This is a genomic window from Actinophytocola sp., assembly GCF_035712165.1.
Classification (GTDB): domain Bacteria; phylum Actinomycetota; class Actinomycetes; order Mycobacteriales; family Pseudonocardiaceae; genus DASYTH01.
Map to the genome: position 1 here is coordinate 1 of NZ_DASTBH010000024.1, position 57,671 is coordinate 57,671.

38 protein-coding genes, 3 pseudogenes and 2 riboswitches (1 of these 43 running past the window's edge) are annotated in these 57,671 nt (G+C 70.3%); of the genes and pseudogenes, 12 read left to right on the forward strand and 29 right to left on the reverse strand.

The window, feature by feature from the left end:
• Nucleotides 1–367: 367 nt before the first annotated feature.
• Nucleotides 368–1,564, reverse strand: a complete 1,197-nt coding sequence (cbiE, locus tag VFO68_RS01165) for a precorrin-6y C5,15-methyltransferase (decarboxylating) subunit CbiE (protein WP_325156223.1) — start codon at nt 1,562–1,564, stop codon at nt 368–370.
• Nucleotides 1,565–1,633: 69 nt separating this feature from the next.
• A riboswitch (cobalamin riboswitch) is annotated at nt 1,634–1,701 on the forward strand.
• 55 nt (nt 1,702–1,756) lie between these two features.
• Here cbiE and VFO68_RS01170 point away from each other — a divergent pair.
• Genes VFO68_RS01170 through VFO68_RS01180 form a run of 3 tightly spaced genes read left to right on the forward strand, consistent with a single transcriptional unit; the run spans nt 1,757 to nt 5,740 of the window.
• Nucleotides 1,757–3,688, forward strand: a complete 1,932-nt coding sequence (locus tag VFO68_RS01170) for a magnesium chelatase subunit D family protein (RefSeq protein WP_325156224.1) — start codon at nt 1,757–1,759, stop codon at nt 3,686–3,688.
• The gene (gene cobO / locus VFO68_RS01175; protein ID WP_325156225.1) at nt 3,688–4,302 is read left to right on the forward strand and encodes a cob(I)yrinic acid a,c-diamide adenosyltransferase; all 615 of its coding nucleotides are present in this window, start codon (nt 3,688–3,690) and stop codon (nt 4,300–4,302) included. The genes VFO68_RS01170 and cobO overlap by 1 nt, the downstream gene beginning before the upstream one ends.
• A gap of 16 nt (nt 4,303–4,318) precedes the next feature.
• Nucleotides 4,319–5,740 (forward strand): cobyrinate a,c-diamide synthase, encoded by a 1,422-nt coding sequence (locus VFO68_RS01180; protein ID WP_325156226.1) that lies wholly within the window; start codon nt 4,319–4,321, stop codon nt 5,738–5,740.
• Here VFO68_RS01180 and VFO68_RS01185 read toward each other — a convergent pair.
• Both VFO68_RS01185 and VFO68_RS01190 read right to left on the reverse strand, forming a co-directional pair.
• Nucleotides 5,713–6,336, reverse strand: a pseudogene (locus VFO68_RS01185) (CbtA family protein); the annotation flags it as partial. The gene VFO68_RS01180 and the pseudogene VFO68_RS01185 overlap by 28 nt on opposite strands.
• 9 nt (nt 6,337–6,345) lie before the next feature.
• Nucleotides 6,346–6,570 carry a CbtB domain-containing protein gene (locus tag VFO68_RS01190; RefSeq protein WP_325156227.1) on the reverse strand — a complete coding sequence of 75 codons (225 nt, stop codon included), beginning with the start codon at nt 6,568–6,570 and terminating at the stop codon, nt 6,346–6,348.
• A 35-nt stretch (nt 6,571–6,605) separates the two neighbouring features.
• Nucleotides 6,606–6,730, reverse strand: a riboswitch (cobalamin riboswitch).
• Nucleotide 6,731: 1 nt separating this feature from the next.
• Between VFO68_RS01190 and VFO68_RS01195 the strand changes: the two genes are divergently transcribed.
• Nucleotides 6,732–7,268: a histidine phosphatase family protein gene (locus VFO68_RS01195; RefSeq protein ID WP_325156228.1), complete on the forward strand. Its 537-nt coding sequence runs from the start codon at nt 6,732–6,734 to the stop codon at nt 7,266–7,268.
• Here VFO68_RS01195 and VFO68_RS01200 read toward each other — a convergent pair.
• The 3 genes from VFO68_RS01200 to VFO68_RS01210 all read right to left on the reverse strand — a co-directional run bounded on the left by VFO68_RS01200 (nt 7,259) and on the right by VFO68_RS01210 (nt 12,468).
• On the reverse strand, nt 7,259–9,514 hold the full coding sequence (locus tag VFO68_RS01200; RefSeq protein ID WP_325156229.1) for a M64 family metallopeptidase: 2,256 nt from the start codon (nt 9,512–9,514) through the stop codon (nt 7,259–7,261). The genes VFO68_RS01195 and VFO68_RS01200 overlap by 10 nt on opposite strands.
• A 3-nt stretch (nt 9,515–9,517) precedes the next feature.
• Nucleotides 9,518–11,374, reverse strand: a complete 1,857-nt coding sequence (locus VFO68_RS01205; RefSeq protein ID WP_414635445.1) for a M6 family metalloprotease domain-containing protein — start codon at nt 11,372–11,374, stop codon at nt 9,518–9,520.
• Between the two features lie 320 nt (nt 11,375–11,694).
• Nucleotides 11,695–12,468 (reverse strand): dienelactone hydrolase family protein, encoded by a 774-nt coding sequence (locus VFO68_RS01210; protein WP_325156231.1) that lies wholly within the window; start codon nt 12,466–12,468, stop codon nt 11,695–11,697.
• Between the two features lie 72 nt (nt 12,469–12,540).
• On the opposite strand from VFO68_RS01210, the gene VFO68_RS01215 reads away from it, so the two are divergent.
• From VFO68_RS01215 to nhaA, 4 genes are all read left to right on the forward strand, one after another.
• Entirely contained in the window at nt 12,541–13,125 is a 585-nt protein-coding gene (locus VFO68_RS01215) for a PKD domain-containing protein (RefSeq protein WP_325156232.1), read from the forward strand.
• Between the two features lie 99 nt (nt 13,126–13,224).
• Nucleotides 13,225–15,039, forward strand: coding sequence for a cellulose binding domain-containing protein (locus tag VFO68_RS01220; protein WP_325156233.1), 1,815 nt, complete (start codon nt 13,225–13,227; stop codon nt 15,037–15,039).
• Nucleotides 15,040–15,052: 13 nt separating this feature from the next.
• Nucleotides 15,053–16,807 (forward strand): glycoside hydrolase family 18 protein, encoded by a 1,755-nt coding sequence (locus tag VFO68_RS01225; RefSeq protein ID WP_325156234.1) that lies wholly within the window; start codon nt 15,053–15,055, stop codon nt 16,805–16,807.
• Between the two features lie 42 nt (nt 16,808–16,849).
• Complete coding sequence (gene nhaA / locus VFO68_RS01230) at nt 16,850–17,977, forward strand: Na+/H+ antiporter NhaA (RefSeq protein ID WP_325156235.1); 1,128 nt, start codon at nt 16,850–16,852, stop codon at nt 17,975–17,977.
• Here the strand turns inward: nhaA and VFO68_RS01235 are convergent.
• The 11 genes and pseudogenes from VFO68_RS01235 to VFO68_RS01285 form a co-directional block, all read right to left on the reverse strand.
• Nucleotides 17,974–19,602: a thiamine pyrophosphate-binding protein gene (locus VFO68_RS01235; protein ID WP_325156236.1), complete on the reverse strand. Its 1,629-nt coding sequence runs from the start codon at nt 19,600–19,602 to the stop codon at nt 17,974–17,976. The genes nhaA and VFO68_RS01235 overlap by 4 nt on opposite strands.
• Before the next feature lie 4 nt (nt 19,603–19,606).
• Nucleotides 19,607–20,380, reverse strand: a complete 774-nt coding sequence (locus VFO68_RS01240; RefSeq protein WP_325156237.1) for a cyclase family protein — start codon at nt 20,378–20,380, stop codon at nt 19,607–19,609.
• Between the two features lie 49 nt (nt 20,381–20,429).
• Nucleotides 20,430–21,437 carry a sugar phosphate isomerase/epimerase family protein gene (locus tag VFO68_RS01245; RefSeq protein WP_325156238.1) on the reverse strand — a complete coding sequence of 336 codons (1,008 nt, stop codon included), beginning with the start codon at nt 21,435–21,437 and terminating at the stop codon, nt 20,430–20,432.
• 24 nt (nt 21,438–21,461) lie between these two features.
• A pseudogene (locus tag VFO68_RS01250) lies at nt 21,462–22,127 on the reverse strand (ThuA domain-containing protein); the annotation flags it as partial.
• 19 nt (nt 22,128–22,146) lie between these two features.
• Nucleotides 22,147–23,304 (reverse strand): xylose isomerase, encoded by a 1,158-nt coding sequence (gene xylA / locus VFO68_RS01255; protein WP_325156239.1) that lies wholly within the window; start codon nt 23,302–23,304, stop codon nt 22,147–22,149.
• Between the two features lie 9 nt (nt 23,305–23,313).
• On the reverse strand, nt 23,314–24,366 hold the full coding sequence (locus tag VFO68_RS01260) for a substrate-binding domain-containing protein (RefSeq protein WP_325156240.1): 1,053 nt from the start codon (nt 24,364–24,366) through the stop codon (nt 23,314–23,316).
• Nucleotides 24,367–24,401: 35 nt separating this feature from the next.
• Nucleotides 24,402–25,478 carry an ABC transporter permease gene (locus tag VFO68_RS01265; protein WP_325156241.1) on the reverse strand — a complete coding sequence of 359 codons (1,077 nt, stop codon included), beginning with the start codon at nt 25,476–25,478 and terminating at the stop codon, nt 24,402–24,404.
• A complete protein-coding gene (locus VFO68_RS01270) occupies nt 25,478–26,995 on the reverse strand; it encodes a sugar ABC transporter ATP-binding protein (RefSeq protein WP_325156242.1) in 1,518 nt (505 codons plus the stop codon). The genes VFO68_RS01265 and VFO68_RS01270 overlap by 1 nt, the downstream gene beginning before the upstream one ends.
• Nucleotides 26,992–28,227, reverse strand: a complete 1,236-nt coding sequence (locus tag VFO68_RS01275) for an ROK family transcriptional regulator (protein WP_325156243.1) — start codon at nt 28,225–28,227, stop codon at nt 26,992–26,994. Before VFO68_RS01275 ends, VFO68_RS01270 begins: the two co-directional genes overlap by 4 nt.
• A gap of 142 nt (nt 28,228–28,369) precedes the next feature.
• Nucleotides 28,370–29,563, reverse strand: a complete 1,194-nt coding sequence (locus VFO68_RS01280) for an ROK family transcriptional regulator (protein ID WP_325156244.1) — start codon at nt 29,561–29,563, stop codon at nt 28,370–28,372.
• A gap of 22 nt (nt 29,564–29,585) precedes the next feature.
• Nucleotides 29,586–29,933: a hypothetical protein gene (locus tag VFO68_RS01285; protein WP_325156245.1), complete on the reverse strand. Its 348-nt coding sequence runs from the start codon at nt 29,931–29,933 to the stop codon at nt 29,586–29,588.
• A 161-nt stretch (nt 29,934–30,094) separates the two neighbouring features.
• Here VFO68_RS01285 and VFO68_RS01290 point away from each other — a divergent pair, with 161 nt between their 5' ends.
• Nucleotides 30,095–30,778, forward strand: a complete 684-nt coding sequence (locus tag VFO68_RS01290) for a Crp/Fnr family transcriptional regulator (RefSeq protein ID WP_325156246.1) — start codon at nt 30,095–30,097, stop codon at nt 30,776–30,778.
• A gap of 15 nt (nt 30,779–30,793) precedes the next feature.
• Here VFO68_RS01290 and VFO68_RS01295 read toward each other — a convergent pair.
• Together VFO68_RS01295 and VFO68_RS01300 are read right to left on the reverse strand one after the other, a co-directional pair.
• A pseudogene (locus VFO68_RS01295) lies at nt 30,794–31,945 on the reverse strand (cation:proton antiporter); the annotation flags it as partial.
• Between the two features lie 5 nt (nt 31,946–31,950).
• Complete coding sequence (locus VFO68_RS01300; RefSeq protein ID WP_325156247.1) at nt 31,951–33,540, reverse strand: tryptophan halogenase family protein; 1,590 nt, start codon at nt 33,538–33,540, stop codon at nt 31,951–31,953.
• Nucleotides 33,541–33,694: 154 nt separating this feature from the next.
• Here VFO68_RS01300 and VFO68_RS01305 point away from each other — a divergent pair, with 154 nt between their 5' ends.
• Nucleotides 33,695–34,912, forward strand: coding sequence for a sigma-70 family RNA polymerase sigma factor (locus VFO68_RS01305; RefSeq protein WP_325156248.1), 1,218 nt, complete (start codon nt 33,695–33,697; stop codon nt 34,910–34,912).
• A gap of 161 nt (nt 34,913–35,073) precedes the next feature.
• A complete protein-coding gene (locus tag VFO68_RS01310) occupies nt 35,074–36,537 on the forward strand; it encodes a sialidase family protein (protein ID WP_325156249.1) in 1,464 nt (487 codons plus the stop codon).
• Nucleotides 36,538–36,582: 45 nt separating this feature from the next.
• Here the strand turns inward: VFO68_RS01310 and VFO68_RS01315 are convergent, their stop codons facing one another.
• The 8 genes from VFO68_RS01315 to VFO68_RS01350 all read right to left on the reverse strand — a co-directional run bounded on the left by VFO68_RS01315 (nt 36,583) and on the right by VFO68_RS01350 (nt 53,288).
• On the reverse strand, nt 36,583–37,836 hold the full coding sequence (locus VFO68_RS01315; protein WP_325156261.1) for a cytochrome P450: 1,254 nt from the start codon (nt 37,834–37,836) through the stop codon (nt 36,583–36,585).
• A 105-nt stretch (nt 37,837–37,941) separates the two neighbouring features.
• Entirely contained in the window at nt 37,942–39,474 is a 1,533-nt protein-coding gene (locus VFO68_RS01320) for a heme peroxidase family protein (RefSeq protein ID WP_325156250.1), read from the reverse strand.
• Nucleotides 39,475–39,740: 266 nt separating this feature from the next.
• A complete protein-coding gene (locus VFO68_RS01325; protein WP_325156251.1) occupies nt 39,741–41,405 on the reverse strand; it encodes an endo-1,4-beta-xylanase in 1,665 nt (554 codons plus the stop codon).
• Nucleotides 41,406–41,497: 92 nt separating this feature from the next.
• Complete coding sequence (locus VFO68_RS01330) at nt 41,498–44,227, reverse strand: cellulose binding domain-containing protein (protein ID WP_325156252.1); 2,730 nt, start codon at nt 44,225–44,227, stop codon at nt 41,498–41,500.
• 124 nt (nt 44,228–44,351) lie between these two features.
• Nucleotides 44,352–46,208: a cellulose binding domain-containing protein gene (locus VFO68_RS01335; protein WP_325156253.1), complete on the reverse strand. Its 1,857-nt coding sequence runs from the start codon at nt 46,206–46,208 to the stop codon at nt 44,352–44,354.
• 10 nt (nt 46,209–46,218) lie between these two features.
• Nucleotides 46,219–47,784, reverse strand: coding sequence for a cellulase family glycosylhydrolase (locus tag VFO68_RS01340; protein ID WP_325156254.1), 1,566 nt, complete (start codon nt 47,782–47,784; stop codon nt 46,219–46,221).
• Nucleotides 47,785–47,795: 11 nt separating this feature from the next.
• Nucleotides 47,796–50,357: a glycoside hydrolase family 9 protein gene (locus VFO68_RS01345; protein WP_325156255.1), complete on the reverse strand. Its 2,562-nt coding sequence runs from the start codon at nt 50,355–50,357 to the stop codon at nt 47,796–47,798.
• 75 nt (nt 50,358–50,432) lie between these two features.
• A complete protein-coding gene (locus VFO68_RS01350) occupies nt 50,433–53,288 on the reverse strand; it encodes a glycoside hydrolase family 48 protein (RefSeq protein WP_325156256.1) in 2,856 nt (951 codons plus the stop codon).
• A gap of 330 nt (nt 53,289–53,618) precedes the next feature.
• Here VFO68_RS01350 and VFO68_RS01355 point away from each other — a divergent pair, with 330 nt between their 5' ends.
• On the forward strand, nt 53,619–54,770 hold the full coding sequence (locus VFO68_RS01355) for a lytic polysaccharide monooxygenase (RefSeq protein ID WP_325156257.1): 1,152 nt from the start codon (nt 53,619–53,621) through the stop codon (nt 54,768–54,770).
• Between the two features lie 501 nt (nt 54,771–55,271).
• On the opposite strand, the gene VFO68_RS01360 is transcribed toward VFO68_RS01355, so the two are convergent.
• Both VFO68_RS01360 and VFO68_RS01365 read right to left on the reverse strand, forming a co-directional pair.
• Entirely contained in the window at nt 55,272–57,080 is a 1,809-nt protein-coding gene (locus tag VFO68_RS01360; RefSeq protein ID WP_325156258.1) for a glycoside hydrolase family 6 protein, read from the reverse strand.
• Between the two features lie 271 nt (nt 57,081–57,351).
• A protein-coding gene (locus tag VFO68_RS01365) for a hypothetical protein (RefSeq protein ID WP_325156259.1) crosses the window boundary here: on the reverse strand, nt 57,352–57,671 show its 3' portion. 226 nt of this gene lie beyond the right edge of the window; 320 of the gene's 546 nt are visible here — the last part of the coding sequence; its start codon lies beyond the right edge, outside the window; it ends in the stop codon at nt 57,352–57,354.

Below are 57,671 nucleotides of genomic sequence, written 5' to 3' on the forward strand. Positions count from 1 at the left end.
GGGGTGTTTCGGTGGACCACCCCGCTGGGGTTTGAGCATGTGGTCGAACCGGACCCGGTCACCGATCCGGATCCCCCGCCCTTCTGATCACCCCGCGCCGCGCCTGCGGCGCGGCGCGCGGGCGGCGCCGCAGGCGCCGCCGCGCGCCCGCATCTTTTCTATAAATTGATTTTGGTTTTTCAAGAAGCCGCGCCTGACCCTGCCCGGAGCGGGAGACCTGCCCGGTGCACGGCTGTGGGCAGGCCCCCAACCATCCAGCTACGCACCCTCAGGGGCTGTCCATAGCCGTGCACCGCAACGCCAGCCCCAACCCACCCAAAGGCGACCACCCCAAGCATCCCGACCCCGCCAGGGACCGGCAACCGGACTACGGGTGCGTGATGGTCCACTGGGTGATGGGCAGCTGCGGCCGCCAACTGGTAAAGGAACCGAGCGGGGACGCGCGGCTGATCTCGATGCGGGTGAGGGTGCCGCCCAGGTTCCGGTGCCAGTCGGCGAGGACTGCTTCGGAGTCGAGGGTCACGGCGTTGGCGACAAGGCGGCCCCCCGGGGGAAGGGCGGACCAGCAGGCTTCCAGCATGCCATCGTTGGTCAGGCCGCCGCCGATGAAGATGGCGTGGGGCGTTGGTAGGTCGGCCAGGGCGGCCGGCGCGGCGCCGGTGACTACGCGGAGGTCGGGTACGCCGAGTGCTGCCGCGTTGCGGGTGATGCGGGCGGCGCGCTCGGGGACCGGCTCGATCGCGATCGCGCGGCAGGTGCGGTCGGTGCGCATCCATTCGATTCCGATGCTGCCGGAGCCGGCACCCACGTCCCACAGCAGCTCGCGGGGCATGGGGGCCAGGACCGCCAACGTCACGGCGCGGACTTCGCGTTTGGTGAGTTGGCCATCGTTGTCGAAGGCATGGTCGGGGAGCCCAGGGGCGTGGCCGAAAACCACAGCGTCGGGCGCGGGGCGGCAGTGGACCGCGACCAGGTTCAGCGCGGCGGCGGGTTGGGGGCGCCACGAAGTCGCTGTGCCGCTGCGGCGCCGCTCATGGGGAGCGCCGAGATCTTCGAACACTGTCATGGGGCTGGGGCCAAAACCTTGGTCGCGTAACAGGTTTGCGACTTCGGCGGGAGTGGAGCCGGTGGCGGACAGCACGAGCAGGCGGCGGTCTGGGCGAACCACCAACCGCAGGGTGTCCAGGGGGCGGCCGACCAGGCTGACCACCTCGACCTCCTCCACCGGCCAGCCCAGGCGGGCGCAGGCCAGCGATACCGAAGACACGTGTGGGATCACCTGGAGCGCGGCGGCGCCGAGCAACCGTGCCAGCACCGACCCGACGCCGAACAACATGGGGTCGCCGCTGGCGAGTACGCAGATCCGGCGGCCGGCGTGTTCGGCCAGCAGCCCGGGAATCGCCGGCAGCATGGGGGACGGCCAGGTGACCCTGGTCGCCGGGTGCTCCAGCAGCGCCAGTTGGCGCGCGCTGCCGATCAGCACCTCGGCGGCGTCCACCGCCGCCCGCGCCTCGGCGGACAGGCCCGCCCATCCGTCCGCACCGATTCCCACCACCGTGACCACGAGGCTGCACGGTAATCGACAGGCCCGACCACATCTGACACCATGCGAGACGACGGAACGCAGGAACCCGAGGAAACCAGTGCGAATCTGGTGCGGTCCCGCCACTGTGACCGGAGCGATCCGGGAGTCAGACACTCGGCCCTGCTGATGCCACGACTCGGGCGCGGACCCGGGGAAGGACAGCCCACGCCGATGAGCTACCCGTTCTCCGCTGTCGTCGGCCACACCGACCTACGGCTCGCCCTGCTGCTCAACGCCGTGCACCCGGCCATCGGCGGGGTTCTGGTCCGGGGCGAGAAGGGCACGGCGAAGTCGACGATCGTGCGCGGGCTGGCCGCGCTGCTGCCCGCGGTCGACGTGGTGCAGCACTGCCGGTTCAGCTGCGACCCGGCCGCGCCCGACCCGGACTGCCCGGACGGGCCGCACACCCCGCCGAACACCCCATCGCACACCGTGCGCCGGCCGGCCCTGCTGGTCGAGCTTCCGGTCGGCGCCACCGAGGACCGGCTGGTCGGCTCGCTCGACCTGGAACGCGCGCTCACCGGTGGGGTGCGCAGCTACCAGCCGGGCCTGCTGTGCGCCGCGCACCGCGGTGTGCTCTACGTCGACGAGGTCAACCTGCTGCACGACCACCTGGTCGACCTGCTGCTGGACGCGGCGGCGATGGGCCGCGCCTACGTGGAGCGGGAGGGGGTCTCGGTTTCCCATGCCGCCTCGTTTCTGCTGGTGGGCACCATGAACCCGGAAGAGGGTGAGCTGCGCCCGCAACTGCTGGACCGGTTCGGGCTCACCGTCGAGGTGGCCGCCGCCCGGGACGTGGACACCCGCGCTGAGGTGATCCGCAGACGGCTGGCGTTCGAGGCCGACCCGGCCGGGTTCGCCCGGGAATGGTCCACTTCGGACGCCGAGCTGGCCGCGAAGATCGTCGCGGCGCGGGCGGCCCTGCCGGCGGTGCGGCTGCCGGACGTCGAGCTACGCCGGATCGCCGCGCTGTGTGCCGCCTTCGAGGTGGACGGGATGCGGGCCGACCTGGTGCTGGCGCGTACGGCCCTGGCGCACGCGGCCTGGCGTGGGTCCGACGCGGTGACCGAGGCGGACGTCGAGGTGGCCGCCCGGTTGGCACTGCCACACCGCAGGCGCCGGGATCCGTTCGACGAGCCGGGAATCGACGAGCAGCAGCTGCAGCAGGCGTTGCGGGACGCGGCCGGGCAGGCGGAGGAGCCCGAACCGCCGGACGACGGCGGGTCCGGGGCACCGAGCCCCGATCAGTCCTCTGTGGACGATAGTGATTCGGCGCCGGCGCCCGCCGCCCAGCCCGATCCGGCGTTTCGGGCCCGGTTGCTCGAGTTGAACGGGTTGGGTGCGGGGGCGCCGGGCCGGCGGTCCCGGGCCAGGTCGGCGTTCGGCCGGACGTTGCGGGCCGCGCCGGCGGGGGGCCACGGCTTGCACGTGGTGGGCACGATCACCGCGGCGGCGCCGCACCAGTTGGCCCGGGGCCGCAGCGGCGCCGGGTTGGTGCTGCGGCCGGACGACCTGCGCCGTGCGGTGCGCGAGGGCAAGGAGAGCAACCTGGTGCTGTTCGCCGTGGACGCGTCCGGTTCGATGGCCGCGCGGCGGCGGATGTCCGCGGTCACCGGCGCGGTGGTGTCCCTGCTCCTGGACGCCTACCAGCGCCGGGACAAGGTGGGGCTGCTGACCTTCCGGGGCCGGACCGCCGAACTGGTGCTGCCGCCCACCTCTTCGGTCGAGGCGGCGGTGGCCCGGTTGCGCCGGTTGGGTACCGGTGGGGCGACGCCGCTGGCGGACGGGTTGTTGCGGGCGCGCAAGGCGTTGGCGGTGGAGCGGTTGCGGGATCCGCGCCGCCGGGCGTTGCTGGTGCTGGTCACCGACGGGCGGGCGACCGTGGCGGTAAAAGCCGATCCGGTTGAGGATGCCATGCGGGCGGCCGGGTTGCTGGCCGCCGACGGGGTGGCGAGCGTGGTGGTGGACTGCGAGCGCGGGCCGGTCCGGCTCGGCCTGCCGCACCGGATCGCCGAGGCTCTGGGCGGCGCCTGCGTGCGGCTGGACGAACTGTCCGCCGACCGGGTCAGCGGCGTGGTCCGCGCCATGCGTAGGAGTGCCTGATGCCGCAGGGGAAACCGGAGGTCGTGCCGGACGACGGGTTGACCACGCGGCAGCGCCGGGCCCGGCCGCTGCTGATCGTCCACACGGGAGAGATGAAGGGCAAGTCGACGGCGGCGTTCGGGTTGGCCCTGCGCGCCTGGAACCAGGGCTGGCCGGTGGGCGTGTTCCAGTTCGTCAAGTCCGCCAAGTGGAAGGTGGGCGAGGAGGCGGCGCTGCTGGCGCTGGACGAGGTGCACCGCAGCACCGGGCAGGGCGGACCGGTGGAGTGGCACAAGATGGGCGCGGGCTGGTCCTGGGCGCGCAAGCAGGGCGACGAGGTCGACCACGCGACGGCGGCCGTGGAGGGGTGGCGGGAGATCGGGCGGCGGCTCGGCGAGCAACGGCACCGGCTCTACGTGCTCGACGAGTTCACCTATCCGCTCAACTGGGGTTGGGTGGACGTGGCCGAGGTGGTGGAGACGCTGGCGCACCGGCCGGGCAACCAGCACGTGGTGATCACCGGGCGGAACGCGCCGGCAGCGCTGGTCGAGGCGGCGGATCTGGTCACCGAGATGACCAAGGTGAAGCACCCGATGGACGCGGGGGCCAAGGGGCAGAAGGGAATCGAGTGGTGACCGGCCCGGGGTCGACATGGTAGGGCGGGTGGTGATCGCGGCGCCCTGTTCCGGGAGCGGGAAGACGACGATTGCCACCGGGTTGTTGGCGGCGTTGCGCAAGCGTGGGCATGTGGTGGCGGCGGGGAAGGTGGGGCCGGACTACATCGATCCCGGCTATCACACGCTGGCCAGCGGGCGGCCGGGGCGCAACCTCGATCCGGTGCTGGTCGGCGAGGATCTGGTGGGGCCGCTCTTCGCGCACGGGGCGCGCGGGGCGGACCTGGCCGTGATCGAAGGCGTGATGGGGCTGTTCGACGGGCGGATCGGCACCGACGGGTTCGGCTCGACCGCGCACGTGGCGCGGCTGCTCGACGCGCCGGTGCTGCTGGTGGTGGACGCCCGGGGGAACGGCGCCAGCGTTGCCGCGCTGCTGCACGGATTTCGCAGCTACCGGCCGGACGTGCGGCTGTCCGGCGTGATCCTCAACCAGGTCGGCTCGGACCGGCACGAGCGGGTGCTGCGGGAGGCCTGCGCCGAGGTGGGGCTGGAAGTGTTCGGGGCGCTGCGCCGCGACGCCGGGGTGGAGGTGCCGTCGCGGCACCTGGGGTTGGTGACCGCGGCCGAGCACGGCGCCGCGACCCAGGCGATCGACGCGATGGGCGAGGTGGTGGCCCGATCGGTTGCCCTGGACCGGATCGTCCGGTTGGCCGGGTCAGCGTCCGGGTCGCAGGCGCCCCCGTGGGAGCCGGGGATCGAGCCGGTGTCCGGGGCGCCGGTGGTGGCGCTGGCCGGCGGGGCGGCGTTCACCTTCGGCTACGCCGAGCATGCGGAGTTGTTGCGGGCCGCCGGGGCCACCGTCGCCGTCGTGGATCCGTTGCGGGACGAGGCGTTGCCGGACGGCACCGCCGGAATCGTGCTGCCCGGCGGGTTTCCCGAACAGTACGCGGCCGAGTTGTCCGGCAACGAGTCGTTACGCCGGGCGGTGGCGACGGCGGGGGTTCCGGTGCACGCCGAGTGCGCCGGGCTGCTCTACCTGGCCCGCACGCTGGACGGCCACCCGATGTGCGGGGTGCTCGACGCCGAGGCGACCATGACCGGCCGGCTCACGCTGGGCTACCGGGATGTCGTGGCACCGGAGGAGTCCGTGCCGTTCCCGGCCGGCACCCGGCTGACCGGGCACGAGTTCCACCGCACCCGGATCACCCCGCGGCACGGTGCGCGGCCGGCCTGGCGGTGGCGGGCCGAGGACGGAACCCCTCACGCGGAAGGGTTCCTGACCTCAGAGGTCCACGCGTCCTATGTGCACACTCACCCGGCGGCGAGCCCGTCGGCGGTGGCCCGGTTCGTCGCCCGGTGCTCGGCCCGGTCGAGCAGGAACGCGAACCCGATGCCGATGGCGGCCCACAGCACCGCCTGGGTGCCGAGCGAGGCGAGCCGGAACTCCCACAGCACCTGAGCCGGGAAACCCGGTGGCACCTCGTCGAAGCCCGGCAGCAGCACGCCGGCCGCCGACACCAGGACCACGTAGCCGGTGGCTGCGGCCACGACGCCGCGCCAGCCGGCGATCAGCCGCCGGGCGTAGCACGCGGCAACGGCTATGGCGACCGAGATCGCCATCATGGTGAAGTAGAGCGCGGTTCGGTCGCCGATGGTGTTCGGTTGGCCGACGGCCGGCGGGTTGGGCGGGTAGACCAGGAACGGCGCCAGTTGCACGGCGATGAACCCGATCCCGGCCAGCACCAGGGCGGTCACCTGGGGGGTGAGCCGGCCGATCCGGCCGTAGCCGAAGGCGAAGGCGAGCGCGAACAGTCCGCCCAGGGCCAGGCCGAACGCCACCGTGGCGATGGCCAGGCCGGCGGTGCGCTGCACGCCCCGGCTGACCGGAGCCGGTTCGGCTGGCTCATGGTCATGCCCGGGCGCCTGTTCCTCGATGGCGATCGACGCCTCGACCGGTGGTTCGCCCACCGTGGCGGCGAAGGTGAACGCGAGGATTCCGCCGAGCAGGCCCGCGAGCAGGCCCCACACCAGCAGGGTGCGCATCGTGAGGGTCATGCCGAGCGCTCAGTGGCAGGGGAAGCCGAGCAGGTGCCGGCCGTCGTGCACGAACTCGTGCAGGTTCATTCCCGAGAACAGGGCCAGTGCGCCCTGCTCCGTGCTGATGAAGTACATCACCACCAGGAACAGCACCCCGGCGAAGATCGCGTACGGCGCGATCTCGCGGACCGGGATCCGCACCGGTTCGGCGGTGGGGATGGCGACGGTGGGAATGGCGGCAGCATGCGTCATGGCGCGACCTCCTCGGGCTGCGCGCGGCCCGGTCGGTGGAACATGGATGGTGCGCGGGTCTGACTCGTGCTGACGCACTCACAGTGGCGCGGCCGTGCCGGAGTTGCACCGGCTTCCTCGTACCATCAGGGTCTTCGGAACGTACCACCCAGGGGAGCCCGGTGACCACCCGTCTTGTGTTGGTGTGCCACGGCCCGACGGCGGCCACCCGGCGCGCGGCGTTCCCTCACGATGAGCCGGTCGACCGGACGCCGGGACCGTGGGACGGGCCGGTGGACCTCGCGCTCACCGCACCGGCGACGCGCTGCCGGCAGACCGCGGCCGCGCTCGGGCTGGACCCGGCGGTCGAGGACCGGCTGGACGAGTGCGACTACGGTCGCTGGCGGGGCCGCACGCTGAGCGAACTGAGCGAGGCCGAGCCGGAGGCGGTGCGGCGCTGGCTGACCGACCCGGCGGCCGCGCCGCACGGCGGCGAGTCCATTGTGGACCTGATCCGGCGGGTGGCCGGCTGGCTGGGTGACCTGCCTCGTGCCCGGGTGGTCGCGGTGACGCACCCGTCGGTGATCAAGGCCGGTCTCGTGCACGCCATTCGGGCCACCCCGGAGTCGTTCTGGCGGATCGACGTCGCGCCGCTGTCCCACGCGGTGTTGTCCGGTGACGACGCTGGCTGGAGGTTGCGCTCGCTGGGTCAGAGTTGAGCGCACTGGCCGGTGGCCGGGCCGCGGATGGTGTTGGGGGCCTGGAGGTTGTTGGGGGCCGGGGTGTTGCCCGCGCACAGGACGGGTCCGTTGACCGTGGCGCCGGCCAGGATCGGGGTGTTGTTGGCGGACAGGATCACCGGGCCGTCGATCCGGCCACCGACCACGGTCACGTTCGCCGTGCTGCCGCTGACGGTGACCGGTCCGCGCACGGTGCTGTTGAGCAGTTCGACGGTCGCGGCGCCGGTGGCCATGACCGGCCCGGAGACCGTGGCGTTGGAGGCGACCAGGGACGCGCCCTGGCGGATGAGGACCGGGCCGGTCACCTGGGCGCGGTCCAGGCAGGTCACCCCGGTTGACACGATCAGCGGGCCGGTGTGCCGGCCGGTGATCGTGTCGGTGCAGGCCGGCGGTTCGGGCAGCAGGGTCACCACGAACTCGCGGGGCGTGCCGTAGTTGCCGGCCGGGTCGATGGCGCGGTAGGCGATGGTGTGCCGGCCGTAGCTGGGGGTCGGGTCGTCCCACGGCGAAAGCCTCGGCACGCCGAGCTTGCCGTAGACCAGGTTGTCGATGTTGGTCCCGCTGGGGGTGAACAGGAACGGCAGGTTCGGGTCGGTGGGCCAGCCGAAGTAGTTGAACCAGCCGTCGCCGTCGGTCTGGAACTCGCGGACCACGTAGCCCGGGGTGTCGTCGGCGCCGTTCAGCCGCATGGTGAACGGGCCGTTGTAGATGTACTCGGTTCGGCCCGGCTTGGGCACGGTGAGCAGCGGCGCGGACAGCGCTGGCGTGGCCGTCGGCGCGACGGCGTCTACCGTCCATGCGCGACTTGATGAGCCGGCGGTGGCGGTGAGGGTGTGGCGGCCGGACAGGTTCAGCGCGGCCAGGGCCAGTGTGCGGTCGTTGCCCGCAGTGCCGACCGGGCGGCCGTCGAGGGTCCAGGTCACCGGTGGGATCGCGTCCAGCGGATGGCTGGTCTCGACGTGGACCACGTCGGTGCCGCCGACCGGGCGGTCGGTCGGGGTACTGGCCGTGATCTCCACCTGGACCGGGGCCGGCGGGGTGGTCACCGCGGTGTCGACCGTCCAGGTGCGGCTGCGGGTCAGGGCGGCCGAACCGCGGATGGCCGGGTCGCGCACGAACTCGGTGGGGTCGGTGACGGTCGCGGTGAGCGTGTGCACCCCGGCCGCGATGTCCACAGTGGACAGGTTGATGCTGGTGGCGCCGTTCGTGGGCAGGGTGGCGCCGTCCAGGGTCCAGGTCACGTCGAGCGTATGGCCGACCGGGTGCAGCGTCTCCACCCACACCACGCGGTCCGCTCCGACCGGAGCGCCGTTCGGGGTGGCGTCCTGCAGGATGCTGGTCTTGGTCGAGATCCGCTGGGTCATCACCTCGCGGCCGGGCTGGTCATAGTAGTAGCCCAGGGTCTTCATGATCGAGTGCGGGCTGGGCCGCCAGATCCCGGTGCTGGTGTACATGCCGCTCTCGTACCGGCCGATCACGCCGCCGGACTCGCTGCGCTCACCGAGCCAGCGCCACCACTTCTGCCGCTGGTCCCGCAGCTGCTGCTCGGTGAGCAGGGTGTGGTGGGCCGAGGCCGGTTCCGGTCCGGTGTAGGCGCCGCCGCGCACGCCGCGGGCGAGGTAGTCGTACTCGTCCTGCAACCCGCCGAGCGAGTGGCCAAGCTCGTGCGGCGAGATCAGCGCGGACAGCGCGTTGCCGCCGGAGGCGGTGGCGTTGGCTCCGCCCGCGCCGCCGTAGGTGTCGCTATTGCCCAGCGCGAGCAGTTGCCGGTTGCCCGGCGTGGTGCCGGGCACCAGGTTGGCATACCGGTTGGCCGCCGCGCCGTCCACGGTCAGCAGGCGCTGCACGCTGGCCGGGTTGCAGCCGCCCCAGAAACCCATGTTCAGCGGGGTGTCCCGGCGCGGCGAGTCCAGGTTCGGGTCACAGTCCACTCCGGACTCCGCCGAAGTGATCTCCACCGCGTAGACGTTGATGTAGCTGCGGTAGGTCTTGAACGGCTCGATGGTCCACAGCACGTTGAGGTGCTTGTCCAGGTGCTCCCGGAACCTCGCCTGCTCGGCCTGGGTGTAGCCGTCGCCCAGCACCACCATGTTGAACCGCTTGGCCGGATCGCCGGTGACCTGCACCGGCACCACGGTGGCGTCCCCCGGCGCCGCGTGCGCGACGGCCGGGACCACCACCGCGGCACCGAGGGTGACCGCAACGGCCAGGAGCAACCGGCGCATGGCTCAGCGACCGAACACGTAGCAGGTCGTCGAGGACGTCTTGGTCGGGTCGCTCTCCGAGGTCGCGGTCACCCGCACCCGGACCAGCTTGCTGCCCGGCGAGTCCTGCTTGGCGTACACCGGCACCTGCACGGTCCGGCTGAACCGCGCGGTGGCCAGTTGGTTGGGCACGTAGGTGGTCCAGCCCTGACCGTCCACAGTGGCCGAAAGCCGGTAGACGTCGCTGCCGAGGTAGGCGGTGACGTCCTCGGGATGCTCGCCCTGCGCCGGGTACGTCTGGCCGGTGTTGGTCAGCGGGACGGAGCACCGGGCCAGGCCCTCGCCGTCGGCGGTCGCAGTCGCGGTCGCCAGCCGGACCCCGCGCGGCGCGGACCCGGCGCCGTCCAGCGACCGGATCGCCACCGTGTAGGACAGCAGGCCCTGCTGGTCGCGGTGCACGTCCAGGATGTAGAAGTGCAGCCGGTTGGCCGAGTCCACGTACTCGTACTCGCTGCCGGAGTTCACCCCGGCGTGGAACAGCGCGTCGGAGAGCTGGCGGTAGTCGCCGAGGGTGATCGGCACCCGGGTCCCGTCCGGCAGCACGTAGTCGGTCATGCCGATGTCCTGCGGGTTGGCGTCGATCACCCACTCGAACGGCGCGGCGTCCTGGTTCTTCGTCTTGGCGATCAGCACCCCGGAGTCGGGCGTGAACGAGTCGGTGCCCATCCGGTCGACCACTTCCAGCGTGTAGTTCTGGTAGCCGCGGCCGTCGCAGAACACGTCGGTGTTGACGTCGCACGGCGGGGCCAGGTCACCGGCACCGAGTGCGATGTTGATGCCGGACAGGGCGTCGCCGCCGGGCTGGAACGCGCGTGCGGTCACCGTGGCGACCACCATGCCGGACTGGGCCAGGGCTTCCCGGGACAGGCGCAGCACGTTGCGCTCGTCCACCATCGCCAGCTTGATCTTGTTGCGCAGCATGTGCTGGGCGCCCATGGACGCGCCGCCGGTCGGCGGGATGATCCACCGGCTGTGCGGGCCGCCCGGCCCGTTGAAGGTGCCGCGGGAGAGCATCTCCCAGATGCCGCTGTAGGCCCGGCGTAGCGGGACGCCGTACGGGTTGTTGTAGTTGTCGCCGATGCCGAGGATGTGGCTGAGCTCGTGGGCATAGACCGACATGCCCGAGCTTTCCGCCTGGGTGGACGATCCGCCGCCGGCGTTGGGCCAGATCGACGCGCCGGAGGCCCAGGAGGTCCACTCCACGTACCGGGTGCGGCTCCAGTTCGGCAGGTTCTCGTCCGGCGGGCCGAACGCGTCGGTCACCTGCTCCTTCGTCGGGAACTTCATCATCCCGAACTCCTGCCAGGTCGAGGACTCGTCCTGGCCGGCGGAGAGGAAGAACACGAAGTCGAAGCCGGCCGGGATCTCCGCGCCGACGTCGGCCACCCACGCGGCCCGGCCGTCGGTGCGGATGTTGCGGTTGCAGGTGTCCCCGGCCGGGCAGCCGGTGCCGGCCTGGAACTCCATCGCGTACTCGTGCGCCTTGCCCGGCATCTGGTAGGGCCCGAAGGCGGTCAGGTCGACGCCGTAGCGGCCGGCCGAGTCCTCCATCCAGTACTCGTGGATCGTGTGCCCGTGGTTGAGCTGGCCCGGGGTGTTGAGGAAGTTCTTGTAGAACTGGGCGACCTGGTCGCGGGGGATGTCGTGCGCCTCGGCGCTCGGGTTGCCGAACACGGTCGAGTTCTGCGGACGGGTGACCACGAACGACTGGTTCGGGTAGTCCAACAGCACCAGCGCACCCCGGAAGGTGCGCACCGAGCCGCGCCGGTTCGGGTCGGACCAGTTGGTGCCCGGCACCTGCTTGTAGTCCGCCCACGTCATGTGGTCCGGGTTCACCCAGTTCTGCGGGTCGATCGGCGGCGGGAAGCCGGCGCGGCCCTGCAGGGTCAGCGGCCGGCCCTCCTGCCAGGGCTGCTGCTGCGGCCAATGGTCGTACTGCCAGGGGTTGTCCGGCGGGGGTGCGGCGGCGGCGGGGGTCACCGCGAGTCCGGCCGCGAGAGCCGCGGCCGCCAGCGCGGACGCCAGCTTCAGGGTGCGGGTCACGGCACCGGACGTTACTGCGCAACTCCGTGCCGTACCACCGCCGGACGATCTACAACGGTTTAGGAGGGTGCCGAGAGTGGCCCGACCGAGGCGACCGGCTATGCGCGCGTGCTGAAACCCAGTTTAGGAGAGGCCGAGTGCCGTTCGGTGAACTCCAGGATGCGCTGCCAGGCGTCGGCGCAGGCCGCCTGGTGGTCGTCGAAGGAGCGGTCGAAGAAGCTGTGCGGGGCGTCCGGGTAGGTGTGCGACTCGACCTCGATGCCGGTGGCGCGGGCCCGGCCGGCGAACTCGGCGAACTCCTCCGGAGTGGTGTTGTCCACGCCGGCCAGCAGCATGAGCAGCGGGGCGGCCAGGTCCGGGATCCACGGGCCGACCCGCTCCAGCGGGGCGCCGCCGTAGAAGCCGATGGCGCCGGCGATGCCGTGGCCGTGCGCGGCCTGGCGCCAGGACGCCGATCCGCCGAAGCAGAACCCGACGGTGAAGATCGCGGCGGGCGGCTCGGCGAGGCCGCGCAGGTGGTCCACGCCGGCCCGGACGTCGGCGGCCACACCCTCGGGGGTGGTCTTGTGGACGTGCGGCATGAAGTCGAACGACTCGTCGCGGTCGTCGGTCTCGGCGGTGCGTCCGAAGTAGTCGATCGCCACCGCCTCGAACCCGGCGTCGGCGAACTGGGCGGCCAACTCGCGGTAGAAGGCGTGCAGCCCGCGCACGTCCGGCAGGATCACCACGCCGCGCCCGTTGGGGGTCTCCGGCCGGGCGGTGTGTGCCTGGAACCCGGTGCCGTCCGAGGAGGTCAGCCGGATGTCGGCACGTTCACCGATGCCGCCGGAGACCGGGGGTGCGGGCGGTCGCGAATCGTCACTGTGGCACATGAGTCCGTAGATTAGCCTCACCCGACCGGACGTCGTGAACACGGAGCGGAGCTGATAGGTTACGCCGCTGTGATGCCGACCGAGCAGGGCCCGCGTTCGTGGCAGGTCTCGTATGTCTTTCTCGGTCTGGCCGGTGTCGTGATCGCCACGGTGTTCGCCGTGGTCGCCTCGCTGACCAACCGACCGGTCAACCATGTGCAGCCGCTGCCGGACATGCCCGGCCCGGTGATCGCCGACGACACGTCTCCCGAGCGCGCCGCGCCGCCGTCGAGCATCGCGGCCGTGCAGCCCACCACCGCCTCGCAGACGATCACCAAGACGCAACCGAAGCCCTCGCCGAAACCCAAGCCGAGCACCACCCAGGCCGCGTTGCCGCCGCAGCCGACACCGCCGCCCGGGCAGCAGAACCCGCTCGCCCGGTTCACGGTCAGTTGTTCCGGCCGGTCGTGCACCTTCGACGGCACCGGCTCGTCCGATCCGGACGGCTCGATCGTCTACTACGCCTGGGGCTTCGGTGACGGCTCGGACGACAACTTCCAGAACCGGGCGCGGGTGTCGCACCGCTTCCCGTCTCCCGGCACCTATGCGGTGACACTGGTGGTGCTGGACAACGCGGGGTCGGCCGGCCAGGTGTCCCGGGCAGTGACCGTGCGCTGAGCTCCCTCCCCCGAGAGCAGGGCTGGACTAGACATCTCCGGAATATTGGTCTAGACAATAGGGAGCGGTATCCCCTCCCCTGCACTCCGGGAGCCTGTCATGCGTCGTGTCGCGCTGCTCTGCGCCCTTTTCATGCTGGTCTGGACTCCAACCGCCGCGGCGGCCGGGGAGACGGCGGCCTTCACCAAGGTGTCCGACTGGGGCTCCGGGTGGGAGGGCCGGTACACGGTCACCAACGGCGGTTCGGCGACGATCACGAGTTGGCGGGTGGAGTTCGACCTGCCGGCCGGCACCGCGATCAACACGCACTGGGACGCCGTCCGGGGCGGCACCGGAAACCATTACGTGTTCAGCAACGCGGGCTGGAACGGCACGCTGGCGCCGGGCGCGGCGGTGAGCTTCGGGTTCAACGGCAGCGGCCCGGGCACGCCGGCGAACTGCACGGTCAACGGCTCCGCGTGCGGTGGCGGCGGCACGCCGGGCGTGCCCGGCGCGCCGGGCACGCCGACCGTCACCGGGGTCACCGACACGTCGATCTCCTTGTCCTGGCCGGCGGCAAGCGGCACGGTCACCGGCTACCGGGTCTACGAGGGCAGCACCGTGCGGGCCAACCCGGCCGGCACCACGGCCACCATCACCGGTCTTGCCGCCGGCAGCACCCACACCTACACGGTCGCGGCCGTCAACGCCGCGGGTGAGTCGGCCCGCAGCGCGGCCGTCACCGCCACCACGAGCGGCGGCACCGGAGTGCCCGGCACACCGGGCAACGTGCGGGTCACCGGCACCACCGACTCGAGCATCTCGGTGGCGTGGAACGCATCCGGCGGAACCGTCAGCGGATACCGGGTCTACGAGGGCAACACCGTGCGGGCCACCCCGACCGGCACCACCGCCACGATCACCGGCGTGCCGGCCTGCACCTCGCGTACCTACACGGTCAGCGCGGTCGGCGCGGGCGGTGAGTCGGCCCGCAGCGCGCCGGTCACCGGCACCACCACCGGCTGCCCGCAGAGCCCGCTGCCCCGGCACTTCCTGACCGGCTACTGGCACAACTTCACCAACCCGGCGGTGGAACTGCGGCTGCGCGACGTGCCCGCCGAGTACGACCTGATCGCCGTCGCGTTCGCCGAGGCGAGCGGCACGCCCGGCGCGGTCACCTTCGGCGTGGACCCGGGCCTGTCCACCGCGCTCGGCGGCTACACCAACGCCGACTTCCGGGCCGACGTGGCGACGTTGCATGCCCGCGGCAAGAAGGTGATCCTCTCGGTCGGCGGTGAGGCCGGCCGGGTCTCGGTCGGCGACGCCACCGCGGCCAACAACTTCGCCAGCAGCATGCGCGCGCTGATCACCGACTTCGGTTTCGACGGCGTGGACATCGATCTGGAGAACGGGCTGAACCCGACGTTCATGGGTCAGGCGCTGCGCTCGCTGCGCAACGCCGTCGGCGCCAGCCTGATCATCACGATGGCGCCGCAGACCATCGACATGCAGTCCACCGGCGGCTCGTACTTCCAGTTGGCACTGAACATCCGCGACATCCTCACCGTCGTGCACACCCAGTACTACAACTCCGGCTCGATGCTGGGCTGCGACCAGGCCCAGGCCTACACCCAGGGCACGGTCAACTTCATGACCGCATTGGCCTGCATCCAGTTGGAGAACGGACTGCGGCCCGACCAGGTGGCACTGGGGCTACCGGCCGGGCCCGGAGCGGCGGGCGGCGGCATCGTCGCGCCGTCCTTGGTGAACAACGCGCTGGACTGCCTGGCGCGGGGAACCAACTGTGGCAGCTTCCGCCCGCCGCGCACCTACCCCGGCATCCGCGGTGCCATGACCTGGTCGGTCAACTGGGATGTCAGCAACGGCAACAACTTCGCCCGCACCGTCCGGCCGTTCCTGAACACCCTGCCCTGACGGGAGAGCCACCATGAAACGCACCGCGCTGCTGGTCGTCGCGCTGCTCCTGACCTTCGGGGTCACCCCGGCGGCCGCGGCGAACCTGTTGGCCAACCCGGGGTTCGAGGCCGGGTCGTTGTCCGGCTGGACGTGCTCGGGTGGGTCGGTGGTGAGCAGCCCGGTGCGGTCCGGGTCGTTCGCGCTGGCCGGCGCGGCGAGCTCGTCGGACACCGCGCAGTGCAGCCAGACGGTGTCGGTGCTGCCCAGCACCACCTACTCGGTTTCGGCCTGGGTGCGGGGAAACTACGTCTACCTCGGCATCACCGGCGGGCCGCAGACCTGGACTCCGTCGGCCACGGGGTACACCCAGCTCAGCCTGTCGTTCACCACCGCGGCCGGGCAGACCAGCGCCCAGCTGTTCCTGCACGGCTGGTACGGGCAGGGCACCTACAACGCCGATGACGTGAGTTGGGACGGGCCGGGCGGCGGCACGCCCGGTGCGCCCGGAACCCCCGGCACACCTACGGTCGGCGCGGTCACCGACACTTCGATCGCGCTGTCCTGGCCGGCCGCGGCCGGAACGGTCGGCGGGTACCGGGTGTACGAGGGGAACACGGTGCGCGCCACGGGGACCGCGACCTCGGCCACGGTGAGCGGCCTGGCCGCGTGCAGCACCCACACCTTCGCCGTGGCGGCGTTCAACGCGGCCGGTGAGTCGGCGCGGAGCGCCGAGGTGAGCGCCACCACGACGGGTTGCGTCAACTCGGGACTGCCCCGGCACGCGCTGATCGGCTACCTGCACGCCAGCTTCGCCAACGGGTCCGGCTACCTGCGGATGGCCGACATCCCACCGGCCTGGGACATCATCAACCTGGCCTTCGGCGAACCGACCTCGGTGACCTCGGGCGACATCCGGTTCAACCGCTGCCCGGCGGCCGAGTGCCCGAACGTCGAGTCCGACGCGGAGTTCCTGGCCGCGATCCGGGCGAAACAGGCGCAGGGCAAGAAGGTGCTGATCTCGATCGGCGGCCAGAACGGCCAGGTCCAGCTCACCACCACCGCGGCCCGGGACCGGTTCGTCAGCTCGGTCGCCGCGATCATCGACCGGTGGGGCCTGGACGGGCTGGACATCGACTTCGAGGGCCACTCGCTGTTCCTCAACCCCGGGGACACCGACTTCCGCAACCCGACCACCCCGGTGATCGTGAACCTGATCGCGGCGCTGCGCAGCCTCAAAGCCCGCTACGGCGCCCGGTTCGTGCTCACCATGGCGCCGGAGACGTTCTTCGTGCAGGTCGGTTACCAGTTCTACGGCGGCGCGGGCGGCGGCGACAACCGCACCGGCTCCTACCTGCCGGTGATCCACGCGATGCGCGACGACCTGACCGTGCTGCACGTGCAGGACTACAACTCCGGGCCGGTGATGGGGCTGGACAACCAGTTCCACTTCATGGGCGGCGCGGACTTCCACATCGCGATGACCGACATGGTGAAGGCGGGCTTCACGGTCGCCAGCACCGGGCTGCGGTTCCCGGGACTGCGCCCGGAACAGATCGCCTTCGGCCTGCCGGCGGCGACCAGCGCGGGCAACGGCCACACCGCACCGGCCGCCGTGCAGACCGCGCTGAACTGCCTGGCGCGCGGGCAAAGCTGCGGCGGGTACACCCTGCGCGGCGGAACCTCACCGGCCATCCGGGGCCTGATGACCTGGTCGATCAACTGGGACCGGTTCTTCGGCTACGAGTTCCAGAACAGCCACGAGCCGTTCCTCAACGCCCTCCCCTGACCCGATTCGCGCTGGTGATCGTCCTGCAGCATTCTGGGCGGCATGCCGTTGACACCGCTGCGGGAGTTCCTGCGCACCGAAAGCGCGGGCGGCATCGTGCTCCTGGTCGCGGCCGTGGCCGCGATCGGATGGGCCAACAGCCCGGCGGGTGACTCCTACGACGCGCTCTGGCAGGTCACGATCGGCGGGCTGGACCTGCTGCACTGGGTCAACGACGGGCTGATGACGCTGTTCTTCTTCCTGGTCGGGCTGGAGATCAAGCGTGAGCTGGTGGTGGGCGAGCTGAACCGGCCGCGCGCGGCGGCCCTGCCGGTGATCGCCGCGCTGGGCGGGGTGCTGCTGCCGATCCTGGTGTTCAGCCTGGTCGTGCGCGGCGGGCCCGGCGCGTCCGGCTGGGGCATCCCGATCGCCACCGACGTCGCGTTCGCCGTGGGGGTGCTGGCGCTGCTCGGCCCCCGGGTACCGGACGGGGTGCGGCTGTTCCTGCTGAGCGTGGCGATCGTGGACGACATCATCGCCATCACGGTGATCGCGGTTTTCTACACCCACGACCTGGCGCCCGCCTGGCTGGCCGCGGCCGCGCTGGCGGTGCCGGCGGTGCTCGTCCTGCGCCGGCTGCGGGTGGCGCTGATCTGGCCGTACGTGCTGGTGGGCGTGGCGATGTGGTTCGCCGTGCACGAGTCCGGGGTGCACGCCACGATCACCGGCGTGGTGCTGGCGCTGCTGTGCCCGGCCCGCCCGGTGCGCGGCCGCGACGTGCTGCCGCTGCTGGAGCACCGGCTGCATCCGTTCGTGGCGTTCGGCATCGTGCCGCTGTTCGCCCTGGCCAACGCCGGCGTCGACCTGACCGGCGCGCGGCTGGGCTCGTCGCTGACCCTCGGCGTGGTGCTCGGCCTGCTGGTCGGCAAGACCCTGGGGGTGGCCGGGGCGACCGCGGCGGCCACGGCGACCGGCCGGCTGACCCTGCCCGCCGGCGTCGCCATGTCCCACGTCTGGGGCATGGCGATCCTGGCCGGCATCGGCTTCACCGTGTCCCTGTTCATCGCCGACCTCAGCCTCGACGCCCCGGACCTGGTCAACCAGGCCAAAATCGGCGTCCTCGCCGCGTCCCTCCTCGCCGGCGTCCTCGGCGCGACAGTGCTGCGCATCGCCGCCCGGGCTGGCGTTTAGTGGGTCTGGAAGGCTTCGGCGAGCCACCAGGAGCCGCCGTCGCTGGCGATCTTGGCATCCAGGAGTAGGGGGCGGTCCCGGGGGCCGGCCAGCCAGTCGGTGAGGGCGGAGAGGTCCGACTCGGTGCGCACGGTGGCGGCGGCGCAACCGAAGCCGCGGGCGATCGCGGCGATGTCGGTCTCGGGGAACACGACGGTGGACAGGTCGACGCCGTCGCCGCCGAAGTGGTGCACCTCGGCCCCGTAGCCCTCGTCGTTGTAGACCACGATCACCATCGGCAGACCGAGGCGCACCACGGTGTCCAGGTCGGCGATGCCCATCAGGCAGCCGCCGTCGCCCAGCGCGGCCACCGGCAGCCGCTCCGGCCGGGCCAGCGCCGCGCCGACCGCCGTGGCCAGGCCGAGGCCGATCGCCTGGAAGCCCTGGGTCAGGCAGTAGCCGTGCTGGTCGGGCACGGACAGGTAGGCGCTCGGGTAGCCCATGAAGTTGCCCGAGTCCACCGCCACGATCCGCTCCGCCGGCAGCAGGTCGTCCAGCCGCACCGACAACCGGCGCGGGTCGATCCGGTCCGCCGTCGAGATGTCCTCGAACGGCACGTCCCGGATCCGCACGCCGGCGGCGATCCGCTCGCGCACCTCCTCGGTGCGAAAGCCGCGCGCCGAGGCGAGTTCGGTCAGCGTGTCGCGGGCGGTTTGGGCGACGTCGCCGAGCACGCCGAGGTGCACCGGCCGGTGCGCGCCCAGGGCGGACGGCTCGATGTCGACCTGCGCGAGCGTGGTGCCGGCGCCGAAAATGCGGCCGTGCCGGGTGGTCCACATGTTCAGCGCGCAACCCCAGCCGACCACCAGGTCGGCGGCGGAGATCAGCTCCACGGTCAGCGGGGAGGCGAACCCGCCGGAGATCCCCAGCGACCACGGGTCGCCGGCGAACAACCCGTTGGCGACGGCCGAGGTGGCCAGCAGCGCCCCGGCCGCCTCGGCCAGCGCGCGCAGCTCCGGGCCGGCACCCCGGGCGCCCCGGCCGGCGATGAACACCGGCCGCTTCGCCCTACCGATCGCCGCGGCCAGTTCGGCGACGGCGGCCGGGTCCGGCCGGGCCGGCAGCGGCGCCGGATGCGCGCCCACCTCGACCTCGACGGCCGGCGCGTGCTGGACGTCCAGCGGCAGGTTCAGCACCACGGTGCGCCGCTCGTGCACCGCGGTCCGGTAGGCGCGGATCGTGTCGGCCACCGCGGAGTCGGCCGAGTGCACCCGCTCCGGCACGGCGCCGACCGCGGCCACGGCGGCGGTCTGGTCGATGCGGAAGTTGGACCGGACCGCGGCCGCCCCGGTGTCCCCGGACAGCACGATCAGCGGGGTCCGGCTCTTGGCCGCCTCGGCGATCCCGGTCAGCGCGTTGGTCAGGCCCGGTCCCTGGTGCACGCTGACCAGCGCGAGCCGGTCGCTCATCCGGGCGTAGGCGTCGGCCATGGTGGCCGCGCCGCATTCGTGCCGGCAGGCCACGAACGGCACACCGCGCGCCCGCAATGCGTTGGTGGCCTCGAAGTTGCCGCTGCCGACCACCCCGAACGCCTGGGACACCCCGAGATCGGCCAGGGTGCGGCCGACCAGCTCGGCGGTATTCATCGGGTTACTTCTCGACCAGGGCCAGCACCCGGGCCGGGCTGCCCGAGCCGCCCACGATCGGCAGCGGGGAGATGACCAGCACCGCGCCGGTCGGCGGCAGCTCGGCCAGGTTGCGCAGCTGGGTCAGGCCGCACTTGCCCGCACCGAGAAGGTAGTGGTGGCAAGGAAACGGCGGGTCGAAGCCACCGGCGCCGCCGGCGTCGGTGCCGACCGTCTCCACGCCGAGGCCGACCAGGCCGGTCTCCTCGGCGAGCCACCGGGCGCACTCGGCGGACACGCCCGGGGTGTGCGAGCCGGACTCGTCGACGTTGAGGAACCGCTCCTCGTCGGTGGACCGCTCGTCCCATCCGGTGCGGTACAGCAGCCAGCCTCCGTCCGGCAGCGGTCCGTTGTCCGCCTCCCAGGCCCGCACATCGTCGACCTGCAACAGGAAGTCCGGATCCTGGGCCACCCGGTCGGCGGCGTCCAGCACCGCGGCCGGCGCCACGAGTGTGCGCAGCGGCAGTTGCGACACATCGTGGGAGTCCCGGCCGGACGCCCAGTGCGCGGGCGCGTCGACGTGCGTGCCCGTGTGCTCCCCGGTGTGGATGTTGTTCCAGTACCAGAACGGACCGGGCTCGTTGTACCGGCTGATCTCCTCCAGCTGGAAGGAGATCGTGTTGGCGAACGGCTCCGGCAGCCGCAGCACCGGGGTGCTCGCGGACAGCGGCGCGGTCAGATCGACGATCTCGACTGTGCTGTTGCCAACGGCATCGAGCAGGTCACGCAGCACGGGCATGTGCGTCTCCTCTCCGTGTCGGATTGGATCGTCGCACAAGATCGCCGCGCTAGGACTTCTTGCTGGAGAACGCGGCGTCGAAGGCGGCGGCGGGCGGGTCGAAGGCGAGGCTGCGGATGAAGCCGACGGCCTCCTCGGCCCCGCGCAGCCGGTCCATCCCGGCGTCCTCCCACTCCACCGAGATCGGCCCCTGGTAGCCGATCGCGTTGAGCGCGCGGAACGCCGACTCCCACGGCACGTCGCCGTGGCCGGTGGACACGAAGTCCCAGCCGCGCCGGGGATCCGCCCACGGCAGGTGCGAGCCGAGCCGGCCGTTGCGGCCGTCGAACCGCTTCTTGGTGTCCTTGCAGTCCACGTGGTAGATCCGGTCGGCGAAGTCGAGGATGAAGCCCACCGGGTCGATGTCCTGCCACACCATGTGCGACGGGTCCCAGTTCAGCCCGAACGCCGGCCGGTGGTCGATCGCCTCCAGGGTGCGCACCGTCGACCAGTAGTCGTAGGCGATCTCGGAGGGATGCACCTCGTGCGCGAACCGGACGCCGACCTCGTCGAACACGTCCAGGATCGGGTTCCACCGGCGGGCGAAGTCGGCGTACCCCTCGGCGATCACGTCGGCCGAGACCGGCGGGAACATCGCGACGTAGTGCCAGATCGACGACCCGGTGAACCCGATCACCGTCTTGACCCCGAGCTTCGCGGCCGCCCGCGCGGTGTCGGCCATCTCCTTGGCCGCCCGGGTCCGCACGCCTTCCGGCTCCCCGTCGCCCCAGACCCGCTCCGGCAGGATGTTGCGGTGCCGCTCGTCGATCGGGTCGTCGCAGACGGCCTGACCGACCAGGTGGTTGGAGATGGCCCAGACCCGCAGCCCGTGCGACTCCAGCAAGGCGAGCTTGGCCGGCACGTAGTCCTCGTCGGCCAGCGCGCGGTCCACCTCGAAGTGGTCGCCGGCGCAGGCGATCTCCAGCCCGTCGTAACCCCACTGGGCGGCCAGCTTGCACATCTCCTCGAACGGCAGATCCGCCCACTGGCCGGTGAACAGGGTGATCGGTCGGCTCATCTAAACGTTCCCTTCCACGGGGGTCGATTCGGGTATCCGTGCGGCGTACCGGATGCCGCCGGCCAGGTGTGCCCGGAACAGCGGCTCGGCGTAGGACTCGGTGGTGTGGCCGAGGGCGGTGTACCAGGACCGGCCGGCGCCGCGCTCGTGGCACCAGGCGATGGGGTGGTCGGCGCCCATCGCGTCCGGGCCGGGGTCGTAGCTGGACTCGTCCACGGTGGCCAGCACCCGCACCCGGGGGCGCGGGTTGGCGTGAAAGCAGTACCACTCGTCGGTGCGTGGCCACACCGCCGGCAGCGCCGCGGTCGACGGGTGGTCCTGGTCGGTGACCCGCACGGTCGCCGGCTGGATCGGCGGGTGCGACCGGAAGTACGCGCCGACGAGCTCGCCGTAGGCGGGCCAGTGGTACTCGGTGTCCGCGGCGCCGTGCACCCCGGCGAACCCGCCGCCGGCCGCGAGGTACCGGGCGAAGGCCGCCCGCTGCCCGTCGTCGAGCACGTCGCCGCTGGTGGACAACCAGACCACGGCGGCGAACCCGGTCAGCCGGGAGTCGGTGAAGGCGCCGGCATCCTCGGTCGCCTGCACCGAAAACCCTTGTTCTGCACCGAGTTCGGTGATCGCCGCGATGCCGGCGGGGATGGAGTCGTGCCGGTATCCCGTGGTCCGGGAGAACACCAGGACACGCGGCACGGCTCCTCCCCTCCGTGGGTCAGCGCACCCCGAAGAGGTGCTCGAGCGCCAGCTGGTCCAGCCGTTCCGCGCCGGCACCGCGCTTGGCGGCCGCCGCGACGTCGAACTCCTCGTCCCGCAACGCGGTCAGGCTCTCGCCTTCGGCCAGCGTGGGTACGGCGAGTTGGTCGACCCGGCTGTCCCGCAACGCCTGCGCGACCTCCGGGTCGGCCCGGAACGCCTTGGCCCGCTCGGCGAAGATCAGGTAGTTGCGCATGCAGGCGGCGGCCGAGGCCCACACGCCGTCGGCGCTCTCGGTCCGGGCCGGCTTGAAGTCGAAGTGCCGGGCGCCGTCGTAGCCCGCGCCCTCCAGCAGGTCCACCAACAGGAACGCGCTCTTCACGTCCCCGTTGCCGAACCGGAAGTCCTGGTCGTAGCGCGGACCGGTCTGGCCGTTGAGGTCCAGGTGGAACAGCTTGCCGTGCCACAGCGCCTGGGCGTAGCCGTGCACGACCGACAGGCCCGCCATCTGCTCGTGGCCCACCTCGGGGTTGAGCCCGACGATCTCCGAGTCGTCCAGCTCGTTGATGAACGCCAGCGCGTGGCCGATGGTGGGCAGCAGGATGTCGCCCCTCGGCTCGTTCGGCTTGGGCTCGAGGGCGAACCGGATGTCGTAGCCGCGTTCCCGCACGTAGGCGCACAACACGTTGAGCGCCTCGGCGTAGCGGTCCAGCGCGGCCCGGACATCCTTGGCCACCGGCGACTCCGAGCCTTCCCGGCCGCCCCACAGCACGTAGGTGCGAGCGCCGAGCTCGGCGGCGAGGTCGAGGTTGCGCAGCACCTTGCGCAGCGCGAACCGCCGGATGTCCCGGTCGTTCGCGGTGAGCGCGCCCTCCTTGAACACCGGATGGGTGAACAGGTTGGTGGTGGCCATCGGCACCACCAACCCGTTCGCGTCCAACGCCTTGCGGAACGCGTCGATCCGGCTGGTGCGCTCGGCATCCTCGGCGCCGAACGGGATCAGGTCGTCGTCGTGGAAGCTGACCCCCCACGCGCCGAGCTCGGCCAGCTTCTCGACCGTGTGCACCGGGTCGAGCGGTTCCCGGGTGGCCAACCCGAACGGGTCGACACCCTGCCAGCCGACCGTCCACAGCCCGAAGCTGAACCGGTGCTCCGGGCGCGGCTCGTATGCGTTCATCCCTACCCCTTACGACTCAAAGGCGACATCCATGTAGGAGTCGACGTTCTCCTTGGTCACCACGGCGGAGTACGTGGTGATCTGCGCCGGGATCTCGTGCTCGGCGAGGTCGCTCATCCCCTTGTTCTGGCCAAGCAGCCTGGCCAGCGAAATGGCCGAGGACGACATCGACGGACTGTAGAGCACCGTGGCCTTGATCACCGAGTTGTCCGCCTTGATCCGGTCCATCATGTTCTTCGAGCCGGCGCCGCCGACCATGATGAACTCCTTGCGGTTGGCCGCCTCGATCGCGCTCATCACGCCGATTCCCTGGTCGTCGTCGTGGTTCCACAGCGCGTCGAACTTCGGCACCGACTGCAGCAGGTTGGCCGTCACCTGCTCGCCGGACTCCGCCGTGAACGCCGCGGCGACCCGGGGGCCGACCGCGAAACCGTTGCGGCTCAAGGCATCCTTGAAGCCCCGGCTGCGGTCCTGGGTCAGCGGCAGGGAGTCGATGCCGGCGATCTCCCCGATGACGGGGCTGGACACGTTCTTCTTCTTCATCTCCTGGGCGATGTAGTTGCCGGCGTTGACGCCCATGCGGTAGTTGTCGCCGCCGATCCAGGTGCGGTAGGCCAGCGCCGAGTCGAAGATCCGGTCCAGGTTGATCACCGGGGTGCCGGCGTCCATCGCCTGCTGGGCCACCGCGGTCAGCGCCTTGCCGTCGAACGGCAGCAGCACCAGCACGTCGACCTTGTTGTTCAGCAGCGTCTCCACCTGGGCGATCTGCTGGTTGACGTCGTTGGTGCCCTCGGTGGCGTTGAGCTTGACGTCGGAGAACCGGGCGGCCTGGGCGCGCGCGTTCTTCGTGATGGCCGCGATCCAGCCGTGGTCGGCGGCCGGCGCGGAGAACCCGACCGTGACCTGCTTGCCGGGCTGGGCGTTGTCACCCTGGCCGGCGGCCACGTTGCCGCCCGAGGTCTCGGCCGGCTGGTTGGAGGTGCAGGCGACCAGAAGCGAGCCGGCACCGATCGCTGTGGTGCCGAGCAGGAACCGACGACGGGCCAGGGATGGGTCAGACATGGCGAACTCCTGCGATTGTTGTGGGCGTTGGCACTTCAGGTCTTGCGGCGGCGGGTGCCGCCGAACTGCTGCAGCAGCACCGCGGCGACGATGATCACGCCTTTGGCGATCTGCTGGATGTCGGTCTCGAGATGGTTCTGGGTGAAGATGCTGTTCAGCACGCTGAAGATCAGCACTCCGATCAGGGTGCCGATCATCGTGCCGCGGCCGCCGGTGAGCAGGGTGCCGCCGATCACCACGGCGGCGATGGCGTCCAACTCGTAGAGCGTGCCGTTGGTGGACGCGCCGGACGTGGTCCGGGCCACCACCATGATCGCGGCGATTCCGCAGCACAGCCCGGCGATGCCGTACACCAGCGCGGTGTGCCACTTGATGTTGATGCCGGCCAGCCGGGCCGCCTCGGCGTTGCCGCCGACCGCGAACGTGCGCCGGCCGAACGTGGTGCGGTTGAGCACCACCCAGCCGATCGCGAACACCACCGCCAGCATGATGATCAGCACCGGGATGCCGAGCAGGTCGCCGCGGAAGAAGGTGAGGAAGCCGGTGTCGCCGACCACCTGGGTGCGCCGCCCGGACAGCCGCTCGGCCAGGCCCCGGGCCGCCACGAACATGGCCAGCGTGGCGATGAACGGCACGACGTTGCCGTAGGCGATCAGCACGCCGTTGACCAGGCCGCAGCCCAGGCCGACCAACAGCGCGCACAGCACCATCACCCACGGGCCGTAGGACTGGGTGGCCAGCGTGGTCATCCACACGCTGGACAGCGCCAGTATCGAGCCCACCGACAGGTCGATGCCGCCGCTGATGATCACGAACGTCATGCCGACGCTGACCACCCCGATGGCCGCGGCCTGCCGCAGCATGATGGACAGGTTGCTCTCGCTGAGGAAGTTGCCCTGGGTGGTGATGAGCCCGACCACGAGCAGCACTCCCAGAACGCCCACCAGGGCGAGCAGCCGCGTGTCGAGGTGGAAGGCTGCGCCGTTGCGGCTCGCGGGGTCGGGCCTCGACGCGGTGTCCTCCGTCGTGCGCTGCTCGGTCGTTTCTACCTCGCTGTCCGCGCTGCTCCGCAGTCCAGACACCGCCGGCCCGCCCGGTCCCGGCTCGCTCATCAGGCCAACACCTCCTGTCCTTCCTTCATCACCAGATCGAGGACCGCGGCCTCGGTGAGCTCGCCGGCCGGCGCCTCCATGACCACCTGTCCCTCGCGCAGCACCAGCACCCGGTCGGAGAGCCCGAGCACCTCGGGCACCTCGCTGGACACCAGCAGCACCGCCACCCCGTCGGCGGCCAGCTCGTGGATCAGCTTGTAAAGCTCGGCCCGCGCGCCCACGTCCACGCCCCGGGTCGGCTCGTCCAGCAGCAGCACCCGGCAGTCGCGGACCAGCCACCGGGCCACCACCGCCTTCTGCTGGTTGCCGCCGGAGAGCGTGCGCATGATCCGGCGCGGGTCGGCCGGACGCAGGTCCAGCCGCTGCAGGGTGGCTCGCGAGTCGCGCAGTTCGCGGCGCCGGTCGGTGAACCCGGCCCGGCTGTACTCGGGCAGGCTGGCCAGCGTCACGTTGCCGGCCACGGTCGCGTCCAGCAGCAGTGCCTGGCTCTTGCGCTCCTCGGGGGCCAGGCCCACGCCGGCCGCCACGGCGGCGGTCACGCTGTTCGGCCGCAGCCGACGCCCGTTCACCCGAACCGACCCGGAATCCGGTTTCCTGGCCCCGAAAATCGTCTCCAGCAGTTCGCTTCGGCCGGCGCCGACCAGCCCGGCGATGCCCAGGATCTCCCCGGCCCGCACGGTGAACGTGATGTCGCTGAACTCGCCGGTCCGGCTCAGCCCGTGCACCTCGAGCACGTCGTGGGACTCGTCCGCGGTGGACGCCTGGCGGACCGGGAACACGGTTTCCACCATGCGTCCGGACATCAGGTTCACCAGCTCCGAGGTCGGGGTCTGCGCCGCGTCGAGCCCGGTGGCCACGGTCGCGCCGTCCTTGAGCACGGTCACCCGGTGCCCGATCCGGCGGATCTCCTCCAGGCGGTGCGAGATGTAGACGACCGCGACCCCTTCGGCGGTCAGCTCGCCGACGATGCGGAACAGGTTGTCCACCTCGTCGGCGGCCAGCGCCGCGGTCGGCTCGTCCATCACGATCAGCCGGGCGTCGTGGGCCAGCGCCCGGGCCATCGACACCAGTTGCTGCCCGGCCGCGGACAGCAGCCCGACCTCCCGGCCCGGCGAGATCTCCGGGTGCCCGAGCCGGCGCATCAGGGCGCTGGCCGCGGCCCGGTTGGCCCGGCGCCGGGTGAAGCCGAAGGAGGACCGCTCGTGGCCGAGGAAGATGTTGTCCGCCACCGACAGCGCCGGAACCAGGTCGAGCTCCTGGTACATGGTGGCGATTCCGGCGCGCAGCGCGTCGATGGGGGCGCCGAACCGGGCCGGCGCGTCCCGCCACACGATCTCGCCCGCGTCCGGCTGGTGCGCCCCGGACAGCACCTTGATCAGCGTGGACTTGCCGGCGCCGTTCTGCCCGAGCAGGCAGTGCACCTCGCCCGGCAGCACGTCCAGGTCCACCCCGTCCAGGGCGCGCACCCCGGGGAACGTCTTGACGATGCTGGTCATCGTGAGCAGCGGCTGGGTCATGTGCGCACCACCTCCGCGCTGGACGCTGTTGGCACGCTGGCCGGGTCGTCCAGCACCCGGCGCAGCGAGGCGAGCGCGCCGCCGAGGGCCGGCGCGGTGAAACCGAGCGTGGAGCCGACCACCCGGACGCCGCCCGCACCCGGTGCGAGCACCCGGGCGGCCACCTCCTGGCGCACCGGCTCGACCAGCCATTCGGGCAGCGCGGCGAAGTAGCCGCCGAGCACCACCACGGCCGGGTTGAGCAGGTTGACCACGATGGACACGCCGGCGCCCAGCGCGGTGCCGATCTGGTGCAGGGCGTGCAGCGTGCGCTGGTCGCCGCGCTCGGCCCGGGCCCGGATGATCGTCATCCGCTCGTCGCGGTCCAGCGTCGGGTCGTGCACCGGGTCGTCCGGGTCGGCGCAGGCGTGCAGCATGGCCTGCAGTCCGACCTGGGTCTCCCAGCAGCCGCGCCGGCCGCACGAGCAGGTCGGGCCCATCGGGTCCATGGCCATGTGCCCGATCTCCCCGGCGAAGCCGATGGCGCCGCGGACCAGCCGGCCGCCGCAGACCACCCCGCTGCCGATGCCGAAGTCGCCGGTCACGTACACCAGGTCGGAGACCGGCAGCGCGGCGTGCTCGGCCATCGCGCCCAGGTTCGCGTCGTTGTCCACGCCGACCGCCGACAGCGCCAGCCCGGTGCGGGCGGCCATCCCGTCGGCGACCGAGACCTCGCGCCAGCGCAGCCGGGGGGCGAAGCGCACCACGCCGGCGCCGATGTCGACCAGGCCGGGCGCGCTGACGGTGAGGCCGGCGGCGTATCCGCCGGCCGCGGCCACCGCGTCCAGCGCCTCGCGGGCGAGGCCGGCCAGCGCGTCGAGCGCCCGGTCCGGGCCGAGGCCGGGGACGTCACAGGCCACCCGGCGGCGCAGCAGCACCGCGCCGGACAGGTCGGTGACCAGCGCGGCGACGTGGCCGATGTGCAGGTCCAGGCCGATGCCGCAGACGCTGGTCGGGCGCAGGCCGACCAGTTGGCCGGGCCGGCCCTGACCGCCGGCCGACACCCCGGCGGAGTGCACCAGGCCGCGCTGTTCGAGGTCGGTGACCAGGCTGGACACGGTCGCCTTGGACAGGCCGGAGCGCACCGCGAGCTGCGCGCGGGACAGCGCGCCGTGCTCGCGCAGGGTGCGCACGAGCAGGGCGAGGTTTCCGCGGCGCAAGTCGGCCTGATCGGCCGGACGGCTCTGTCCCACGCTCTACCACTTCGTTGAGGGCCTGACCTAAATGACGTTGCGTGTGAGCGTGTCTTACGGCCTGGACCCCTGGCAATACGCCGTTTGGCCTAACGTGAGGGTTTACTTTCGTCGATAGATAACGAAAGTGTGTCGAGATAGGTCAGTTGAAGGTGTGGTCCGTCGCCGACCAGGCGGCACCGGTCACTCCGGCAAGGTCGCCCAATTCGGACAGCACGATCGGCAGGTTGCCGGTCGCCAGCGGCAGCGAGCGCCGGTAGACCGAACTGCGCACCTCGGCCAGCAGCGGGTGCCCGAGCCGGGAGACACCGCCGCCGATCACCACCATGCCGGGGTTGAGGAAGCTGACCAGCGAGGCGATCACGTGCCCGAGCCGGCGGCCGCCCTCACGCACCAGGTTGGCCGCGGCGAAGTCGCCGGCCGCGGCGGCGGTGCCGACGTCGGAGGCGGTCAGCCGGCCGCGGTCCTCCAGGGTCGCGGCCAGCATGTTGGACCGGCCGCTGCGGGCCAGGGTCAGCGCGTCGCGGGCCAGCGCCGCGCCGCCGAAGTAGGCCTCCAGGCAGCCGACCTCCCCGCAGGCGCAGGCCGGCCCGTAGTCGTCCAGCTTGATGTGCCCGATGTCGCCCGCGGTGCCGGCCACCCCGCGGTACACCCGGCCACCGACCACGATCCCGCAGCCGATCCCGGTCCCGATCTTGACGAAGATCAGGTCGTCCAGCGAGCGGGCCACCCCGGCGTGCCGCTCCCCCAGCGCCATCACGTTCACGTCGTTGTCCACGGTGACCGGCCGGCCCCACTTGCCGGCCAGTTCCTCGCGCACCGGGTAGCGGTCCCAGCCGGGCATGATCGGCGGCGCGACCGGCATACCGTCGCGGAAGCTCACCGGCCCGGGCAGCCCGATCCCGGCGCCCATCAGCCGGCCGGGAGCCTTGTCCAGCACCCGGCCGGCCATGTCCACCACGCGGCCGAGCACCTGGGTCGGACCGAGCCGCACGTCGCACTCGGCGCGCTCGTTGGCCAGCACCTCGCACCGGCCGTCGGTGACCGCGACGGCCACCGACGTCGCGCCCACGTCGACCGCGATGAACCGCAGGTCCTCGGCCAGATGCACCAGCGTCGAGCGCCGCCCGCCCCGGCTCGCCGCCGGGCCACCCACCTGGACCAGTCCGGTGTCGATCAGCCGGGACAGCTCACCGGCCAGCTTCGCCCGGGGCAGGTCCAGCCGTTCGCCCAGCGCCACCCGGGACAGTGGTCCCTCGTCCCGCAACAGTTCCAGCAGTCGCGACTGGTGCCGCGAACGGACTCGCGGCTGCTCACCGGCACCTGGTACACCCATGCGGCGACTCTACTTGCGGCTGCTATCTACCCTGGTATTCCGCGTGCATTCCGCTTGCCATAATGGCGGCGCAGACCATGCTCAGCGGCCAGGCGATCAACAGCGGCGGGAACCCGAACATGATCACGGCGAGCATGGTCAATGCCGAGCAGATCAGCCCGCCGCTACGCGAGACGTAACACAGTCCGGCCGGTCCGAACCCGAGCGTGAGCAGCAGCGCCTTTCGGACCGACTTGTCCCCCGGAACGTGCAGCGGATAACGACCCGGACCGAGCACCTCGTCCGGCGACATTCCGTGATACCACCCGCCGGACAGCAGCGGGGGGTGCGGCGGCGAGGCCGGCGGCACGGAACCCGACGACTCGGCCATGAGGCCGGACGGCCTCTGGCGATCCGGGGTGGGGTTTGTCATCGTTATCCCTGAGGATTCGGGTAGCACGCCAGACGATACTGACGCCCCACGGGATTAGGGGATATGTCAGATGGAACCCTGTCTCGAAACCCTGCCGCGTGGAGCAAAGGATGCTCGCCGTGACCGTCCCGGATGGCGAAAGTCGGGCCTGGCACCGCCTCACCAGGCCGGAGCAGGCCGCGCTGTGGGAAGCGGGCACGACCCGGGACTGGGAGCCCGGCGAGATCATCATCCGGCAGGGCGAACCGCCCGGCTGCATGTACGTCATCCTCAGCGGCTGGGTGAAACTCTCCATGACCAACCAGCGCGGCGACAACGCCCCGATCGCGGCCCGGGGACCCGGTGAGATCATCGGTGAGCTCGCGGCGATCAGCGGCCGGCCACGCAACTCGACCATCCAGGCGATCAGCACGGTGCACGCTCTCGTCATCCCGCAGGAACGACTGCGTACAGTACTCCAGAACTGCCCTCGGATAGCACAGGAGTTGCTCAGCGTCGTCGCGCTGCGGCTCGAACAGTCCGACCGGTTACGCCTCGAAGCCGGCGGGCCCGCCTTCCCCCAGCGCCTGGCCGCCACGCTGCTCGAGCTGACCCACCAGTACTCCCCGGACGCCGCCGAGAACGCGCACATCGACCTACCGTTCACCCAGGACGAGCTGGCCGCCTTCGCCCGGGTGTCCCGCAGCACCCTGGTCCGCGGTCTGGACGAGCTGCGCGGCCTGCGCATCCTGCGGACCGCCCGGCGCCGGATCACCGTGATCAACCTCCCCGCCCTGCGCGACCTCGCCACCGGCCGGCCGTAGCAACCCCAGCAGCGGCCCGGCCATCGCGGTGGTCACCAGGGCCATGACCACCATGAGCGAGTAGAGCCGGGTGTCCAGGACGCCGAGTTGCAGGCCGACGGTGAGGATGACCAACTCGGTCAGGCCGCGGGTGTTCATCAAAGTGCCGAGGACGGCCGACTCCCTGGCCGGGACGCGCTGCACCCGGGCGCCGGCGAAGGTGCCGAGGAACTTGCTGGACACGGCCACCAGCAGGATCAGCGCGAGCTCGACGAACCCGCTCGCGTCGATGCCGGACAGGTCCACCTTGAGGCCGGCCACCACGAAGTACACCGGCAGCAGCAGGGTCAGGCTGACCTGTTCCACCGGACCGAGAATGTCCTCGCGCAGCATGGTGTCGCGCGGCATCACCACGCCGAACAGGAACGCGCCGAAGATGAAGTGCAGGCCGAACCATTCGGTGAGGCCGGCGGAGACCAGCAGGCCGACGAGCACCACGGCGAACCGGAACCGGGGTTGCGCGCTCTCGCCGGCGATCAGCCGGCGCAGCAGCGGCCGCACCAACACCAACATCGCCACCAGGTAGGGAATGGTCAGCACCAGCTGCCACTGCACCGCGCCGCTCACCATCGCCACCACGACCGCCAGCAGCGTCCAGGCCAGCACGTCCCCGACCGCCGCGCTGGCCAGCGCCAGCCCGCCGAGCTCGGTGCGGTGCATCCCTCGGTCGGTCAGGATCCTTGCCAGCACGGGAAACGCGGTGACAGCCATGGCGGCGCCCATGAACAGCACGAAGCCGAGCCGGTCGCTGGTCGGGTGGTACTGGAACAGGTAGCCGGCCAGCAGCATGCCCAGTCCGAGCGGCAGCAGGATCGAACCGGCCGACACGCTCAGCGCGACCCGCAGCTTCCCGCTGACCAGGGCCCGGTCCAGTTCCAGGCCCACCACGAACATGAACAGCGCCACGCCGATGTTGGCCAGTGCGGTCAGGTAGGGCCGAACGTCCATCGGGAACAGGCCCTGCGAGACCTGGCTGGACAGCAGGGTCGGTCCGAGCAGGACACCGCCGAACACCTCACCGATCACCGCCGGTTGCCCGAGCCGGGTCGCCAGGGCGCCGAAAATCCTGGTGACCACAACGATCAGAGCGAGGTCGAACAGCAGAACCGTGGCCTGATGCGTGCTCACGGCGGCTACTCGCCGTGCAGCAGACGGAGGTACTCGTATGTGGTCGGCAGCGTTTCCACCAGCTCACGCTGCGCCCGCTTGATGTCGGCGAACACCGGCTCGGCCAGGCCCACGACCTCCGGGCGGGCGGCCAGGGTCGGCAGCGGATGGTCCGGCAGGAAGTCCAGTCCGGCGTAGATGCAGTAGTAGTTGCTGTTGTTCCAGAAGTTGCGGAACTCGGCGTCGAAGTTGCCGTAGTAGTTGGTCTCGTCGACGATCGGCATGTTCACCGCCAGCCCGGCCCGGTACATGGCGATCTTCTCGCTGATGTTGTCCGAGAGCTCCAGTTCCTTGCAGGCGCGCCAGAACGCGGTGTCGTTGCGCGGGGCGAAGCTGAAGTGCGCCTGGATGAAGTCGCGCGAGTCGTCGAACATCGTCTCGATCTCGGCGTTGAACCGGCGGGACATGATCGGGTCGAAGTTCTTGTCCGGGAAGTGCTTGGCCAGTTGGTAGAGCGCCGCGTAGATGAAGTAGATGCCGGTGGACTCCAGCGGCTCCAGGAAGCAGGAGGCCAGGCCGATGCTCACGCAGTTCTTCACCCAGGCCCGGCGGTTGCGGCCGACCCGGAACTTGATCTGGTTGAGCGGCTGGGATTCCGGGTCCAGGCCCCACATCCGGCAGAACTCCAGGGTCGCGTCGTCGCGGGACTGGAACCGGCTGGAGAACACGTAGCCGGTGCCGAACCGGCCGAGCATCGGGATCCGCCAGGTCCAGCCGGAGGACATCGCGATCGAGGAGGTGTAGGGCTCGACGCCGTGCGCCTCGTCGTCGTGCGGCACCTGGGTCGCCACCGCGCTGTCGTTGAGCAGGTGGTCGCTCATGTCCAGGAACGGCTCCTTCATGACCTGGTTGATCAGCAGGCCGCGGAACCCGGAACAGTCGATGAACAGGTCGCCCTCGATGGTGCGGCCGCCCTCGGTGCGCAGCGAGGTGATGTGTCCGCGCTGGTCGATCAGCGCCTCGGTCATCTTGTCCTCGATGTGGATCGCACCCTGCTTGGTCACCGCGAACCGGCGCAGGAAGTCGGCGACCTTCGCGGCGTCGAAGTGCCAGGCGTAGTTGGTCCACTTCCGGCCGTCGAGGTGGCGCGGGGAGAGTTTGGCGTCCAGTGCCGGAGCGCCGGCGTAGCAGGCGTAGTCGAACGGCTCGTCGGTGGCGCCGTTCAGTCGCTTGTGGACCCAGTAGTGGGACAACGGCACGTTGGCGACGTTGGGCAGCAGTCCGAACAGGTGGTAGTAGTGGTCGGTGCCGCCGCCATGCGGCCGGGGCGCCGACTCGCCGACACCTCCCGTTCGCCAGTTGATGAACTTTATTCCGATCTTGAAACTGGCGTTGACCTCGCGCATCCACTCTTCCTCGGCTAAGCCGAGGAAGTCGAAGAACGTCTTGTGCAGATTCGGCACGGTGGCCTCACCGACACCGATCCGAGGGATCGCGGGGGCTTCCAGCACCGTGATCGTGACGCCCGGCCCGAGGGCTTTGCCCAGGTAGGACGCCGCCATCCAGCCGGCCGTGCCGCCACCGACGATTACGACACGCTCGATCCTGTTGTCCATCGGTCCCCGTTTCGCCTGCATCGATCTTGGAACGGCCGGAAGTTTTCCAGCACGACATCCCGGCCGGACACCGCCAAACGGGTTTCCCTCGTTGCTACATACGGTGTCGACTTATGGCTGGGAGACTCATGAGTAGTGCCGTAATGTTTCGGCGATGTATCCCGAAGAGGCCAATGACGCGACCCTGATCGCCGCGGTTCGGCGCGGCGACACCGCCGCCTACGCCGGGCTGTACCGGCGGCATCTCGCCGCGGCCAAGCGCGCGGCCGCCTGCCTGGTGAGCTCCCAGGCGGAGCGGGAGGACCTGGTCGCCGAGGCGTTCACCCGGGTACTGCACACGCTGCTGGCGGGCAGCGGACCGCGCGAGGAGTTCCGGCCCTACCTGTTGGTCACCATGCGGCACCTGGCGATCAACGTCGGCCGGCGGCGCTGCACGCCGTTCGCCGATGTGCCGGAGGCGATTCTCCAGGCGCGGGACGCCGAACCGGCGGCCGACCACGCGCACGACCGGGCCGCGCACGCGTTCGCCGGGCTGCCCGAGCGGTGGCGCACCGTGCTCTGGCACACCGAGATCGAGGGCGAGTCGCCCGCCGAGATCGCACCGCTGCTCGGGCTGACCGCCAACGGCGTCGCAGCGCTGGCCTACCGGGCCCGGGAGGGGCTGCGCCGGGCCTACCTGCACCAACACCTCCCGACCGGCAACCGCCGGGACTGCCGCGCCACCCGGGACAAGCTCGCCGGTTGGGTGCGGCACAGCATCACCGACCGGCAGCAGCGCCGGGTCGACGACCATCTGCGCCAGTGCCCGCGCTGCCGCGACCTGGCCGAGGGGCTGGCGCGGGTCAACGGCGAACTGCGCGCGGTGCTCGCGCCGATCGTGCTCGGCGCCCCGTTCGCCGCCGCGTACCTGACCACGGTGAGCGTCGCGGCGCCGGCCGGGATCGTCGCGGTGTCCTGGCTGGCCGGCGTGAAGGCGTCGGTCGCCGCCACCGCGGCCCAGGCCGGGGCGGCGGCCGCCATCGCCGCGGTGACCACCGTGACGGCGGTGACCGTGGTGGCGAGCGGGCCGGCCGGCGGAGCGGGCGCCGCGAGCACCGGAACGGAATCCGGAGAAGGCGCGCGGGTGTCGTTCGTGAACTCGCCCCGAGAGGCGGGTCGTCCGACGAAAAGCACCGTGGAACCGGCCGCTCCGGAAAAGGGCAAGGACTCGGAAAAGGCCAAGGAAAGGCAACCGGAAAAAGCCGACGAAAAAGAACCGAAAAAGAGCCCGAAGACGACCCAGGAACGCATTCCCCCGACCGGCCGGGGCACCCGGGCGACCCCCGCCGTTCCGGCTCCGGCGGTTTCGGCTCCGGGTCCCGGCCCGCGGTAGCCAGGGCGCGCGGAAGACAACCGGCGACGCGGCCGGACGGGTGCCGCGCGGGCTGCGGCATTCCACTGGGGCTCTTGCTGTTGCGACTCGCGCGGTGCTACACCTCAACGACCAGGCCGGCCTCTCCCAAAAACGCCCACCACAAAAGGGAAGGGGCGCTCATGCGTCTCATCGGCCCGATCGCACGTATTGGAGTCGTCGCCCTTTCGGCCGCCACCGCGGTCCTTCTGGCGTCGCCCCCTGCCTTCGCCAATGTCCCGCTGACCCAGGTCAGCACCGACCCGTACACCGATGCCCAGGCCCAGCACCAGACCCAGGTCCAACCGGACACGTTCCAGTTCGGCAGCACGATCGTGTCCGCGTTCCAGACCGGTCGGGTGTCCGGCGGTGGTGCGTCGAACATCGGGTTCGCCACGTCGACCGACGGCGGTGCGACCTTCACTCGCGGGTTCCTGCCCGGGATCACCGCGAACAGCAGCCCGCGCGGCTCGTACGCCCAGGTGTCCGGCCCGAACGTGGCTTTCGACGCCCGGCACAACGTGTGGCTGATCACCTCGATCGGCATCACGTCCAACACCGGGGACATCATCACCAGCCGCTCCACCAACGGCGGGTTGACCTGGAGCAACCCGGTCCGGGTCGCCTTCGGTGACTTCCTGGACAAACCGTGGATCACCTGCGACAACAACGCCGCGAGTCAGTTCTACGGTCGTTGCTACGCCACCTACGACATCGTGGCGGGCAACATCCTGCGGATGAAGACCTCCACCGACGGCGGGGTGACCTGGGGTGCGGGAATGTCCCCCGGTGACGCCGGAGTCGGCTGGGGCGGCCAGCCGGTGGTGCTGAACAACGGCACGGTCGTGGTGCCCTACTACGACCTGGTGCTCGACCAGCTTCGCTCGTTCCGCTCGGTGGACGGCGGCGCCTCCTGGCGGGCCACGGTCGGCATCGACGTGGTCTCGCACGACGACCCGTCCGGCGGGCTGCGCGAGTTCCCGTTCCCCTCGGCCGAGCGGGACGGGCCGGGCACGATCTACATGGTCTGGGCCGACTGCGGGTTCCGGTCCGGCTGTGCCACCAACGACATCGTGCTGGTCAAGTCCACCAGCGACACGACCTGGGGTCCGACGGTCCGGGTGCCGATCGACCCGGTCAACAGCGGCGTCGACCACTTCGCTCCGGGCATCTCGGTGGACCTGTCCAGCGGTGGCGCCTCGGCCCGGATCGGCATCACGTACTACTACTACTCCAACGGCAACTGCACGGCCGCGAGCTGCCAGCTCAATGTCGGGTTCATCTCCTCGACCGACGGCGGCTCGACCTGGAGCGCCCCGACCCAGATCGCCGGGCCGATGTCGCTCGGGTGGCTGCCGAACACCTCGCAGGGCCGGATGTTCGGTGACTACATCTCCACCTCGATCATGCCGGGCGGCAACGCCTTCCCGGTGATCCCGGTGGCCACCGCGCCGTCCGGAAGCTCGTTCCGGGTGTCGATGAACGTGCCGACCGGCGGTCTGGAGATCACCGGCGGCAGCACCGCGGCCACCGCGCAGCGGTCCGGCGACACCGGCACGGCGACGGCCCGGACGGCCGCCGCGGTGTCCAACCAGAAGTCCTACTGACGGTCGACGTGGATGGCCCGGCAACGGCGCCGGGCCATCCGCCCGTCAACCCAGCAACACCGGCAGTGCGTCGACGCCGTAGACGATCGAGGTCGACCGGAACGGCACCGCGTCGTCGCCGATCGCCAGCCGCATCTTCGGGAAGCGGCGGACCAGGGCCGGGTAGGCGGCCCGCAGCTCCATCCTGGCCAGCTCCGCGCCGATGCAGCGGTGGATGCCGTACCCGAAGGCCAGGTGTGAGGTCGGGTCGCGGCGCGGGTCGAACCGCTCCATGTCGGTGCCGAGCTTCTCGTCGCGGTCCGCGCCGGACAGCGACACGACAACGATGTCGCCCTTGGCGATCCGCGCCCCGGCGATCTCCATGTCCTCGGTGGCGAACCGCGGGAAGGCCACCTGCACCACGGTCAGGTAGCGCAGCAACTCCTCGACGAACTTGTTGACCTGCTCCTGGTCGCCGACCACCTGCTCGGCCGACTCCGGGTTGCGCAGCAGCACCAGCGCGCCGAGCGCCAGCATGCTCGCGGTGGTCTCCAGCCCGCCGGTGAGCAGGCCGTCGGCCATCCCGGCCAACTCCTCGTCGTCGACCTGGTGGCCGTGTTCCTTGATCAGCATGCCGAGCAGCCCGTCGCCCGGCGACTCGCGCTGGTGCTTGACCACCTCGCGCAGGTAGCTCAGCGACTCGCTGATCGCCCCGAGCGAGGCGTTGGCCCCGCCGAACAGGTCGAATCTGGCCGTGGACAGCCGCTGGAAGTCCTCCCGGTCCTCATAGGCCACGCCGAGCAGCTCGCAGATGGTCAGCGAGGGGATCGGCAGCGCGAACATCTGCCACAGGTCCACCGGCCCGTCCACCTCGGCCATCGCATCCAGCTGGCCGGCCACGATGGACTCGATCCGCGGCGTGAGCCGGGACAGCCGGCGCATGGTGAACTCCGGGGTGAGCAGCTTGCGCAACCGGGTGTGCACCGGCGGGTCGGCGAAGCCCAGCCCGCCCGGATTCTGCTCGGCCGAGGCCCCGAAATTCCCCATCAAATTGGCGAAATCGTTGCTGAATCCGCCGACTTTGCCGAGAACGGCCTTCGCCTCGTCGTAACCGGAGACCAACCACACGGTTACTCCGAGTGGAAGTTTGATCTTGCCGATCGGTTCTTCCCGGCGCTTGTGTCCGAGCTCACCGACCGGATCGAGGCCGTCCCGGCGCAGCGGCATCAGCGCGCCTTCCGGAAGCAGGGATAGCTTTGACAGGTCAAAGCCATCTTTTTGGGTACGCGCGAGATATCGCCGCCCGATCCAAGCGACAATTCGCGAACGAAGAGACCCCACGGGCCAGATACTAGACACGCCGGCCCGGGTCCGGGGTTGACCCCCACCGCCGTCACGGACGGTGAGGGTCACTCCCCGGATCGGCTACTGTCCCCGGCTGTCCGGGTCGACCCGGGCGAACGTGAGCAGGTCGACCATCCTGAAGTCGCCGGTGGGCGCCCCGCCCCGGCGCGGCAGCGTGGGCCGCCAGTTGGGGTTGGTGGCCAGGAAGGACGTCGGATCGAGCTGCAGCAGCCCGATGAACACCTCGCCGACGATCCGGGCGCCGACACCGGCCAGCCGCAGCCCGCCGGCCACCTCGGCCTCCTTGAGGATGTAGTACCAGAGCGGCGTGCTGCTCGGCAGGCCGTGCCCGAACTGCTGCAACTCCGGGAACCGGTCGGCCCACAGCGGCTGGATGCCCAGCGCCTGGGCGATCGCCTGGCCGCTCGGAATCGACCAGGTGACGTGCCGCAGCAGGTTGCGCTGCGGCAGCGCGGTCGGCGGCGCCCCGTCCGGGAGCGTGCCCAGCGGCAGGTTCAGCAGCGGCGTGGAGATCTTGGTGTCGATCCGCTTGTTCGGCCGCACGTTCGCGGTCTGGCTGCCGCCGAAGTCGAAGAACGTCTGCCAGCCGATGAACCGCCGGGGCGCCCGAGCACCGCCGCGGAGGTCCACCGGGTCGGCCTGGCCCTGGCCGGCCGGGTCGAAGACCATTCCGAAGAACGCCGGGGCGCCGATCGCCGGGTTGCCGTTGGGGTCGCCGCGCAGGTTCGCCCGGTAGGACGGCCGGACCTGGCTGTGCCCGAACCGGTAGCAGGCGCCCTGGAACTCCACCGGGATGAACTGCTGGCCGGCCGCCGGCCGGTAGACCCGCCGCCCGTTGCGCAGGATGTCGTCCACCAGCGCCTGGCCGAGGATCGCCGGCAGGAACTCGCGCAGGATGATCCACTGGTAGTGCCAGCGGACCTGCTGCTGCGCGGCGGCGAACACGTTGGTCTGGCCCTGCGACCGCAGCCGGTCCACCACCTGGTTGTGGAACAGCAGGAACGCCGCGTGCAGCCCGGAGATCATCAGGTTCTCGTCGTTGCGCGGGTCGCTGATGATCGCGGTGCCGTTGGACTGCCGGGGCAGGTCCTCGAACAGCCCGCCGCTCTCGATCCGGAACTTGTCCCGGTCCCCGGTCTGGTAGAGCTGCGGGTCGCCGTTCGGCCCGCGGCCGTACACCGAGTCCAGGTCCAGCCCCGGCGTGCGGGTGTTGGGCGAGTTCTCCGGCGCGGCCACCACGCCCAGCCGCGAGGTCTGGTCGAAGGTCATGTCGTGGTCGAGGAACTGGCCGAGGAAGGTGATCCCGGCCGTGTTGTTGGGGTTGTCCAGGTTGTTCGGGCTGAGCTCGGGGTTGGTGATCAGCCGCACCGGGCCCTCCGCCAGCGGGTCCCGGGCGTCGACGATGCCGCCCGGCTGTCCCATGGCCATGAGCGCGTTGCGCAGGCCGCCGGCGTTGAAGTCGGCGAACGGTGGCAGGTTGAAGATCCGGCCGAAGCGGTCCGGGCTGGTTGCGAGGCCACCGGCGGCGTCCGTCACGACCTGCGCGATGGCTTCCATCGGGCGCAGCGCGAGAACTCCCGCACCGGCGCCCATTCCGGCAAGTAGACCTCGCCGGCTCAACGTGGCTCTGCTCTTGTTGGGTTTGGTCATTACTGCCGACCCTCCTGTCGACATTCCCGCATCCCAGATTGGAACCAGTAAAGGGTGCGGATTACCCGCCCATTTCACCAACGATGCCTGGTTTTTCCCAGTCCCGATAACCACTAGTGGGCATAACCCAAACAAATGCGGGCATGCCAAATACCGCTCTTCGTTCATTTTGCATTCGAAGAGCGGTATTCGGCAGAACTATTCGGCCGTCAGACGACCGTGCAGGCGGTGTTGTTGATGGTGAACGCGGTCGGCTCGGGGTTGGAGCCGGTGAAGGTGCCGTTGAACCCGATCTGGACCGAGTTGTTGGGTGCGAGGTTGCGGTTCCAGTCCAGCGGTGTCGCCGTCACGTTGGCGCTGCCCGCGGCCTGGGTCCAGGTGGCGCTCCAGCCCTGGCTGACCCGCTGGCCGGCGGGGAAGCTGAACGCCAGGGTCCAGCCGTTGATCGCCGACGTGCCGGTGTTGGTGATCGTCACGCCGCCGGTGAACCCGCCGCCACCGCCCCAGTTGCTGGCGGTGTAGGCGACCTGGCAGGTGCCGAGCGTCGGCCCGTCCAGGGTGGTGAACGACGCCGCCGCCGAGGTCGGCGACAGGTTCCCGGCGCCGTCCCGGGCCCGCACCACCACCACGTACGCGGTGGCCGGCGTCAGGTTGGACAGCGTCGTGGAGTTGGCCGTGGACTGGCTCAGCAGGGTGTCCGTGGTGCCCTGCCGGCGGTAGATGTTGTACCCGGCCAGACCGCTGCCGCCGGTGTCGGTCGACGCCGTCCAGGCCAGGGCGGCGCTGTTCGACGTCACGTTGGACACGGTCGGGGTGCCCGGCGTGGTCGGCGGGGTCGTGTCGTTGGTCGGCGGGCCGCCCAGCGCGTCGTGCACCGCGGTGTAGGACGGCTTGGCGGTGTAGTTCTGGTCGTAGAGCAGGGCGCAGCACTCGCTGGGGAAGGTGTCCGGCACCCACGAGAACTTGTCGGTGAAGCCCCAGATGGTGATCTGGTTGCACCGGGTGACGGCCAGGCAGGCGTTGACCATGTTGCGGTAGTAGGTGGCCTGCGTGGCGTCCTTGCTGGCATCGCGCGGGTTCTGCATGCGGACGTCCAACTCGGTGATCTTGACGTTCAGGCCGAGGTTGGCGAACCGCTGGAAGTTCTGCTGCACCTGGTTGGGGAAGCTGAACTGGATCGCCAGGTGGCCCTGGAACCCGACACAGTTGATCGGGACGCCCTGCTGCACCAGCGACTGCACCAGGTTGAACAGCCCGTTGCTCTTGGCGCCCATCCCGTCGGTGTTGAAGTCGTTGATGCACAGCTCCGCGTCCGCGTCGGCGGCCCGCGCCGCCCGGAACGCGTCGGCGATGTAGCTCTGCCCCAACGTGTTGAACCAGAACGACTGGCGGAACGAGCCGTCCTCGTTGAACGCCTCGTTGACCACGTCCCACGACCGCACGCTGCTGGCGTAGCGGCCGACGACCGTGCTGATGTGGTTCTGCATGGCCGCGCGCATCTGCGCGGCGGGCAGGCCCTGGATCCAACCCGGAGTCTGGCTGTGCCAGACCAGGGTGTGCCCGTGGATCTGCTGGTTGTTGGCCTGCGCCGCGGCCACCACCTGGTCCGCCTGGCCGAACGTGAACTGGTTCTGGTTCGGCTCGGTGGACTCGAACTTCATGGCGTTCTCGGCGGTGACGATGTTGAACTCGCGCGCGCCGATGGTGCGGTAGCTGGCGTCACTGCCCTGCGCGGTGAGGTTCAGCGCGTAGCCGATGAACCTGCTGCCGGCGTGGGCCCGCAACGGGTCGGCCGTCGCGGTCGTGCTGAGCGCGACAAGCCCGACCGCGGTGAGCGTCGTGCAAATTGCCGCAGCAAGCAATTTCCTTCTCATCAAAGGCCACCTGTATTCAGTTCAGAGGGAGCCCGTCCCGTTGCCCGAGCGGGTCCGCGTCGTGTGCGAACCCACTCGGCGTCCAGCGCTCCCTATCCGGTCGTGCACTGGTTGCTGTTCAAGGTGAATCCGCTCGGCGGTGGGTTGCTGCCGGCCCACGTGCCGTTGAACCCGATGTCTACTGAGGCACCCACTCCAATCGTCGCGTTATAGGAAACGTTGGCCCCGGTCACGTTGGCGCTGCCGGTCGCCTGCACCCAGGTGGCGCCCCACCCGGGCTGGACGACCCGCTGCGTGCCGGGATACGTGAACGCGACCGTCCAGCCGTTGACCGCCGCGTTGCCCGTGTTGGTGATCGTGATGTTCGCCGTGAACCCGGTGTCCCACTGGTTGGCCCGGTAGGTCACCCGGCAGGCGCCCGCCGGTGGCGGCGTCGTCGTGGTGGTCGTGGTCGTGGTGGTGGTCGTCGTTGTCGTCGTGGTGGTGCTGGTGCTGGTCGTGGTGGTCGTCGATGTCGGCAGCGTCCCGGTGGGATCGGCGTAGAGGATGCCGCGGCCGTTGGTGCCCAGATAGACCCGGCCATAGACCCGTGGGTCGCCGGTGATCGCCTCGCCCATGTTGCCGTACTGGTGCGCATCGTCGTTGATCCGCACCCAGGCCGCACCGGCGTTGTCGGAGCGGTACACGCCCTGCACTCCGTCCACCGTAGCCACCGTGTACAGCGCCGGATAGGTCTGGTTCGGCGCCGCCCGTCCGAAACCGATGTTGCGTGCGGCGGTCACGGTGGACACCTTGGTGAAGCTCGTGCCGGAGTTGGTGGAGTGGAACAGGCCGGTGTCGCCGGCCAGCCAGATGTCGCCCTCCCGGCCGGGCACCGCGTGGAACTTGGCGATGCTGGGCAGCCCGGTCTGCACCGTGGCGGTGAAGCTCGAGCCGCCGTTGGTGCTGACGTAGAACCGGCCGCCGTTGAAGCCGTAGAACTTGCTGGCGTTGACCCGGTCGGACTCCACGACCGACTCGGTGGGCAGGCCCTGGATCTGGGTCCAGGAGTTGCCGAAGCCGACCGAGAAGACCGGCGTCTGGGCCTTCGGCGCCCAGACGAACCGGCTGCCGTCGGCCGCGGCGGCGACCGTGCCGCCCTCGTTGATGCCGCCCGGCTCGGTGCCCTGGAACCAGTTCGCGCCGCCGTCGGTGGAGAACGCCACGTGGCTGTCGTTCGGCCGGTCGGCGTCGTTGAAGTTGCCGGCCCGCACCATGATGCTCGGGGTGCGCTCGGCGAAGTCGAGGCTGGTGGTCGAGGTGAACGTGGGCTGGGTGAACATCGCCGGCGGCACCGCGTCCAGGTTGGTGTGCCGGAAGCCGGCGATGTCGCCGAGCCCGGAGATCAGCGGCGCGCCGCTGGGCGGGCTGATCAGGTCGAGCACCGCGGTCTCCTCCAGCCCGGCCACCATCGGCCGGATCTGGAACTGGGTGTTGGTGTCCCAGTTGGTCAGGTTGGTGGTGCCGTAGATGGTGGCGCCGGTGCCGTAGAGCATCCGGTTGGAGTTGAACGGGTCGATCTCCACCGAGGCGTTCATCCAACCGAGCTTCGGGGTGACCTCGGGTGGCTGGGGGTTGGTGCCGAAGGTCAGCCACGGCGCCGCCGAGATGTTCATCGTGTACCGGAAGCTGCGGTTGGGATAGGAGGTCCAGTCCCAGATCCGGGTCCAGGTCGCCCCGGCGTCGGTGCTGCGGAAGAAGATGGCGTCCGGCCACCAGGAGATCTGGGTGGCCACCATGATGGTGTTCGGGTTCTGCCGGTCGATGGTCAGGCCGCTGTAGCCGAAGTAGTCGTCGGCGCTGCTGGACGGGATCGGGCTGATCTGCGTCCAGGCTCCGGTCGTCGTGCTGTACTTCCACACGTCGCCCTTGGCCCCGTCGTACGGACCGCCGGTGTCGCTGGTGGTGATGTACAGGACGTGGTTGACCGGGTCGAGCACGCCCTTGTGGGCCAGGAACCCGGTGGGCTGGCCGGCGATCCGCTCCCAACTGGTCCCGCCGTTGGTGGACCGGTACACGGTGTTCTGCTTGTCGGCCACCCCGACGTAGATGCCCTGGGTGGTGTTTCCGGAGGTGCCGGTGGACTTGTCGAACGTCACCCAGACCACGCCCGGCTGGTGGCTGAGGTAGCCGTTGGGGTCGTTCGGGTCCTGGGCGTAGTTGCCGGCGTTGGGGAAGCTCGCCACCCGCGCCCAGGTGGCGCCGAAGTCGGTGCTGCGCCACAGGCCGTTGCCGTTGGGCGCGCCGAAGTAGACGACGCTGTTGCGGTTCGGGTCGACCGCGAGCCGCTCACCCATGCCGCGGCCGGGCATGTTGCCGCCCAGCTTGAACGGCAGCGTGCTGACCTGCCAGGTGTCGCCCTTGTTGGTGGAGCGCAGGATCGCGCCGTTGTTGGGATCCCAGCTGTTGGTGTACATGCCGACGGCGGCGTAGACCCGGTTGGTCTGCACCGGGTCGGTGGCCATGCTGTGCACCCCGTTGAAGCCCCAGTTCTCCCAGCCGACCCAGTCCAACAGCGGCGTCCAGCGCTGGGTGGTCTCGTTCCACCGGTACGCGCCGCCGATGTCGGTCCGTGCGTAGATCAGGTTGCGCTCGGTCTGGTTGAAGACGAGCCCGGGAACGTACCCGCCCCCGGCGATCTGCACGTTGCGCCAGTTGTGCGGCTGCGCCACCGCAGTCACATCGGCCGCCGCCGGCCCGGTCTGGGCAGCCCCCTGGCCCACCACGACGACCGAGCCGGCGACGACCATCCCGGCCAGCACATGTGCAAGCTTTTTCCGCATAGGTCGGCCCTCCATTGTGGTGCTGCGGCCCAATTAAGTTGTCGACCCCTCCAGCAGACTCACACTAGGTAGGAATCTGTGGACAATGACGCACTGGGTGTAGACGATTCGGTGACTGCGCCTCCTATGCGGGATCACATGGGTTTCCGTTGATGGTGAACACGGCCGGGGCCGGATTCGTCGTGGTGAATGTTCCGTTGAACCCGATTCCGACCGAGCCGTTCGGCGGGATGGCCCGGTTCCAGTCCAGTGCGGTCGCGGTCACGTTCGCGCTGCCCGCGGCCTGTGCCCAGGTGGCGCTCCAGCCCTGGCTGACCCGCTGCCCGGCCGGGAAGGCGAAGGCCAGGGTCCAGCCGTTGAGCGTGCTGCTCGCGGTATTCGTGATGGTCACATTGGCGGTGAAACCGGTGCTGCCGCCCCAATTCGACGCCTGATAGCCGATCCGGCAGGTGCCACTGCCCGGCAATGTCGTGAACGACGCCGACGCCGATGGTGTGGAAAGGTTTCCAGCGCCGTCCCGGGCCCGCACATATACCTGGTACGCGGTATTCGGCGACAATCCGGTCAGCGCCACCGAGTTCGTCGTCGGTTGGGCGAGCACCGGGTCGGTGGCGCCCTGCTCGCGGAAGACCGTGTAGCCGGCCAACCCACTGCCGCCGGTGTCCGTGGACGCCGTCCAGGTGAGGGTCGCGCTCGTGGCGGTCACCCCGGAGACGGTCGGGGTACCCGGCTGCGTCGGCGCGGTGTTGTCGCCGCCACCGCCGCCCATCTGCGCGGCGGCATTGGCGAGCACGGTCGCCGAGGCCGACGGGGTGACGATCCGGAACCCGTCGAAGTCCGGGTAGAGCTGACCGTCGTCCTGGATTCCGGTGAGGATCCAGAACATCCAGCCGTCCCCGCCGCCGGTGCGCACCGCGTTGGTCCACGCGGTGTAGGTGGCGTCCCGGGTGGACTGGTCACTCGTTCCGAACTCCTCCAGCACCTGCGGCTTGCCCAGCGTGGCACCGACCGCGTTGTGGTCGTTGATCCACCCGGTGCCCCAGTCCTGCGCCGGGGACTGACCCCAGCCCTGCGGGTACAGGTGGTAGGTGCCGAAGTCGATGGTCGGCAGCGCGGTCAGCCGGGCGTGGTCGACGCCGTCGGTGACGTTGTACGGCCAACTGCCCGGGGTGCCGCCGACGCCGGGGTGGAAGCCCTCGTCGCCGACCGACACCATGTGGTTGGCGTCCAGGCTCTTGATGTAGGTGGACATCTCGCTCGCCCAGCCCACCAACGTGTCCGCGGTGCAGGTGCCCGACGTCGGAAGCGAGGCGTTGATGCACCTCGGTTCGTTGGCCAGCTCCCAGGAGAACACCGCCGGGTCGTCCTTGTACGGCACGCCGGTGATCGAGTTGGTGCGGTTGACCACCGCGGCGATCCAGTCCTTGAAGTTCTGCCTGATCCTGGCGTCGGTGTAGAACTGGTCGTGGAACTGCAGGCCGTACCAGGTGACGTACTGGTCCATGCCGCCGAAGTCGCGCCAGTTGTTGGTGAACGGCAGGATCAGCTTGATGCCCAGGGCGTTCGCCCTGGCCAGCATGTAGTCCAGCTTCTGCAGCCCGGCCGGGCCGGTGTTGATCTCCGGCCCGTTCCGCGCGTTGCTCCACCGGATCGTCCACAGGTCGGCGCCGTTCGAGCAGCCGCCGGCCGAGTTCGGCTTGTCCCCGCCGCACTCCAGGAAGGTCCAGGCCCGCAGCACCTTGATGTTCATGGCCACCGCGTCGCTGAACACGTCGTCGACCATGAGCTGGGACTTGTAGTGCAGGTAGTAGTTGTTGGTGCCGCCGAACCGGAACGGCTGACCGCCGAGGTCGAAGCCGGCGCCGTTGCGGGTGACGAACACCGGGCCGGCGGCGGCCGGCGAAGCGGCGAGGACCGGCAGCGCGGCGGCCACCGTGGTCAGGACCAGTGCGCCGATCCAGGTCCTCGCCGCTGCTCTCATCGCTGCTCCTCTAGTTGACCGCGCACGCCTGCCCGTTGAGCGTGATGCTCGCCGGCCGGGCGTTCGTGCCGGTGTAGTTGGCGTTGAAACCGATCCCGGACACCGACTGGCCCGCGGCGATCGTGCGGTTGTGGTCCAGGCTCGCCCCGGTGACCGACGCGCTGTTCGCCGCCTGGTTCCAGGTCGCGCCCCAGCCGTTGCTGATCCGCTGGTTGCCGGCGAAGGTGAAGGCCAGCGTCCAGCCGTTGATCGAGCTCGTCCCGGTGTTGGCGATGGCCAGCGACGCGGTGAACCCGGTGCCCCAGTCGTTGACGCCCCAGGTGACGCGGCAGGAGACCGGCGGCGGCTGGGTGGTCGTGGTGGTCGTGGTCGTTCTCGTCGTCGTCGTGGTGGTGGGCCCCGGTCCTGGCTGGTCCACCCCGAGCAGGTACGGGTTGAGGATGTTCTGCTTGGTGGTGTTGACCGTGGTCCAGTCGTCGTTGAGGATCCCGCCGGTGTCCCCGGAGTTGGGGTTCCACGACCAGAAGGTGAAGTTGATGCCACCGACGCCGGTTCCGGTGTAGGCCATCAGGTTCTGCAGCCACAGCCGGTCCCTCGGGTCGGCGAGTGTGGTGCCGAACTCACCGAGCAGCACCGGAGCCACGTTGTTCTTGTGCAGGTAACCCCACATCCGGTCCCAGATGGCCGGCATGTTGTTGGGGAAGCTGGGATCGGAGAACCAGGGCTGCGGGAAGACCGACGTGGCGTAGTCGTGCGCCGAGTACACCAGCCGGTTGGCCACGTTGAGCCGCACCGGGAACTGCGCGGCGCCCTGCAGGTTGCCGCCCCACCAGTAGCCGTCGTTGTTGAAGTTGTCGATGCCCTCGACGATGATCAGCCAGTTCGAGTTGATCGCGAGGATGGCGTTGCCGGCCCGTTCGGCGGCCAGCCGCCAGTCGGTGGTCATGCTGCCGGTGCCCCAGGTGGAGCCGCCGCCGCCCTGGATGCCGTGCGGCTCGTTGTGCAGGTCCGCGCCGACCACGGCGGTGTTGCCGACGTAGCGCCGGGCCAGCATCTGCCAGTCGCTGATCCACCGGGCCTCGGAGTACTGCGCGGTGTACCACAGCGCGGACTGGGCGCCGGAGTCCGGCCGGTGCCGGTCCAGGATCACCTTCATGCCGATCTGGCCGGCGTAGTCGATGATCCGGTCCATGATCTGGATGCCGGACAGGCCCTGCAGGTCCGGGTTGAGGTCGAACCGGATGCTGTTCGGGGTGCTGCCGGCGTCGAAGAGCTGGTTGGAGAACGGCAGCCGCAGGGTGTTGTACTTCAGGCTCTTCATCTGGTCGAGCATGTCCCGGTAGCCGCGCGACCAGAGCCCGTGCGGCGTGTAGTTCGCGGTCTCCAGGCCGAACCAGTTGATCCCGGTCATCCGCACCGGCTGGTTGTTCGCGTCGAGCAGCTGGCGGCCGTTGGTGTGCCAGTAACCCGCGCCCGCGGCGGCGGCCGGGGTGGGCGCGGCCAGGTTGATGAACGGCACCAGCGCAAGGAGAAGCAGCGCGGGCAGCAGCGATGCCAGGACGTTCCGTCGTTTCATGGTCTCCTCGCTCAGACGGTGCACGGTTGGCCGTTGAGGGTGAAGCCGGCCGGTGCCGGGTTGGTGCCCGTGTGGGTGCCGTTGAAGCCGATGTTCACCGAGCCGTTCGGCGGTATCGGTTGGTTGCCCGTGGCGGTCACGTTTCCGCTGCCTGCCGGTTGTGCGAAGCTGGCGTTCCAGCCGGCCGTCACCCGCTGCCCGGCGACGTAGCTGAACGCCAGCGTCCATCCACTGGGGACGGTCGAGGCGGTGCTGTTGGTGATGGTGAAGTTGGCGGTGAAGCCGTTGCTGCCCGGTCCCCAGTCGTTGGCCGTGTAGGCCACCCGGCAGGTGGTGGTCGGGCAGGGTGGTGCGGTGCTGAAGGCGATCGTTGCGGTCGGCGTGGACAGGTTGCCCGCGCCGTCCCGGGCTCGCACGTACACCTGGTAGGCGGTGGACGGGGTGAGCCCGGTCAGGGTGATGGAGTTGGTGGTGGTCTGCCCGAGCAACGGGTCCGTCGCGCCCTGTTCGCGGTAGACGTTGTAGCCGGCCAGGCCGCTGCCGCCGGTGTCGGTCGCCGCCGGCCAGGTGATCGTCGCGGTGGTGCAGGTGATCGTGCCGATCACCGGCGTACCCGGCGTGGTCGGCGGAACCGTGTCGTCCACCGGTGGCACGTCACTCGGCGCGTTGCCGTAGATCTTCGTGGTGCCGTCGAACAGCGTCATGTTCTGCACGGTCACCGGGGTGGCGCCGGGCGTCTTGGCGACGTCGGAGTAGGACCAGTCGTTGGTCGGGTCCCAGCTTCCCGAGGAACTGGCGATCCGGAACTGGATCTCCCGGCGGGATTCGGACTGCCCCTGCGGGGAGATGTTCTGCCCGGCGCAGCTCACCTGCACGTAGTAGACGTTGCCGGAGAACTGGGTCGGCCCGGTCGGCGCGGAGCACTGGTTGAACGCCGTGGACAGGGTGAGCTGGCTCGGCGTGGTGTTGCCGTCCAGGGTGAAGTAGTAGCGGAACGAGCCGTTGGACAGCGTCCGGGCCGGCCAGGCCGAGTGGTTGAACACCAACGTCTTGATCTCGGTGAAGTTGGTGCCGGATGCGTTCACCCCGGCCTGCAGGAACATCTCCGGTCCGTCCGGGGTCTCGGCCACCGGGAAGTTGGCCAGCGGGCTGCCGCCGAACTCGGCGTACATCCGGGCCAGGGCGCCGGTGAAGCCGGCGTTGTAGTCCGTGGCGACCTCGTTGCGCTGGAAGTCCTGCCGGCTGTCGGCGTAGGAGTCGTCCGCCGCGCCCGGGCCGCCGACCAGCGCGCCGTAGAGGATGTGCCGGCTCTGCGCCGGTTCGTTGATGTTGTTCGACCAGGAGCCGTGCGCGGTGCGGTGATGCGGGTTGCGCGGCGGGTTGGCGCCGAACCCGACCAGGTACGAGGAGTTGCGCGGGTTCTCGCCCAGCGCGTAGTTGATCTGCCGCACCGCGAAGTCGTGGTAGCGCGCCTTGCGGGTGGTGTCGGTCGTCCAGTCGCTGTAGACGAACGCGGCGAACGCGGTGTTGGCCGCGTACCGCAATGATCCCCAGACGTCCAGGAAGGCCTGGCCGCCCGGCGAGTACCGGACCCGCTGCCCGTTGACGCCGACCGTCCAGTAGTCCAGCCAGCGGTTGGCGTCGTCGATGTACTTCTGGTCGCCGGTGATCCGGGCCAACAGGATGTAGGTGCCGAACGACTTGTCGTCCCAGGCCAGCGCCCACTTGTAGGGCCGCAGCCCGGTGCCCTGCTCGGTGGGCAGCCGGTCGTACTCGGCCTGCGCCTTGGTCAGGTACGCCGCGTCGCCGGTGGCCCGGTACAGCCAGGCCGCGCCCCAGACCAGTTCGTCCTGGAAACCGCTGAACGACTGGTAGAAGCCGGCCGCGTCGGTGATGCACTCGGAGTACTTGCGCCGCACGTTGTCGGCGAAGGTGTAGAGCTGCCGGGCATGGCTGACCAGAGTGTCCGCATAGGACGGGTTGGTCGGACGGAACACCATGGAGCTGGCCGCGAGCGCGGCCGCGGTCTCCCCGGCCAGGTCCGACCCGCCGCAGCTGGCGTCGATCCGGAACGCCGGCCGGGCCATGTTCATCACCTCGGCCGGCCCCCACCAGCCGTGGTCCGGGCCGCCCGCGCCGACCTGCCCGTACAGCACGTTGGGGGCGGTGTGTGCCTTGAGGAAGTAGTCCGTGGCCCACTTCAGGTTGTTCAGCAGGTGGGTGAGCTGGCCGGACTGGGTGTACGCGGAGCGGTACTCCACCGCGCCCCAGGCCAGCATGGTGGCCGAGAAGGCCATCGGGAAGCCGAACTTGACGTGGTCGCCGGCGTCGAACCACCCTCCGGTGAGGTCGACGCCGGCGGCCGCGCCGTCCGACATGGCCGAGTCACCCCGCCAGGAGACCCGGTTCCAGGCCGGTTTCGGACCGGCCTGCTGTGCTTCGTAGAACCAGAGCGACTTCTGCAGCGCCTCGCCGTAGTTGAACACCGCGGCCTGGGCCGGCGGCGCGCTTGGCGCGACGAGCACGGCGCCGAGCGCGAGACCGAGGGCCGCCAGAATCGCTCGCAGTCGCATGTCGAGGTTCCCTTCGCGTCATTGGGAAGGGGGCGGGGTCCGCGCGGCGGGAAGGTGCGGACCCCGCCACCCGGGCTAGGACGGGAACAAGCGGGCGAAGTCGTTCATCGCCATGGCGATGTCCGCCTGGGCCCAGAACCGGTGGTACCGGAAGGTTGGCGCCGCACCGCCGTTGAGGTACGTCTGCACCTGCGGGAACGCCGGGTCCTGGCGGTACCAGGACCGCAACCCGAGGAACGTCGAACTGGCGTTGATCGGGTCGCCGTTGGCCATCGTCCCGGTGAAACCGCTCGGGATGAAGACCGGGTCGTCGAACCGGTTGTAGTCGGTTCGCGGCTCGACCGTGGTGATGCCCCTGGTGTCCTGGTTCGGCGTCGCCCACATCGCGTCGAGCAGGTTCTTCGCCAGGTCACGGGCCGCGGTGTCGCCGGAGCGGGCCGCGTAGTACATCAGGGTCTTTGCCAGTGCCGCGGTGACACCCACGTCCTGGCCCCGTTCCAGGACCGAGACGTGCAGGCCGGCGTTGGCGCCCGGGGTGGTCGGGTTCCAGGTGTCCGGCGCCCCGGACCAGCCGAGCTTGCTCGGCACCGCCCAGGTTCCGGCGGTGGCGTTCACCGTGGTGTTCGCCCGGGCCCACGCGACCCACTTGTCCAGGATGGTCTTCGCGGCCGCGTTACCGGTCACGTTGTAGTACTCCGCGACCCGCTCCATCGACCAGACCTGCATGCCGAACCACTCGTTGCTCGGCGGGTCGTGGTAGACGGGATCGACGTCGTAGAACATCCCGTAGAAGGTCGGCAGTCCGGCCGGCGGGGTGGCGTAGCGACCGGCCCAGCTGTTGGTCGCGCCGCCGGCGATGCCGCCCTCGGCGGACTGCAGCCACCGGTAGAACTCCACCTGCCGGGTCAGACTCTGCGTCCAGTCGGTCACCGCGGACGGTGAGGACGGGCGCAGTGCGGCCACATTGGACAGAGCGAAGGCCGCGAGCGGGTTCTGGTAACCGAAGTGCGCCTGACCGGAGCCGATGCGCCAGGCCCAGCCGCCGTCCAGCGCGCCGCCCCACGCGTAGTACCAGGTCAGCAGGCCGGTCGAGGCGTTCTTTCCGGTGCCGGCCGGACAGGTTGTCGGTCCGACGCAGTTGCCGACCTGCTTGAAGTACTTGTCGTAGAAGGCGTAACGCAGGTAGTCACCCATCTTCGCGGCCTTGGCGATGGTCGGCGCCACCGCACTCGCCTGGTTCTGCTCGGTGGCCCAGACGTTGGCCCAGTACGCCGCCTGGACCGCCCGGGCGTCGGCGTCCGGCGCGTTGGTGTAACGCCATTGCCTCGCGTAGCTGGAATCCTGGATGAACAGCGGGAGGAACCCGTTGGCGCCACCCTGTCCGCTGTTGAACGGCTCCCAGGACGGCTGCGGGACGGTCTCCCACACCGACTCCTGCGGACCGCGCTGGAAGGTGTTGATGTAGGACGGGCTGCCGGTGCGGTCGCCGCGCCGGCCGTAGCCGTACCGGTTGTCCACGTCCAGCAACCAGTGCATGCCGTAGATGTCCCGGGTGCCGTACGCGCTCTGCAGTTCGTTGGCCAGCGGGTCCGGGCCGGTGGCGACGTTGTTGTCCAGCGGCGACGGGTACTGGTTCGGCGTGTCGAACTCGGGCGCGAACGTCGCCGTGTCGTTCGGGTTGTACGCGGCGTTGCTCGGCTGGTCGGTGGCGGTGGGGATGATGTGCGTCTCCATCGACTGCCAGGAGGTGTTGAACCGGGTCCAGTCCCGGGTCGCCTGGCCGTACTGCGCCTCCAGCCAGACCCAGTAGCTGTACGCCTCGGAGGTGGTCACGTGCCCGTAGTCGGGCGCCTCGACGATGAGGGTTTCCACCGAGTGGTACGGAATCGGCGGGTTGTGGCTGCTGAAGTAGCCGTTCGCCGGGTCCTTGATCTTGTTGTACAGCTGCATGAACCGCTGGACGTAGGCGGACTGGTCGTTGTCCGCCTCGGTGACCGCGATCGTCGCCGCGGTGTGCCCGGTGGCGCTCGCGGTGAACACGGCGGTGCCGTTGGCGTTGTCGGCGTCCTCGGCGGCGGCCAGGGTCACGTTCTGCGGCGTGTTCCAGGTCGTCTGGTTGAACGTCAACGTGGCGCCGGCGGACACCGTCAGGTCGGTGTCACCGGAGGTGCGGCTGGTCGCCACGGAGACCGAGCCGGTCGGCTGCTGGGACAGCCGGACGGCGACCGGCGCGGTGGCGCCCTCCGGCACGTTGATCGACGCCGGGGAGACCACGATCGACGGCCCGGTGTTCGGCGTGACCGTCACGTCGACCGGCGCGGAGGTGGTGAACGCACCGCCGTTGTCGGTCGCCCGAGCGGTCAGCACGTAGTTGCCGGCGGCGACGTTCTGCCAGTTGAAGGTGTACGGGCTGGTGGTGTCGGTGCCGAGCGGGGTGTTGTTGGCGAAGAACTGCACCTGCGTGACCGACCCGTCGGTGTCCGACGCGGTCGCGGCCAGCGCGATGTTCGAACCCGCCTGGAAGCTCGCGCCGGTGGCCGGCGAGGTCATCGTCACGGCCGGCGACTGGTTCGCGCCGCCGCAGGTGACGCCGTTGATGGCGAAGCTGGTCGGCGCGGTGTTGGTGGTGCCGGTGAACGTGCCGTTGAAGCCGATGTCGGTGGACTGGTTCGCGGACAGGTTGCGGTTCCAGTCCAGGTTGGTGGCGGTCACGTTGGCGCTGCCGGCGGCCTGGGCCCAGTTGGCGTTCCAACCCTGGCTCAGCCGCTGACCGCTGGGGAAGGCGAAGCTGAGGGTCCAGCCGTTGAGCGGGTCACCGAGGTTGGTGATCCGCACGCCGGCGGTGAACCCGCCACCGCCACCCCAGTTGCTGGCGGTGTAGGTGACCGAGCAGGCGATGGCCTGCGGCGAGATGTCCGATGCCGCTGCCATAGGGGTTGCCGCGAGCAGCATGGCCAGGGTTACGCTTGGGAGCGCTCCCAGCCGTTGGTGCCGTCTCATGTAGTGCTCCAGGTGGTCAGGCCGCGTCCGGGTGGCCGCATGGGTGACGAGCGACAGTCTGGGAGCGCTCCCAGAATACTGTAAACACGTTGTTACCAGGTGATCACCTGAGGTGTCAATGTTTCACCACACCTAAACCGCCTGTCGTGGCACATTGACCGATCGAGCCCGCGGTTCGGGATTGACACGTCCTGGTTACCCAATCGATCCTGGGAGCGCTCCCAATCGCTTTCGGTAACTGAAAGGAGACAGTGGGGCATCATGAGAGCACTCCACAGGGTGGGGGCCGGCGGCCTGATCGCCGTACTCACCAGCGCACTTCTGGTGGTGCTGCCGACAGCACCGGCCGCGTGGGCACACGGCGCGTCGACCTTCCCGCCGTCGCGCACCTACTCGTGCTTCGTCGACGGGCTCGCCGGCGGAAACGGGGGGAACCTGAACCCCACCAACCCGGCCTGCGCCAACGCCTGGCAGCAGGGGGACAGCTTCCCGTTCTGGAACTGGTTCGGCAACCTGATCAGCAACGCGGGCGGCCGGCACCGCGAGATCATCCCGGACGGCAACCTGTGCGGCCCGGCGGACACGTTCGTCAAGTTCCGCATGGCCCGGCAGGACTGGCCGACCACCGCACTACAGCCCGGAGCCAACATCACCTTCCGGTGGAACGCCTGGGCACCGCATCCGGGCACGTTCACCTCGTGGGTGACCAGGGACGGGTGGAACCCCGACCAGCCGCTGAAGTGGTCGGATCTCGAGCCGACCGCGTTCAACACGGTCACCAACCCGCCGCAGAACGGCAGCGGTCCGCACGGCTCGGAGTACACCTGGCCGGCCACCCTGCCGGCGAACAAGAGCGGGCGGCACATCATCTACTCGATCATGCAACGGTCGGACAGCCCCGAGGCGTTCTACAACTGCTCCGACGTGTGGTTCGGCGCGGGCGCGCCGCCGCCACCGCCACCACCGCCGCCACCCCCGCCGGCCGACTGCTCGGTGGCCTACGTCCCGGGAACGTCGTGGAACGACGGTTTCCAGGCCGAGGTCCGGGTGACCAACAACGGCACCCAGCCGGTGTTCGGCTGGACCGTTCGCTGGACCTTCCCCAACGGTCAGCGGATCAACCAGGGCTGGAACGCCGACATCCGGCAGAACGAGGGTGAGGTCACCGCGATCAACATGCAGTGGAACCTCAGAATCAACCCTGGTCAGACGGTGTCCTTCGGCTTCACCGGATCCCATACCGGGACCAACAACGCACCGACGGACATCACCGCCTGCGGCGTCCCGACCGCGGCAGCGACCGCCGCCGCAGCAGCCGATACCACCCTTTTCACCCCCGTCATCCACCGCCTACGCGAGCTCCCGGCCCTCCTGGCCACCCTCGCCAACACCACCCCCCACCACCACCACTAACTCACCCCACCCCCAACCCCGAAGGCCGCCTTCCCCTCCCCCAGAAGGCGGCCTTCGGCCTCCCCGCGAGTCATCGCGGGGCCACTCGCCGGACCGCAACGCGGAACTCGCCGGGCTGGAAGGGGCGACTCACCGGGCTGGAAGTGGGGACTCGCGGGCTTTGGCGGGAGGGTGGCTCGGCGCGGAACGCCGGGCCCGGCTCTGGCCAGGCGACCGACCCGGCGTTCCGGACGGAGTCGGGGACGGCAACCCGGCAAACCACCGGATCGCGCACGAATGGGGAACTCGCCGGGCTGGAGCCGGGGACTCGCCGAGCCTGCACTCTGGGCAATCGGCGAGTCCCCACTTCGAGCCCCGCGAGTTGCCACTTCCAGCCCGGCGAGTTGCCACTTCAGCACACGAACCGCCGGCTCTGGCGCTGGGTTGCCGCTCGGGGTGGGGTCTTGCGGGTAGGCCGAGGCCGCCCGGCTGGGAGCCGGGCGGCCTCGGTGTGCGTGTTGGTTACAGCGGAGGGAAGGCGTTCTGCATCAGCTGGGTCAGCTGAGCCGGGAAGAACGCCCCGGACAGCGGCGCGTTGGGCAGCGCGCCGGACATGTGGTTGTTGTTGCGCGGGTTGCCGGTGTACGTGGGGTCGCACATCCGGTCGAAGCCCTTGCCCTCGTTGTTCGGGATCTCGGTGCTCGACCCGTCCGACTCACCCGGCGGCTTGATCCACACGTAGGCGTCGATCCCGGTGGCCGGAGCCGACCGCGGACGCTCGCCCAGACCGGCACCGGACTGGTTGCACCAGTTGCCGAGGTGGATCCGGCGGTCGATGCGGGACTGGTCCATGAACGTGATCGGGTCGGTCGACGTGCTCGCCGCGGTGGGCCGGTTCGGGCCGCCCCAGCCGTTGCGCGACGTGTCGATCAGCATGCCGACGTTGGCGTCGAAGCACTGCGCGTCGGCCTGCGTCCGGAACGCCTGCGCGAACCCGAGTTCGTCGACGTAGCGGTTGAAGTCGACCCAACCGCCCGACACCTCACGCACCGGCCGGCCGCCGACCACGGTGTTGGCGGTGAAGAACGGCTCCTGCAGCGCGCTGTAGTTGGCGGTGTTGGCGATGAAGCCCCACACGTCGGCCGGCGTGGCGCCGGACGCGTTGGCGGCCTGGCACATCAGCTGGATGGTCGGGTTGAAGTTGTCGTCCCAGCCGAGCCAGCCGTGGTGCCCGGCGTCGATGTAGTTGTACACGTTGGGCACGTCGCCCAGCCGGTTCAACGCGTAGCCGACGCCGGTGACGTAGTTGCCGTTGGCCTTCATCGTGTCGCACTGCGCCACCGCGGTCGGCCGCGGCGCCACGTTGGTGATCAGGTTCGGCAGCGAGTCGATCTCGATGATCGTCACGATCCGCAGGTTGGCGTAGGCCGCCCGACCCAGGATCGCCGCGATCGCGTCGATGTAGTCGGTGCGGTACCGGCCGATTTCGGTCGGGCCCAGCTCACCGTTGGACGCCAGCGCCGAGCAGTCCCGGCCTGGCAGGTCGTAGATCACGACCTGGAACACCAGGGCCTGCGTGCCGTTGGCCGCGTCCTGCCGCACCGCCTCGTCGAGATGGGCGGCCAGACCCCGGCCGCTGGTCGTCCCGGCGATCGCCGCGATCCGGTCCATCCACACACCGGTCGGCTGGTTGGCGATCCGGTTGCCGCCCGACACGCCTGCCACCCGGGCCGACCAGTCCGGGTTCACGTACCCCGTCGCGCCCGCGTACGGGTTGTTCACCCGGTTGCCCGGGTTGGGCGGGTTGCTGGTCGTCGTGGTCGTCGTGGTCGTGGTGGTCGTGGTGGTGGTCGTCGTGGTCGTGGGTCCGCCCGGCGCGCCGGTGCAGGTGGTGCCGTTGATCGCGAAGCTGGTCGGCGCGGTGTTGGCGGTGCCGGTGAAGGTGCCGTTGAACCCGATGTCGGTGGTCCCACCGGTACCGAGGTTGCGGTTCCAGTCCAGGTTCGTCGCGCTCACGACGTTGCTGCCGTTCGCCTGGGTCCAGTTGGCGTTCCAGCCCTGGGACACGCGCTGGTTGCCGGGCCAGGTGAAGGTCAGCGTCCAGCCGGCCAGCGGATCACCGACGTTGGTGATGTGCAGGCCGGCGGTGAACCCGCCGCCTCCGCCCCAGTTGGACGCGGTGTAGTCGACCCGGCAGCCGGGGGCGGCGCCGGCTGGTCCGGCGCTCATCATGGTGATCGTGGCGGCCGCCAGCAGAACCGTCGCGCCCGCGGCCACGAAGGCGCGACCTCGGCGCGCGGCGATGTTAGGTGGTCTGGGGTTGAGCCTCATGGGGATCGTCCTCTTCCTCGACGCCATTGCCGGGCAGCCGTGAACCTGCCCCTTCTGGGAGCGCTCCCAGACCGGGATAGTAACCGGGTTAACACGCCGTGTACAGAGGCGTTGCCGGGCGCAAACATGGGGCATTCGCGGGACGGCTGGAGACCGCGCGGAGCCGGCCCGGCCCCGCGGCGCCTTTCTCAGCCGGCCGCCGATCCGCTATTTCCGCCGATCAGGACGGCGATTTCGGGGTGTTTTCCAAAACGTCCTAGGGGCGCCGAACTCAATCGGCCGAACCGTCGATCCGGCGACACGCCGGCGCCTTGCCGAACGCCTCGTTCAGCGCCGGGTTGGCCTTCAGGTCCTTCGTCGGCCCCTCCACACTGTCGATCTTCGCTAGCCCGGTGCCGACATCGTTGAGCGCGGCCTGGAAACTGCCCGCGTCGGTCACCGGCAGCGCGGCCACCCGGGTCCGGGCGCCCTCGATCGCGGTCTTGATCTCGGTGATCGTGCCCATCGCGCTGTCCACCGCCTGCTGCCCGTCGGCCACCGGCGGTGCCCCGGCGGCGCGCAGTTCGGCCGAAACCCGGTCCAGCGCCTGGG

Excerpts from the sequence above, each read along its gene's own strand:
- VFO68_RS01205 (WP_414635445.1), bottom strand. The coding sequence starts at position 11,374 with ATGACGTGGGCGGACTACAAGCAGGTGCCGGGCACCAACTGGTCCGAC.
- cobO (WP_325156225.1), top strand. The coding sequence starts at position 3,688 with ATGCCGCAGGGGAAACCGGAGGTCGTGCCGGACGACGGGTTGACCACG.
- VFO68_RS01225 (WP_325156234.1), top strand. The coding sequence starts at position 15,053 with ATGAAACGCACCGCGCTGCTGGTCGTCGCGCTGCTCCTGACCTTCGGG.
- VFO68_RS01190 (WP_325156227.1), bottom strand. The coding sequence starts at position 6,570 with ATGACGCATGCTGCCGCCATTCCCACCGTCGCCATCCCCACCGCCGAA.
- VFO68_RS01180 (WP_325156226.1), top strand. The coding sequence starts at position 4,319 with ATGGTAGGGCGGGTGGTGATCGCGGCGCCCTGTTCCGGGAGCGGGAAG.
- VFO68_RS01245 (WP_325156238.1), bottom strand. The coding sequence starts at position 21,437 with ATGAGCCGACCGATCACCCTGTTCACCGGCCAGTGGGCGGATCTGCCG.
- VFO68_RS01350 (WP_325156256.1), bottom strand. The coding sequence starts at position 53,288 with ATGGCAGCGGCATCGGACATCTCGCCGCAGGCCATCGCCTGCTCGGTC.
- VFO68_RS01200 (WP_325156229.1), bottom strand. The coding sequence starts at position 9,514 with ATGCGCCGGTTGCTCCTGGCCGTTGCGGTCACCCTCGGTGCCGCGGTG.
- VFO68_RS01360 (WP_325156258.1), bottom strand. The coding sequence starts at position 57,080 with ATGAGGCTCAACCCCAGACCACCTAACATCGCCGCGCGCCGAGGTCGC.
- VFO68_RS01330 (WP_325156252.1), bottom strand. The coding sequence starts at position 44,227 with ATGCGGAAAAAGCTTGCACATGTGCTGGCCGGGATGGTCGTCGCCGGC.
- VFO68_RS01240 (WP_325156237.1), bottom strand. The coding sequence starts at position 20,380 with ATGCCCGTGCTGCGTGACCTGCTCGATGCCGTTGGCAACAGCACAGTC.
- VFO68_RS01260 (WP_325156240.1), bottom strand. The coding sequence starts at position 24,366 with ATGTCTGACCCATCCCTGGCCCGTCGTCGGTTCCTGCTCGGCACCACA.
- VFO68_RS01310 (WP_325156249.1), top strand. The coding sequence starts at position 35,074 with ATGCGTCTCATCGGCCCGATCGCACGTATTGGAGTCGTCGCCCTTTCG.
- VFO68_RS01305 (WP_325156248.1), top strand. The coding sequence starts at position 33,695 with ATGTATCCCGAAGAGGCCAATGACGCGACCCTGATCGCCGCGGTTCGG.
- VFO68_RS01210 (WP_325156231.1), bottom strand. The coding sequence starts at position 12,468 with ATGTGCCACAGTGACGATTCGCGACCGCCCGCACCCCCGGTCTCCGGC.
- VFO68_RS01340 (WP_325156254.1), bottom strand. The coding sequence starts at position 47,784 with ATGAAACGACGGAACGTCCTGGCATCGCTGCTGCCCGCGCTGCTTCTC.
- VFO68_RS01345 (WP_325156255.1), bottom strand. The coding sequence starts at position 50,357 with ATGCGACTGCGAGCGATTCTGGCGGCCCTCGGTCTCGCGCTCGGCGCC.
- xylA (WP_325156239.1), bottom strand. The coding sequence starts at position 23,304 with ATGAACGCATACGAGCCGCGCCCGGAGCACCGGTTCAGCTTCGGGCTG.
- VFO68_RS01335 (WP_325156253.1), bottom strand. The coding sequence starts at position 46,208 with ATGAGAGCAGCGGCGAGGACCTGGATCGGCGCACTGGTCCTGACCACG.
- VFO68_RS01320 (WP_325156250.1), bottom strand. The coding sequence starts at position 39,474 with ATGGGCGCCGGTGCGGGAGTTCTCGCGCTGCGCCCGATGGAAGCCATC.
- nhaA (WP_325156235.1), top strand. The coding sequence starts at position 16,850 with ATGCCGTTGACACCGCTGCGGGAGTTCCTGCGCACCGAAAGCGCGGGC.
- VFO68_RS01170 (WP_325156224.1), top strand. The coding sequence starts at position 1,757 with ATGAGCTACCCGTTCTCCGCTGTCGTCGGCCACACCGACCTACGGCTC.
- VFO68_RS01285 (WP_325156245.1), bottom strand. The coding sequence starts at position 29,933 with ATGGCCGAGTCGTCGGGTTCCGTGCCGCCGGCCTCGCCGCCGCACCCC.
- VFO68_RS01270 (WP_325156242.1), bottom strand. The coding sequence starts at position 26,995 with ATGACCCAGCCGCTGCTCACGATGACCAGCATCGTCAAGACGTTCCCC.
- VFO68_RS01355 (WP_325156257.1), top strand. The coding sequence starts at position 53,619 with ATGAGAGCACTCCACAGGGTGGGGGCCGGCGGCCTGATCGCCGTACTC.
- VFO68_RS01280 (WP_325156244.1), bottom strand. The coding sequence starts at position 29,563 with ATGGGTGTACCAGGTGCCGGTGAGCAGCCGCGAGTCCGTTCGCGGCAC.
- VFO68_RS01265 (WP_325156241.1), bottom strand. The coding sequence starts at position 25,478 with ATGAGCGAGCCGGGACCGGGCGGGCCGGCGGTGTCTGGACTGCGGAGC.
- VFO68_RS01300 (WP_325156247.1), bottom strand. The coding sequence starts at position 33,540 with ATGGACAACAGGATCGAGCGTGTCGTAATCGTCGGTGGCGGCACGGCC.
- VFO68_RS01220 (WP_325156233.1), top strand. The coding sequence starts at position 13,225 with ATGCGTCGTGTCGCGCTGCTCTGCGCCCTTTTCATGCTGGTCTGGACT.
- VFO68_RS01215 (WP_325156232.1), top strand. The coding sequence starts at position 12,541 with ATGCCGACCGAGCAGGGCCCGCGTTCGTGGCAGGTCTCGTATGTCTTT.
- VFO68_RS01325 (WP_325156251.1), bottom strand. The coding sequence starts at position 41,405 with ATGAGAAGGAAATTGCTTGCTGCGGCAATTTGCACGACGCTCACCGCG.
- VFO68_RS01235 (WP_325156236.1), bottom strand. The coding sequence starts at position 19,602 with ATGAATACCGCCGAGCTGGTCGGCCGCACCCTGGCCGATCTCGGGGTG.